Consider the following 56,171-nt stretch of genomic DNA (forward strand, 5'->3'; position numbering starts at 1 on the left):
ATCGCGATCGGCACCACGGTCAGCGCGGCGCCCGCGCCGAAGCCCGCGGCTGTCGCGCCGGCGGCGAGACCCCGGCGGTCGGGAAACCATTTCAGCGCGTTGCCGACGCAGGTGCCGTACACCGCGCCCGCGCCCATGCCGCCGACGACCGCGGCCGCGTAGAGCAGGGGAAGCGAGTCAGCATAGGAGTTGAGAACCCAGGACAGCGCGATCATCACGCCGCCGAACATGATGACGATGCGCGGGCCGTATTTGTCGACGAACCAGGCTTCGACCGGCACGAGCCACGTCTCGGTGACGACGAAGATGGTGAAAGCAAGCTGGATCGCCGCGCGTCCCCAATGATGGGCCGCGTCGATCGGATCGACGAACAGCGTCCAGCCATATTGCAGATTGGCGATCATCGCCATGCAGGCGATGCCCATGCCGAGCTGGAGCCAACGGAAACCGGTTCGTAAGGGCGCAGCGGTTACCGCGCCGTCCGTGCTGGACATCATCAACAACCTCCCAAGCGCCTGTCTGGTCGACATCAAATGCCAAGATGACCTGATGTCGCAAACATTGTGTCTTATCGTCGCAAGCGCAGCAGGAAGCTTGGTATACCATATTCCAGAATGCAAGCCCTATCTTCGAAGCGCCTCCAGGAAAGTGCGCAATTCCGTTCGGATATAAAGAATAATTGCTGCTTCGCACAAAACGAAAACGCCCGGCCGCGAGGCCGGGCGTCGTGCGCGGGATGGTGTTGTGCGAGCGAGCTCAGATGGTCGATTGCGCGACCACGACCTTGCGCCAGGGTTTGAGCACAAACAACGCCAGCAGCGAGGCCAGGATGTTGGCGCCGGCCGCGAGGATGAACACGTTGTCCCAATGGCCGGAGGTCTGCTGCACATAGTTTGCGAGCGGCACCAGCAACGCGGCGGTGCCTTTCGCGGTGTAGAGCAGGCCGGCATTGGTGGTCGCGAATTTTGCGCCGAACGTGTCGGTGCAGGTCGAGGGGAACAGCGAGTAGATCTCGCCCCAGGCAAAGAACACGAAGCCCGACAGGATCACGAACCAGATCGGATCCTGGCCCCAGAGATAGAGCATCCAGATGCCAAAACCTTCCATGCCGAAGGCGATGAACATCGTGTTCTCGCGGCCGATATTGTCGGAGATCCAGCCGAAGAACGGACGCGTCAGGCCGTTGAGCACGCGGTCGATGGTCGCTGCGAACGTCACCGCGGTCATGGTCATGCCGATCAGCGTGACCGGCACGGCGTCGACCTTCCAGTCGACCGCGATCGGCTTCAAATTCGCCGTCACCATCAAGCCTCCGGCGCCGACGATGACGAACATGAAGTACATCAACCAGAAGATCGGTTGGCGCAGAACTTCGGTCGGCTGGTAGTTGCGCCGCGTTTGAACCAGCGCGGCGTTCGCCACCACGTTCGGCACCTGGCCCGGCTTCGGCGCCAGCAGGAAGAAGGCGAGAATGCAGATGATGATGCCTTGTCCGAGGCCGAAATAGAGGAAGGTGGTCTGGAAACCGCTGTCCTTGATCATCGCCTGGATCGGCGCAACGGTGAGCGCAGAGCCTGCACCGAAGCCGGCGGCCGTGATGCCCGCGGCGAGACCGCGCTTGTCGGGAAACCATTTCAGCGCATTGCCGACGCAGGTGCCGTAGACGCCGCCGGCGCCGATGCCGGCGACGATCATGCCGAGATAGTAGCCGTTGAGTGTGGTGGCCTCGGCGTTGATCGCCCAGCCGATCGCGCAGAGCACGCCGCCGACCAGCACGACGATGCGCGGACCGTATTTATCGACAAACCATCCTTCGACCGGCACCAGCCAGGTCTCGAACAAAACAAACAGCGTAAATGCCCACTGGATCGAAGCGCGATCCCAACCGAATTTCTTCTGGATGTCGGGGACGAAGAACGTCCAGCCATATTGGTAATTGGCGATCATCACCATGGCCGCCACGCCGATCGCCAGTTGTGCCCAGCGATACGTATCGCTGACGCGTGCAGCGGTAGGAGCCGTTGTTGTCTGCACCATGTCCGTCATGAATCCTCCAATAGCGCTTCTGTTTTTTTGAGCGAGCGTTGGAGGCATTCTTGTATTCATTATGCCAAGCTTCAAGCGCGCGCCGGCCCATTGTGCGCTTATGACGCAACCTCGTTTGCGAGGCTGCGCAAATGTGCCGATTCCCAAATAGAAATGGCCCCGCAGAGCAGGGCCATTCTTCAAAAGTAGGAGTTCGCTGGTTTTACAACCGCCGCGACAATTCGACGCGCCGGCGCTCGTCCTGGCTCTTACAGGCCGAAGCGGGGCAAATCGCCGTTGCGGTTGGAGACCTCGGCGCTCGCCATCAGAAAGCGGTCGACGGCGGACATGAAGCGGGCGAACAGCGAGGCGGAGGGCGCGAGCGCGACGGAAGCGGTCTTGGACATCGGAATTTCCTTTTCTCGAGACAGTCAGTAGTGCTGTCTCATTTCGAGAGGCAATCTATGTATACCAGATGCCACTGTCCATGCATGCCATTGCATGGCAGCATTCGAATTGCCGCATTGCAGCATAACGCTTCGTTAAAGCGGGCCGCCTGGGGCTAAAAACGCGCGGTTTGGGGCTCAAACGGGTCGGAAAGCGGCTCCGGGCCACGACGGGTCGGCCCTGAGGCCCGGCTCTTGGCACCGCAGTGCAAAACGGCTAGTGGTTCGCCCCCTTTTCCAATCCCGCAGAGTGGTTCATGTCGAGCGCCTCGCCCGCCGTCTCGATCGGCATCGATTTTGGGACCAGCAACACGGTCGTAGCTCTTGCGGTGGACGACCGCCGGGTCGAGGCCATCCGCTTCGATCACGGCGGACAACGGCACAGCACCTACGTCTCGGCCCTGTGCTTCTGGGAGGACCGGCCGGGCGCCGGCGCCCAGGCCGAAGGCGGTCCGTGGGCGATCGAGCAGTTTCTCGAAGGCCGCCACGTCTACCGTTTCCTGCAGTCGTTCAAGACCTTTGCGGCGAGCTCGAGCTTCAACACCACGCAGGTGTTCCGGCAGCGCTTCAAGTTCGAGGATATTCTGGCGGCGTTTTTGCGCACGCTGGCGCGCCATGGCGGCGACAAGTTCGGCTTCGAGGTGGCCAACATCACGGTCGGCCGTCCCGTGCGCTTTGCCGGCGGCAATCCCGACGACGATCTGGCCATGCAGCGTTATCGCGCCGCGTTCGAACGCGTCGGCGCCGGTCGTGCGCGCTATGTCTATGAGCCCGTGGGCGCGGCGTTCTCCTTCGCCCGCCGGCTGGAGCGTGATGCCACCGTGCTGGTTGCGGATTTCGGCGGCGGCACCAGCGATTTCTCGGTGATGCGCTTCTCGCGCGCGGGCGGCACGCTTCGCGCCGAGCCGCTTGGACATGCCGGCATCGGCATTGCGGGCGACACGTTCGATTATCGCATCGTCGATCACGTCGTCTCGCCGCGGCTCGGCAAGGGATCGAGCTTCCGCTCGTTCGACAAGGTGCTGCCGGTTCCGAACAGCCACTACACCAACCTCGCACGCTGGCATCAGCTCGCGCTGATGAAAAGCAACGGCGATCTCCGCGAGCTGCGGGAGCTTGCACGCACAGCAGTGAAGCCGGCGCTGCTTGAGGATTTCATCACCATCGTCGATCTCGATCTCGGCTTCTCGCTGTACCGCGCGGTGTCGGACGCGAAGGTCGCGCTCTCGGCCAGGGATGAGGTCGACTTCCGCTTCAAGGGCGGCGGCGTCGAGATCGGCTCGACCATCACACGGAAAAACTTCGACGCCTGGATTGCCGACGACATCGCCCGTCTCGGCGCCACGGTCGACAAGGTGCTCGGCGAATCCGGCGTCACCGCGCGCGAGGTGGAGAAGGTGTTCCTGACCGGCGGCACCTCGTTCGTGCCGGCGGTGCGAAAACTGTTCGCCGACCGGTTCGGCAACGAGCGGCTGATGTCGGGCGACCAGTTCGAGTCGATCGCCTACGGCCTCGCGCTGATCGGACACAGTCCCGAGCCGGATCGCTGGACCGCAGACGGCGGGCTCAAGAAGGCGGGCGCGTAAGGTCCTTTGTGCGATTTGAGCGCGCGCCTCGTCCTTCGAGACGACCGCTTCGCGGTCTCCTCAGGATGAGGCTAAGCAGCATCAGCGCCCGTTGAAATTGCTGCTGCGCACTCCGTCCTCATCCTGAGGAGCCCGCAAAGCGGGCGTCTCGAAGGATGGCCACAAGGGAGGTGCCCATCGGGCCATTCCCGCTCTGCCCCTTACTGCTTGATCTCCGGCTCGACGAGCCGCGCCAGGTTGCGCAGCGATTCCTGCCAGCCGAGATAGCAGGCCTCCGGCGGGATCGCGTCGGGAATGCCGGCCTGCGTGACGTCGAGCTCGGTGCCGACAAGGACCTTCTTCAGCGTCACCGTCACCTCGATCTCGCCGGGCAGGTTCGGATCCTCGAACTTGTCGGTGTAGCGGAGACGTTCGCCAGGGACGAGCTCGAGATATTCGCCGCCGAAGGCGTGGCCGTTGCCCGTCGTGAAATTCCGGAACGACATTCTGAAGGTGCCTCCGACCTTCGGCTCCAGATGATGCACGGTGCAGGTAAAGCCGTTCGGCGGAAGCCATTTTGCCAGCGCATCCGCTTCCATGAAGGCGCGATAGACTTTGTCCGGGCTGGTCGTGAGAACGCGGTGCAGGCGTACGGTGCTGGGCATGGTGTTGCTCCCTCATGAATTGCTGGGCTCGACGTCGCGTCTATTGCCCAATCATGGCCCGAGGACGAACGAGGGGGCACCGATCCGACATGAGGGCGTCGGATTTTTTCGCCGGGCCTGCCGGGCGGCGCGCTGTTGATTGTATCGCGAGGCAGTCGATCGACCGCAAGGCGTGACTTGCGGCGGGAGGCCGAGTGCAACTGCATCTGACGCGTGTCGTGACGACGCAGCGTGCATACCGCGCGCGATGTTCGCACAATTTGAGAGCATCTAGTCCGGAGTTACACTTCGAAACACTCAGGCCGGATTTTAGCCTCTAGTCTCAGCGATGAGTTCGTCGCGGACCGCGTTGCATGACACGGCGACCGCGCGACGAATCCATCGCACTGGGGAATTGACGACATGAAGCAGACGACGCTGCGCTACCGGGCCCTGCGCCGGGTCCGCAGCCTGCCGGCCGAGACCGCTTCGCGGTTGCTCGGAATGCCAGCCATTAGTCGGACATTGAACAAGGCCTACGAAAAGGCGCGCGCATCGCACAGGCCGCGCCTGCCGGGACTCTCGTCGCGCGACATGGACATCGTTGCCGGGCTGGAGAAAAACGGCGTCTACATCACCTCGCTCGCGGCGCTGGATCTGCCTGGCACGGACGCACTCTGGACGTCGGCGACCGGCATCGCGAACGCCTATTCCGTTCGTGCCAAGGCGGGTGAGTTCGCCGGCCAATATACGGTGCAGGTCGGCGCCGAGGACATGATGCGCCATCCGCACATCGTCCACTGGCCCCTCAACGACCGCATCCTCGACATCGTCGAGACCTATCTCGGCTTGCCTGCGGCATGCGACACGCTGAATTTCTTCTATACATTGGCCGATGGCCGTCAGGTTGCGGCGCGCCGATGGCATCGCGATGTCGAGGATCGGCTGATGGTCAAGGTGATCGTCTATCTGCACGATGTCGATGAGGAGGGCGGCCCGCTCGAAGTCCTGCATCGTGCCTTTCCGGGCTGCGACCAGCTCGACGGCGCCAATTTTCCGGTCCTGACGCAGGAAATGCTGGAGGGGCGGCTCGGCGGCACGCTGGAGCGCGGCGATGTAACGACCTGCACCGGCAAGGCCGGGACGGTGATCTTTGCGGATGTCGCGAGTCGCTACCATCGCGGCCGCCCGGCGATCGCGCGCGACCGCTCTGCGCTGTTCTACAATTTCTTCTCGCGCTCGCCGCTTCGCCCATTCTTCTGCGAGCGGCACGTGTTCTCACGGGCGCAACTCGCCGAACTTGCGGCTGGCCAGACCGCGCGGGCGCGCGATTGCATGCTGTGGCACGCCAACGTACCTCTGCTCGCCCGGATCGTACCACGCGCGCGGTTGTAGAAGGACCCAAGCCACAATTCCGCTATCGTTCCCCGCTCAACTCCCGCGCGAAATCAAGGGGCGTCCGTTGCGCAGGACAGTTTGGGCTTTCGCCATCGCATTGTGCTGTCTTGGTTCGTGTTTTGGCTCATTTGCCAAGGCAGCAGGCATTCAGCTTCTCGCTTCCGATCCGGCTCTGTCCGGCGCGATCTGGTACCCTTGCGCGGCGGAGCCGGCGCAGGTGGCGCTAGGCAGTCTTGCAGTCGACGCGGATTTTGGCCTGAAGGGCGCGAAGGACTGTCCCGTTACAGGCGCAAAGCTTCCGCTCATCATCTTTTCGCACGGCCGGGGCGGATTCTTCGGCCAACATCACGATACGGCGGAAGCGCTGGCCGACGCCGGCTTCGTCGTCGCGGCCATCAATCATCCCGGCGACACCGCTCATGACTCTTCGCGGCGCGACACTCTGTCGGTCTTAGGATCGCGCCCGGCGGACATGGTGCGCCTGCTCGATTTCATGTTGAAGGACTGGAAGGACAGGGCGGTGGTCGATCCCGCTAAAGTCGGCTTCTTCGGCTTTTCACTCGGAGGCTTTACCGGTCTTGTGCTGATGGGGACCAGGCCGGATTTCGCGAGGGTCGCCGGCCTCTGCAAGGAGACGACCGGTGCATGCGCGCAGTTGCACAATGGCGAGACGCCGCCTGACCCGATCCAGGATGCGCGTATCCGCAGCGCTGTCATCGTTGATCCCGCGCCGGGGCTCCTGACGCGGGAGAACCTCGCAGCCGTCAAGGTGCCGTTCCAGTTCTGGCGGTCGCAGCTCGGCGGTCCGGGCGTTGGCGACGGCTCAGGCACCGCACGCGTCGCCGACGGCCTGCCGGGTAAGCCCGAGATTCATGTCGTGCCGGCCGGCCATTTCGCTTTCCTTGCACCGTGCTCGGCCGAACTTGCGGCAGCCATCCCGCGCATCTGCACCGACGTGCCGGCGGGGTTCGACAGGGCAGCCTTTCATCGCGAGTTCGACGCTGCGGTGGTGACTTTCTTTCGCGAGCAGCTCGCTGGCGGAGATCGGTGAGCGCTTAGCTGCGAACCGCGGGAGACGCCGGCGCCGTTGCGGTAGCCCCTTGCGGGGGTCGCTTTGCGCCGTCTGCAACGCGTTTCTTCGGCTTCACCACGATCAACCCGTCGCGAATGGCCTGCTTCCGCGCCAGCTTCCTCATGCGTCGCACCGCTTCGGATTTCCGTCGCGCCGCCTGCTCCGACGGTTTCTCGTAGAACCGCGCGCGTCGCATCTCCCTGAAGACGCCTTCGCGTTGCATCCTCTTCTTTAAGACGCGTAGGGCCTGATCGATATTGTTGTCGCGGACGAAAACCTGCACCGGCGGCTCCCTTGGTTGAGGCTGCCTTGGTCGACCAGGACTGCGCGACAGCCGCGTGCGCAGGGATGATTGGATCGGATATGGCAGCTCCGCGATGACGTCGATCCGACATGGTCGCGCGGGTGCGCTGGTCGATGTGACGCGGCCTGACAGCGGATGTCAAACAGGGCTCGCCAAACAGGGCTCGTGAGGGCTCGTCCGCCTTGCGCTTGACGACCTTGAGTTTGAGTCCTGAAGCCCGCAAAGGTTCCGGGCGCGATTAAATCCCGCTGTAGCCTTGCTAATATCGATGGTGAGGTATACCTTAGGGCTGTTCGTTCAGCCGCTGTGCCTTGTTGAATGCGCCCGCGGGCTCCTTTTCCATCGACATCGACGAATTGAAACGGTTCTGCGTGAGCGTCACGCGGAATGCACATGTGTGCTCTTTGGAGAAGAAAAATGACGACAGGTACTGTGAAGTGGTTCAACGGCCAGAAGGGCTTCGGATTCATTCAGCCCGACGATGGCGGCCAAGATGTGTTCGTTCACATCAGCGCGGTCGAGCGGGCTGGTCTTGGGGGTCTCGCTGAGGGCCAAAAGGTCAACTTCGAGGCCAAGACCGACAAGATGCGGGGCAAGGTCAGCGCTGAGAATCTCTCGCTGGCTTAAGTCCATCAGTGCCGTTTCACGGATGTACTGAAACGGCCATGCGACCCGCTCGATCCCTGGATTGAGCGGGTTTTGTCTGTTGCCGAAAGGGTGAAAGATGAGCGCCAGGAAATCGGCCGAACCGTCACCCGAAAGCGTCGCGCGCACCAACCGTCAGCGCCTGGCTGCTCAAGAAGGCGCGCAGGCGATGCTCGATGCCGAAAAGCAGGCCGCCGACGTTCGCAAGAACATGGCGCGGCTTCGCGAGCTGCGCCAAGCCAGGGAAGCGGCCGACGCAACCCTCCAGGCATCGTTACCGGCCCCGATCCCGGCGAAGCGCAAGAAGAAGGCGCCGCAATAGCCGACTTCGATATCGCCGACGAACGACGAGACAGGGCCGGTCAGATGCCAGGGAGTGCGGATCGTGCCTAGAATCAAACCGGACGGCGGTGGCACCATCACCTTCTTTCTCGCGCACGGCGCGGGCCGGCAACTGTGCCGGTTGGCGACCACCTTTGCGACGCAAAAGCAGGCTTTCAGCTATCTTCAGAAATACCGGACGGAATTCGAGCGCATCGCGCGGACGCGGCTGGATTCGGGCGAGCTCGAAGACGGCGTCGTCGTGCTGTCGATGCTCTAGGGCGCATCTATCCTGAGGCGCGGACTCATGAGATCCTTTGCCATCAGAACCAGGTCGTAGTAGCGGCCAGCCTGCTTCAGAGCGTTCTTCTCCACGCCGTACTCGAGGAAGCCCAATCTCGCGTAAAGACTCCGCGCCTGTTCATTGTCCACCACCACGCTGAGCTGGATCAGCTCAACCTGCTGACGGGCGTGATTGCATACCGCTTCGACCAACCGTCGACCGACCTTGGCATTCCTTGCGGCGGGTCGAACGTACATTCCCCACAGCGCGCCTTTGTGAGCTTCTTTCTGGCCCTGCTGGACGGAAAAGCCGACAATGCCGACGAGCTCTGTGTCGCGGAACGCGCCGAGCACTGTAGAGCTGCCGATCCGATCCGAGAACAAACTCAGTGGCTGAGCATCCTCAACCTCGAAGGTGCTACCGAACGCTTCCGGGTTGGCCTGGAGAGCCTCCAGTCGAATGTCTCGATAGAGGACTGCGTCCTCCCGTGCGAGGCGACGTATCTCAATGCCGTCGTCGGTCATCCTTCGTCTTCACCAGCAGGCAGGGAATATTCCTGGTGAGTTGCACAAGAAAACACGGCCTAGTCCTCGCGGCCTTTCGGCTGAGCTTCGCGGGCCAATCGCTCCGCTTTCAGCCGCTCGCGGTTCTCGTTCAGCGAGTGCTGGTCCTTCGCGTAGTCATTCATCGGTTTCTGTGTCTTGGCAGGCTTGAACGCCTTGTTGGCTTCGCGCTTGGCGCGATCAGAGGGTTGATCTTTCAACATGTCGATCTCGATGTGTGTGAACTGCGTGGTTCGCGAGTGCGCTGACGTCCCGTCAGCGTTCGCAGGCCGGTGAAACAGCGCGTTGTCCTTGAAGTGGAGAAATCGGGTCTGGAGTAACAACTGACGGCCACCGTGTCGGTTCCTCGAAAGATTGTCCGACGCCAACAAAAAGGCCAACTGGTCGCCGCTCGACTGGTCGTCGGCGCGCGGCAGTGGCGAGCCTCTGCGTCGAGATGCCCTTCGATGGACCGACGTTCGCTTCTCGAATGATGCCATACTACCCCTGTTTTGCCCGACGTGTCAAAGAAAATTCGTAAAATACGAAGTTTCCTTTATGGCCAATGAGTTGGCTACTGTGCATGGGGTTGTTTTCTGGTTTTCGGATTGGGCGCGCGGCCGTACGGCTCTTCTGACGCAAAAAGGCCGCCTCGATGGGCGGCCCTTTCGTATCATGCGTTGTGGTGACGCTTACTCGGCGGCCTGCTTCTGCGGCGGGTCGAGCGCGCCCGACTTGTGGATCTCGGCGACCTGGTGGTCGCTGAAGCCGAGCACCGCGCGCAGGATCTCGTCGGTGTGCTCGCCGAGCAGGGGAGAGCGGGTGACGTCGCTCGCCGAGTCCGACAGCTTGATCGGATTGCCGACCGAGATGTACTTGCCGCGCGTGGGGTGGTCGACCTCGACCACGGTGCCGGTCGCGCGCAGCGACTGGTCTTCCGCGATCTCCTTCATCGACAGGATCGGGCCGCAGGGGATGTCGTCCTTGTTGAGGATCTCCATCGCCTCGAACTTGGTCTTGGTCATCGTCCACTGCTCGATGCGCGCGAAGATCTCGTTCAGGCGGGGCAGGCGGGCGGCCGGCTTGGCGTAGTTCGGATCGGTCTTCCAGGTCGGCTCGCCGATCACGTCGCAGATCTTCTCCCAGACCGGGGCCTGGGTGATGAAGTAGATGTAGGCGTTGGGATCGGTCTCCCAGCCTTTGCACTTCAGGATGCGGCCGGGCTGGCCGCCGCCGGAATCGTTGCCGGCGCGGGGCACGGCATCGCCGAACGGAATGCCTTCGCCGAACTGGCTGTATTCCCTAAGCGGACCGCGCTCGAGGCGCTGCTGGTCGCGCAGCTTGACGCGCGCCAGGTTCAACACGCCGTCCTGCATCGCGGCGGTGACCTTCTGGCCCTTGCCCGAATGCGTGCGCTGATAGAGCGCGGTGACGATGCCGAGGGCGAGATGCAGGCCGGTGCCGCTGTCGCCGATCTGCGCGCCGGTGACGAGCGGCAGGCCGTCTCGGAAGCCGGTGGTGGAGGCGGCGCCGCCGGTGCACTGCGCGACGTTCTCATAGACCTTGCAGTCTTCGTACGGTCCGGGGCCAAAGCCCTTGATCGAGGCGACGATCATCTTCGGGTTGATCGCCTGGATCTTCTCCCAGGGGAAGCCCATGCGGTCGAGCACGCCGGGGCCGAAGTTCTCGACCAGCACGTCGCACTTCTTGATCAGCTCGGTGAGGACTTCCTTGCCCTTGGGGTTCTTGGTGTCGAGCGTGATCGAGCGCTTGTTGTGGTTGAGCATGGTGAAATACAGGCTGTCCACGTTCGGGATGTCCTGCAGCTGGCCGCGGGTGATGTCACCCACGCCCGGGCGTTCCACCTTGATCACGTCGGCGCCGAACCATGCCAGCAGCTGCGTGCAGGTCGGTCCGGACTGGACGTGGGTGAAGTCGAGAATGCGAACGCCCTCGAGCGCTTTGGTCATCGTGTTGCTCCGTATACTCTGTCTGCCCCTGCACCCGCAGGGAGTAATGGGTTGAAGGGGAGGACTTACTTTTTCTTCTGCAAGACGCTCTGCGGATTGAGATTGCCGATGCGGCCGCTCTCCGAGCCTGCGGCCGGATCGATCACCGCGTTGATCAGGGTCGGCTTGCCCGAGGCCATCGCCTCGTTGACGGCGCGCTTGAGCTCGTCGGGCGAGGTCGCATTCACGCCGACGCCGCCGAAGGCTTCCATCATCTTGTCGTAGCGTGCGCCCTTGACGAACACCGTCGTCGCCGGATCGGCGTTGACGCTGTTGACGTCGGTGCCGCGATAGATGCCGTCATTGTTGAAGATGACGATGCAGATCGGCAAATTGTAGCGGCAGATGGTCTCGACCTCCATGCCGGAGAAGCCGAAGGCCGAGTCGCCTTCAACCGCCAGCACGGGGTGACCGGTCTCGAGCGCAGCCGCAATCGCCTGGCCCATGCCGATGCCCATCACGCCCCAGGTGCCGACGTCGAGACGCTTGCGTGGGCGGTACATGTCGATCACGCCGCGGGCGAGGTCGAGCGTGTTGGCGCCTTCGTTGACGAGGATCGCCTCGGGGTGATCCTTGATGACGTTCTTCAGCACGCCGAGCGCGCCGTGATAATCCATCGGCGATTTGTTGTTCATGAGCTTCGGCGCCATCTTGGCGATGTTCTCGTCGCGCTTGGACACGATGGCCTTGGTCCATTCGGCGGGCGGTGCGGTCCAGCCCGTGGCGATCGCCTGGTTGAAGGCCGAGACGACCGAGCCGATGTCGCCGACGACGGGCGCGACGATCTCGACGTTGGAGTCCATTTCCCGCGGCTCGATATCGACCTGGATGAACTTCTTCGGCGATTCGCCCCAGCTCTTGCCCTTGCCGTGCGACAGCAGCCAGTTCAGCCGTGCGCCGATCAGCATGACGACGTCGGAGTCCTTCAGCACCGTCGAACGCGCAGCACCCGCGCATTGCGGATGCGTGTCGGGGAGCAGGCCCTTGGCCATGCTCATGGGGAGGAACGGCACCCCGCTCTTCTCGACGAAGGTCTTGATTTCCTCGTCGGCCTGCGCGTAGGCCGCGCCCTTGCCGAGGACGATGAGCGGACGCTTTGCAGCCTTCAGCACATCGAGCGCGCGCTTGACCGAAGCGGGCGAGGGGATCTGCGCAGGCGCCGCGTCGATCACCTTGACCAGCGACTTCTGGCCAGCCTCGGCGTTCATCACCTGGCCGAACAGTTTGGCCGGCAAGTCGAGATAGACGCCGCCCGGACGGCCCGAGACCGCGGCGCGGATAGCGCGGGCAAAGCCGATGCCGATGTCCTGGGCGTGCAGCACGCGATACGCCGCCTTGCACAGCGGCTTTGCGATCGCGAGCTGGTCCATCTCTTCGTAGTCGCCCTGCTGGAGGTCCACGATCTCGCGCTCGGAGGAGCCGGAGACCAGGATCATCGGGTAGCAGTTGGTGGTGGCGTGGGCGAGCGCGGTGAGACCGTTGAGGAAGCCGGGCGCGGACACCGTGAGGCAGACGCCGGGCTTCTTGGTGAGATAGCCGGCGATGCCCGCGGCGTAACCGGCGTTCTGCTCGTGGCGGAAGGAGATCACGCGAATGCCTTCGGCCTGCGCCATGCGGCCCAAATCCGTGATCGGGATGCCCGGCACATTATAGATGGTGTTGATGCCGTTCAGCTTGAGCGCGTCGATGACGAGATGGAAGCCATCCGTCAGTTCCTGCTCGGTGCCCGGTGCTTCGGACTTGGTCGCGGTGTTCAGCATGGGCCTTGTCTCCCTGGTCTCAAGGTAGGTGGGGCGAATGTTTCGCCCTTCTGGTGAATGTTGCTAGGTGAAGAGTTCCTGACCGTGCGCTTCGACGTAAGCGGCAAGGCCAAGGGTGTGGTCGCGGGCGCGCTTCTCGGCGAGCTCGGTGTCGCGTGCTTCCAGCGCCTCGATCATGCCGAGATGCTCCGGTAGCGACGTCGCGGTGCGGTCCTTGCGGCCGATCGTCAGCTGGCGATAGCCGCGCACGTGCAACAGAAGATCGTTGGTGAGATCGACCAGCACCGGCGATTCCGACAGCGAGATCAGCGCCTGGTGGAAGGCGATGTTGGCGCGCGAATATTCCTCGACGTGATCCTCGGGCAAGCGGTCCTTGCCGAAATCCTTGAAATAGTCGCGCAGCGCTGTGATGTCCTTCTTGCGCGCGGTGTTGGTGATGAGGCGCGCCGCCATGCTCTCCAGCGCGGCCCAGGCGCGGATCATGTCGACGATCTCGCTCTTGGTCCGTCGCACCACCATGATGCCGCGGCGCGGCACGGTCTTCACGAAGCCGTCCTGCTCGAGCATCGCGATCGCTTCGCGGATCGGCGTGCGGCTGACGCCCAGGCGTTCGGACAGCGCACGCTCGTCGAGCATCACCGGCTCGGGCGTCGAGTAGATGTCCATCTTGAGGATGGCTTCCTTCAGGGCGTCATACGCCTTGTTCTTGAAGCTGCTCTCCGGGGCAATACGAACGATTGCGATGTCTGCCTCGGCCATGTTCGGCAACGCCTTGGTTGGTTTCCGCAGTGACACGACGATTCTCCTCCAGTGGGAGTCGTCTTTTACAGGAATATTACCGGAAAGTTTTTGGCATACCAAATGCCAGAATGTCAAGCTGGCTATTTTTTGCGGCGTTCTAAGGTGGTCTCTGACTTGACAAGTTGGCTTCTGGCATACCAAATGCCATAGCTAGCCATTTTTGATCCAAACCGGCGGTGTGGTCTAGGCATTTCTGCCGCTGCATTCCGCCGCACGGAACAGAGCGCGGCGATGGCAAGTATCACGGGCAGCCGCATCACGCGCGCTTTGCAAAGCAAAGAACTGAAGGTCAAGGGAGAAGCTATATGTCCAATTCGAAAGACGTCGTCCGCAAGGTCCTTGACCAGGTCAAGGCCGACAACCGCACCAGCCTGACCGCCCCGGAAGGCAAGGTGGTCTGCGACGCCTACGGCATTCCAGTGCCGAAGGAGGGTGTGTCGAAGTCGGCCGGCGAGGCCGGCAAGATGGCATCTTCGATGGGCTTCCCGGTGGTGATGAAGATCGTCTCGCCGGATATTCTCCACAAGACCGAAGCCGGCGGCGTCATCGTCGGCGTCAAGACGGCACAGGATGCCGAGCAGGCCTACGAGACCATTCTCGGGAACGCCAGGAAGTACAAGGCCGACGCCAAGATCGAGGGCATCCAGGTGCAGCAGATGCTGGCCGGCGGCACCGAAGTGATCGTCGGCTCGATCACTGACGGTTCGTTCGGCAAGCTGGTCGCCTTCGGCCTCGGCGGCGTGCTGGTCGAAGTGCTCAAGGACATCACCTTCCGCCTCGCGCCCGCGACCAAGGAAGACGCGCTCTCGATGCTCGACGGCATCCAGGCGCATGAGATTCTGAAGGGCGTTCGTGGCGGCGAGCCGGTCAACCGCACGGCGCTCGCCGACGTCATCGTCAAGGTCTCGCAGCTCGTGACCGATTTCCCTGAGATCGTCGAGCTCGACCTCAACCCGGTGTTCGCCACCGCAAAGGACGCGATTGCCGCCGACGTGCGCATTGTCGTCGACTTCGCCTACCAGCCCAAGCCGAAGCCGCGCCCGACCGAAGAGATCGTGGCTGCGATGAGCCGCATCATGCAGCCGAAGGCGGTCGCGGTGATCGGCGCCTCGGCCGAAGACGGCAAGATCGGCAATTCCGTGATGAAGAACCTCATCAACGGCGGTTACAAGGGCGACATCTACCCGATCCACCCCAAGGCCACCGAGATTCTCGGCCACAAGGCCTACAAGAGCGTCAAGGACGTGCCGGGTGTGATCGACACGGCCGTGTTCGCGATCCCCGCGAAGTTCGTGGCCGCGGCGCTGACCGAATGCGGTGAGAAGAAGATCCCGGGCGCGGTTCTGATCCCGTCGGGCTTCGCTGAAGCCGGCGCGCCGGAGCTGCAGGCCGAGATCGTCGAAGTCGGCAAGAAATACGACATCCGCCTGATGGGGCCGAACATCTACGGCTTCTATTATACGCCGGCGAACCTCTGCGCGACCTTCTGCACGGCCTATGACGTGAAGGGCCACGCGGCGCTGTCGTCGCAGTCGGGCGGCATCGGCATGGCCATCATCGGTTTTTCGCGCTCGGCCAAGATGGGCGTCTCCGCGATCGTCGGCCTTGGCAACAAATCTGATATCGACGAAGACGATCTGCTCGCTTTCTTCGAGCAGGATCCGAACACTTCGATCATTGCCCAGCACTGCGAAGACCTGAAGGACGGCCGCGCCTTTGCGGAAGCCGCCAAGCGCGTCTCCAAGAAGAAGCCGGTCGTCGTGCTCAAGGCCGGCCGCACCTCGGCCGGCGCGAAGGCGGCGTCGTCGCACACCGGCGCGCTCGCCGGTAACGACAAGATCTATGAGGACGTCCTGGCGCAATCTGGCGTGATCCGCGCCCGCAGCTTGCGGCAACTGCTCGAATTCGCCCGCGGCGTGCCGGTATTGCCGACGCCGAAGGGTGAGAACGTGCTGATTATCACCGGTGCGGGCGGCTCGGGCGTGCTGCTGTCGGACTCCTGCGTCGACAACGGTCTGTCGCTGATGTCGATGCCGCCGGATCTCGACGCGGCCTTCCGCAAGTTCATCCCGCCGTTCGGTGCTGCCGGAAATCCTGTGGATATCACCGGCGGCGAGCCGCCGATCACCTACGTCAACACGGTGAAGCTCGGCTTGTCGGACGAGCGCATCCACTCGCTGATCCTCGGCTACTGGCACACCATCGTCACGCCGCCGATGGTGTTCGCCCGCAACATGGTTGAGGTGAAGAAGGAGATGGAGGCCAAGGGTTTTGTGAAGCCGATCGTTGCCTCGCTCGCCGGCGATGTGGAGGTCGAGGAAGCCGCCGAATATCTCTACCAGAACGGCATCCCGGCCTATGCTTACTCCACCGAACTGCCGGTCGAGGTGCTTGGTGCCAAGTACAAGTGGGCGCGCGGCGCGGGCCTGCTCTGAGACGAAGAGGACTCTTCACCTCTCCCCGCGCACGGGGAGAGGTGAGAACGGTCAGGTCGCGATGGGCAAGAACGTGATCCGGCGCAAATCGCTCGAAACACGATCGGTATCGGAGGCCGATCGTGACGGCGGCGTGCAGTCGGTCGACCGCGCGCTGTCGATCCTCGAGACGCTGGCCGAGGATGACGAAGGCTATCGCCTCAGCGATCTCGCCGTCCGCACCGGCCTGTCGGCCTCGACCGTGCACCGCCTGCTGGCCACGCTGGAAAGCCGCCGCTTCGTGCAGTTCGACCGGGCCGAATCCAAATGGCATGTCGGCGTGCGCAGCTTTACCGTGGGCGCGAGCTTTGCGCGCCGGCGCAATTTTACCGCGCAAGCCATTCCTTATTTGCGCAAGCTGCGCGATCTGACCCGCGAGACCGCCAATCTTGCGGTCGTCGACGATGAATTCATCATCGTGCTGACCCGCATGGAGAGCCGCGAGATCATGCGCTCGCTGACCAAGGTCGGCGGCCGTGTCGCGATGGTGACGTCAGGCGTCGGCAAGGCCGTGCTCGCGACCTACTCCGACGAGGATGTCGGCGCCGTCATTCGCCATCACGGCATGCCCAGGCTCACTGAAAAATCCATCGTTCGGCCGAGCGACTTGTTCCGGGAGCTCAACGTGATCCGGAAGCAGGGCTTTGCGGTGGACGACGAAGAAGCCGAGATGGGCCTGCGCTGCGTCGCCGCCGTGGTCTACAACGCGCTTGCGGAACCGCTCGCCGCGATCTCGGTGTCCGGCCTGACCAGCCGCGTCACTGACGCCCGGCTGCCGGAGATCGGCCGTGTGGTGCGTGAGGTCGCTGCGGAATTGACAGCTGCGCTCGGGGGCGTGACGCCGGTGTTGAAGCCAGCCTGAGCCGGATTTGCGGTCCGGCGTGCCTCGTTGAAAGAAATCAGGTCTGGCGGCAAGAGCCCCAACATCGGTATATCCATCGGCCGTTGTCGCGTCCTTTCTGGGGAATGCCATGCCTTCTGAGCTTCGTTCGCCCCGTCTCGCTGTCCTGATTGACGCCGACAACGCCTCCGCGAAGATCGCCGATGGGCTGTTCGAAGAGATTGCCAAGATCGGCGAAGCCAGCGTTCGCCGCATCTACGGGGACTTTTCGAACGCGCGATCCAGGGGCTGGGCCGATATTCTGTCGAAGCATGCGATCATCCCGCAGCAGCAGTTCGCCTATACGACGGGGAAGAATGCCTCCGACATAACCCTGGTCATTGATGCGATGGACCTGCTTCACAGCGGTCGGTTCGATGGCTTTTGCCTGGTGTCGTCCGACAGCGACTTTACCAGGCTTGCCGCCCGCATCCGGGAGCAGGGCGTCGATGTCTTTGGGTTCGGCGAACACAAGACTCCGGAAAGCTTCAGGCAGGCCTGCCGACGGTTCGTCTATACGGAGAACCTGCTTGCCGGCACAGCGAACACCCAAGACGCCGGATCGAGGTCTACGTCGCTTCAGCCGCACGATGCCGCGACGCCCATCATCAAGAAGGTCATCACCCAGATGGAGAGCGAAGATGGCTGGGTCACGCTTGGAGAGGTTGGACGGCAGCTCGCTAATTTGGCTTCCGATTTCGATCCGAGGACTTTTGGCTTCCGCAAGCTGAGCGACCTCGTGCGAAAGACAAATTCGTTCGAGATCGACGAGTCAAAAGGGCGGTCGATGCGGATTCGGGTCAAGCCGTCTGCCGCGCCATCGCCGAGAACACGGAACCCGCGCAGGCGCGCGAAGTCAGGGCCGGCGAGCGGTTCGCCGCCTAAGGCGTAAGCAGGGCGTGCCTTCATATTTGAGCTTGCCCGGTTTGGCGCTTGGCGTAACCATCGCCCGGCCGTAACGCCATGCGAGGGTTCCGATGACCAAACTCACCCGCTTTGCCGTCGCGCCGCTGCATGCGATGACGCGCCGTCTCGCCGATGTCGCCTCCGCGCGCGTCGCGCCCGACCTCGTCATATCTGGAGCACGGGTGCTCTCCACCTATTCGGAGCGGATCCATCCGGGACGGGAGGTCTGGATCACCGGCGGCCGCATCGCCGCGGTGAAGCCGGCCGGCACGGCGAAGAAAGCGTGGAGCGACGTGCCGGTTTACGACGCCGCCGGCGGCATCATCGCGCCGGGGCTGGTCGATCCGCACATCCACATCGAATCCTCGATGGTGACGGCCTGCGCCTATGCCGAGGCCGCGCTGCTGAACGGCACCACCACGATCTTCTGCGACAGCCACGAGATCGGTAACGTCATGGACGTCGCCGGCGTCGAGGCGATGCTTGAAGATGCGCGCGAGGCGCCGCTCTCGATCTTTCTAACCGTGCCGAGCACAGTCCCGGCAACCTCGGCCGCGCTGGAGACCGCCGGCGGCGATCTCACGCCGGACAAGATCGCCGGTCTGTTCGACCGCTGGCCGGAAGCCGTCGCTCTCGGCGAGAAGATGGATTTCGTGCCGGTCACCATGGGCGATGAGCGCAGCCACGCGATCCTCGCGGCCGCTTTGAAGCGGGGACGTCCGGTGTCCGGCCATGTCTATGGCCGCGAGTTCGTCGCGGCCTATGCGGCAAGCGGCATCACCGACACCCATGAGGCGATTGACCGCGATATCGCCGACGATCTGCTCGACGCCGGCGTCTGGGTTTTCCTGCGCGGAGGACCACCAACTACGCCGTGGCATTCGCTGCCGCAGGCGATCCGGACGATCACCGAGCTCGGTGCATCGCATAAGCGGACCGCGGTGTGCACAGATGACCGAGATGCCGATGATTTGCTGCTGTTCGGCCTCGACTGGGTGGTGCGCGAAGCGGTCAAGGCGGGGATGTCGCCGGAGCAGGCCTGGTCGATGGGCTCGCTGCATGGCGCCACGCGCTTCGGCATGGAGGGCGACATTGGCGGGCTCGGCGGCGGCCGTCGCGCCGATCTCGTGCTGATGGACGATCAGCTCAAGCCGCAATCGACCTGGTATGGCGGCGAGCTGGTCGTCGAGAACCGCAAGATCACGCCGCGGCTCGATCGGGCGCTGTCGCAGCGCTATCAATATCCCAAAGCGGCCTATGTCACCGTAAAGCTGCCGGAGAAGCTGAAGCTTACGCCGGAATTGCCGGCGAAAGCCTGCACCGTCAACGCGATCAAGACCGCGCTGCCCGGCATCACGCTGATCCATGAAAAGGTCGCGATCGAGCCGGCCAAGGACTGGCCCTCGTTGTTCGCCCGCTACGGCCTGTGCTTCGTCACTGTGGTCGAGCGTCACGGCAAATCGGCCGGCAACGTTGCCTATGGCCTCTTGAAGGACTTTGGCCTGAAGCGCGGCGCTGTCGCCTCCAGCGTCGGCCACGACAGCCACAACATCATCGTTGCCGGCACCAACGAGCCCGATATGCAAGTCGCGATCGCGGCGATCAAGGAGCATCAGGGCGCGGTCTGCGTCGTCTCCGACGGCAAGGTGAGGGCGCTGGTCCCGCTGCCGATCGCAGGTTTGCTCTCTGACAAGCGCGTCACCAAGGTGGCCGAAGAGGTCAAGGTGCTGAAGAAGGAATGGGCGGAGGCCGGCTGCACCATCCCCTACATGGGCTTCAATTTGATCCCGCTATCGGTCATTCCGGAAATTCGCATCACCGACAAGGGCCTCGTGCTGGTGCCGCAGATGGAGCTGGCGCCGCTGTTCGAGTGAGCTGCTTTCACCGATATCTCAGCCTAACTGCTTGAGAGACCCTCGATTTTTCCGCGGCTGCCGCATCGTGGAAAATAAAAGCGATCTCATTGAGATCGCATCTTGCACACCTGATGATCTCGCTCGCTGACGTAACCGAGGGAGATCCGATATGGCGAAGATGCGAGCCATCGATGCGGCTGTGCGTATCCTGGAGAAGGAAGGCATCTCGACCGCCTTCGGCGTTCCCGGGGCAGCGATCAATCCGCTTTACTCGGCGCTGAAGAAGCGCGGCTCGATCCGCCACATCCTGGCGCGCCATGTCGAGGGCGCTTCGCACATGGCCGAAGGCTATACCCGCGCCAAGCCCGGCAATATCGGCGTTTGCATCGGCACCTCGGGACCCGCCGGCACCGACATGATCACCGGGCTCTATTCGGCGATTGCCGATTCCATTCCGATCCTCTGTATCACCGGACAGGCGCCGCGGGCGCGGCTCTACAAGGAGGATTTCCAGGCCGTCGACATCGAGTCGATCGCAAAGCCGGTGACCAAATGGGCGGTGACTGTGCGCGAGCCGGCGCTGGTGCCGCGCGTGTTCAGCCAGGCGTTCCATGTGATGCGCTCGGGCCGTCCGGGGCCGGTGCTGATCGACATGCCGCTCGACGTGCAGCTCGCCGAGATCGAGTTCGACGACGAGACCTACGAGCCGCTGCCCGTCTACAAGCCGACCGCGACGCGAAAACAGGTCGAGAGGGCGCTGGAGATGCTCAATGCGGCCGAACGGCCGCTGATCGTGGCGGGCGGCGGCATCATCAATGCCGATGCGTCGGATCTGCTGGTTGAATTCGCCGAGATCGCCAACGTTCCCGTCGTCCCGACGTTGATGGGGTGGGGTGCGATCCCGGACGATCACGTCCTGATGGCCGGCATGGTCGGCCTCCAGACCAGCCACCGCTACGGCAATGCCACGCTGCTGGAATCCGATTTCGTGCTCGGCATCGGCAACCGCTGGGCCAATCGTCACACCGGCTCGGTCGAGACCTACACCAAGGGTCGCACCTTCGTGCATGTCGACATCGAGCCGACCCAGATCGGACGCGTGTTCAATCCCGATCTCGGCATCGTCTCGGACGCGAAGGCGGCGCTCGAGCTTTTCGTCACCGTCGCCAGGGAGTGGCGCCGGTCAGGCAGGTTGCGCGAGCGCCAGGCGTGGCCCGCGGCCTGCCGCGATCGCAAGAAGACCATGCTGCGCAAGAGCCATTTCGACAACGTCCCGATCAAGCCGCAGCGTGTCTATGAGGAGATGAACAAGGCCTTTGGCCGCGACACCACCTATGTCACCGTGATTGGCCTGTCGCAGATCGCAGGGGCCCAGTTCCTGGGCGTCTACAAGCCGCGCAACTGGATCAATGCCGGGCAGGCGGGCCCGCTGGGCTGGACGCTGCCGGCCGCGCTTGGCGTGCGCGCGGCCTGCCCGGATCGCGATATCGTTGCGCTATCCGGCGATTACGATTTCCAGTTCCTGATCGAGGAGCTCGCCGTCGGCGCGCAGTTCAATCTGCCCTACATCCACGTCGTCGTGAACAATTCCTATCTCGGCCTGATCCGCCAGGCCCAGCGCGGCTTCGAGATGGACTATCACGTCCAGCTGTCCTTCGAGAACATCAACGCGCCTGAGCTGGGCGGCTATGGTGTCGACCATGTTGCAGTTGCCGAAGGCCTCGGCTGCAAGGCGATCCGCGTCACGGATCCCAAGGACACGCAGGCGGCGTTCTCGACCGCACGCGAATTGATGAAGAAGCACCGCGTGCCCGTAGTCGTCGAGTTTATCCTCGAGCGCGTCACCAATATCGCGATGGGCACCGAGATCGACAACATCGTCGAGTTCGAGGAGGTACTGGACCTGCCGCTCGACGAGGTCGGCTCCACGCGCTCCGGCGTGTTGCAACCGGCAGAATAGGGGACCGCATCATGCCGAAATTCGCCGCCAACCTCACCATGCTCTTTAACGAGATGCCGTTCATCGACCGCTTTGCCGCGGCGAAGGCGGCGGGCTTTGCCGGGGTCGAATATCTCTTCCCCTATGATTTCGACAAGGCGCTTCTGCGCGAGCAACTCGAGGCGCACGGGCTGACGCAGGTTCTGCACAATCTGCCCGCCGGCAACTGGGCCGGCGGTGAGCGCGGCATCGCGATCATGCCCGATCGTGCTGCCGAATTCCGCGACGGCGTGTTCCGCGCCATCGACTATGCCAAAGCGCTCGATTGCGAGCAGCTCAACTGCCTCGTCGGCATTGCGCCTGTGGATGCCGATCCGCGCGAGCTACAGGAGACGCTGGTCGGAAACCTCCGCTTTGCGGCCTCAACGCTGGCGCGCGAGAATATCAAGCTGCTGGTCGAGCCGATCAACACGCTCGATATTCCCGGCTTCTTCCTCAACGGCACCGAGCAGGCGGTGCAGCTGATCTCCGAGGTACGGTCGAACAATCTGTTCATCCAGTACGACATCTATCACATGCAGATCATGGAGGGCGATCTCGCCCGCACCATGCAGGAATATCTCCCGCAGATCGCCCATATCCAGCTCGCCGACAATCCCGGCCGCAACGAGCCCGGCACCGGCGAGATCAACTATCCCTTCCTGTTCCGCCATCTCGACGCGATCGGTTATCGCGGCTGGATCGGCTGCGAATACAAGCCGCTCACCACGACGCTGGAAGGCCTGTCCTGGCACGCCGCGCAGACTTTCGAGACTTGAGAATATAGCCACAGCGATGGTGCGCTCCCTCTCCCGCCTGCGGGGGAGGGCTGGGGTGGGGGTGTCTCCGCGATGGGGTTCGGCAAGATGCGCTGAATATCCCCCAGAGGACAGAGCCCCCACCCGGCGCTATGCGCCGACCTCCCCCGCAAGCGGGAGAGGTGCACCGCGTCCGTGGATCGACTTAGCCCAAAGCTAGAGGAACGAAAGACATGATCGACATCGGCTTCATCGGACTTGGCACCATGGGACGGCCGATGGCCGGCCATCTTCTGGCCGCGGGCCATCGCGTTCTCCTGCATGATGTGGCGCCGGTCGCGCGGGAGCTGATCGCAGCCGGTGGCGTCGCCTGCAAATCGGCCAAGGAAGTGGCGGAGGAGGCGGATGCCGTCATCATCATGGTGCCGGATACACCGCATGTGGAAGCCGTGCTGTTTGGCAAGGACGGCGTCGCGGGCGGCATATCCAAGGGCAAGATCGTGGTCGACATGAGCTCGATCTCGCCACTGGCGACCAAGGAGTTCGCGAAGAAGATCGAGGCGCTGGGCGCGGACTATCTCGATGCGCCGGTGTCGGGCGGCGAGGTCGGCGCCAAGGCAGCGAGCCTCACCATCATGGTCGGCGGGCCCGAGCGCGCCTTCGGCACGATGAAGCCGATCTTCGACAAGATGGGCAAGAACGTCACCCATGTCGGCGCCAACGGCGACGGCCAGACCACGAAGGTCGCCAACCAGATCATCGTCGCGCTGACGATTGAGGCGGTCAGCGAGGCGCTGCTGTTCGCGTCCAAGGCCGGCGCCGATCCCGCACTGGTGCGCAAGGCGCTGATGGGCGGTTTTGCCTCGTCGCGGATTCTCGAAGTGCATGGCGAGCGCATGGTGAAGCGCAATTTCGATCCGGGTTTCCGCATCGAGCTGCACCAGAAGGATCTCAATCTCGCGCTCGAAGGCGCGCGCGCGCTCGGCCTGTCGCTGCCGAGCACAGCGGTGGCGCAGCAATTGTTCTCGTCCTGCACCGCGCATGGCGGCAAGGGCTGGGATCATTCGGCGATGGTGCGGGCGCTGGAACTGATGGCGGGCCACGAGATCGCCGCAGCCTGAACTGTTACGCCGTAACACTCTTTCGGATTTGGCGCGTCTTTCGCCACGGGGGAACCGGAACAATGCTCCGGCCCCGCGGTTGAAGGCGCATCAACAAACACTGGAGAGTGTGGACATGAAGACCCGTCTTGCGATTTCGTTGGTTGCCGCGTCGCTGCTCGCGTCGAGTGCAGCCTTTGCCCAGTCGACGACCGAAGAGGGCGCCAGGAACGGTGCGCGCGCGGGCGGCGACGTCGGCGGTCCGGTCGGTGCGATGGTCGGCGGCACCGTCGGTGCTGCGGTTGGCGCGGGACTGGAAATTCCGAATGCGATCCTCGGCGGCATCCCGCGCGATGATTCCGTCGTGGTTCAGGAGCGCGTCGTGGTCGGCGAGCCGCTGCCCCCGACCGTGGTGCTGCGCCCCGTGCCGAACTACACCGAGTACCGCTATGCGGTCGTGAACGATCGCCGCGTGATCGTCGAGCCGCGCACGCGCCGCGTCGTCAAGATCATCGACTGATCGGCGCATCAGCGACTGGAATATAGGGCCCCGCGGAGTGACGCTTCGCGGGGCTCTGTCGTCGATGATTGGACGTTAGAGCGGCTCGCGGACACCGAGGCCGTGCATGAAGCGCTCGCGGATCTGCACGGGATCCCTGCGGGTGGTGCCAACGCCGGGCTTGTCGTCGATGCGCAGCGCGATCAGGCTGGGCTCGTCAGCCGACATGGCCTCGTCGACCAGCCGTTCGAAATCCGCCTCGTCCGCGGCCCAGGCGCTGTTGGTGAGCCCCGAGGCCAAGGCGATGGCGACGAGGTCGGCGACACCGGCGGCCGGCGTCGGCTGCGCGCCGGTGATCTGGTAGATGCCGTTGTCCATCACGATCATGATCAGGTTTTTCGGCTTCAGCGCGGCGATGGTTGACAGCGCGCCGAGCTGCATCAATAGCGAGCCGTCGCCCTCCAGCGCAAAGACGCGACGGTCGGGCTGCGCCAGCGCCACGCCAAGGGCGATCGGGAAGGCGAGCCCCATGCTGCCGAGCATGTAAAAATTCTGCGGGCGGTGGCCGGCGGCCCAGAGGTCGAAATTGGTATTGCCGATGCCGCCGATCACCGCTTCCTCATGCTTGAGTTTTGCGATCAGGCGCTTCGTCACATCGAACCGGTTCATCACCTTGGTGTTGCGCGTATCCATAGCGGGGCTCACTTGTCGAAGGTCTTGCCGCCGGTGAGCAGCGGGTTGAGGATCAGCGCCACCGGCGCCTGCGTGGTGACGGCCTGCTTGATCGAGCGGTCGGTGATGAATTCGAGCTCGTCGAGCCGGGTGATGGTGTGGTGCTCCAGCGCCAGCGAATCCAGTACCGGGCGCATGGTGCGGCAGACTAGCGACTGGCCGTAATTGAACTCACCCAGCGTGCCGCGCTCGGAGACGAACATGATCAGCGGGATCTGGTAAGGCACCGCGAGCGAGGCGAGCGTGTTGGCGAGCGTTGCAAAGCCCGAGGTCTGCATCAGCACCGCGCCGCGCCGTCCGCCCATCCAGGCGCCCGAGACGATGCCGACGGCCTCTTCCTCGCGGGCGGTCGCAAAGGTCGTGAAGAAGGGATCGGCGTGCAAATTCTTGATCAGCGGGGTCAGCACCCGGTCGGGCACGTAGGGGATGAGACTGATCTCGTTCCGCTTCAGGGTTTGCAGGACGATGCTGTGCCAGCTTCCGTCGCCGGACCCCGGTCCCGCCTGGGACGAGGTCTGCTGTTCCGCAATCGCCATCGCGTTCTCCCTTGTGCCGCGCAGGTTTCTTGGTCTTGACCATTGTCTTGGTCTTCGCGGCGGTCCGCCGAAACTTGACGGAGCGGGCAGGATTGTCAACATGCCCGGGCCGGCACCGTGATCTGCGCCAGACGGCCTGCCAAGGCCGGCACCGCCATGTCATAAGCGGGACAATGAGAAAACGGAGGGACGCAGGAACGGGGCGCGTATTGCGCTGACCTTGCGGGTCTCCATGAGAGAGCCGGAAGGGTCCTGATGTCGGTCAACAGCAAGCGCGTCTTCTATGTCAAATACCTGGCCAACCCGATCTACATCGACATCCTGAAGGCACGGCCCGACGTCCGGCTCGACCGCATCGAGAACGACAGTCCCGAGGATTTTTACGCGCCGATCCTGAGCGCGGCCCATGTCTACCAGATCGGCGCCGCCCGCGACGAGCTGGCGCCGCATTTCCATGTCGACGCTGCCTTCCTGAAGCGCACGCCGAACCTGCTGCTGGTCTCGAGCAACGGCGCAGGCTTCGACCCCGTCGACGTCGAGGCCTGCACGGATGCGGGCGTGCTGGTCGTCAACCAGTCCGGCGGCAATGCCCATTCGGTGGCCGAGCACGCGCTGGCGATGATGCTGACCTTGTCCAAGCGGATCATCCAGTCCGACCGCCGCTTGCGCCGTGAGCCCAATGTCAACCGCAACGAGCTTGTCGGCAACGAGGTCGAGCACAAGACCGTCGGCATCATTGGGCTGGGCAATGTCGGCCGCCGCATCGCCGCACTTTGCAAGGGCCTGCTCGGCATGAAGGTACTGGCTTACGATCCCAACCTCACGGCCGAAGTGATGGCCGAGCGGGGCGGCGAGAAGGTCGAGCTCGACGAGCTGCTGCGCCGCGCCGATTTTGTCTCGATCTCCTGTCCGCTCGACAAGCGCAGCCGCAACATGATCAGCGTTCGCGAGTTCGGCCTGATGCAGCCGCACGCCTATTTCATCACCACGGCGCGCGGCTTCATCCACGACGAGGATGCTCTGCTCCAGGCGTTGCGCGACAAGCGCATCGCGGGCGCCGGCCTTGACGTCTGGTCCAAGGAGCCACCGCCGCCGGAGCATCCGCTGCTGCAGTTCGACAATGTGTTGGCGAGCCCGCACACGGCCGGCGTCACGATCGAGGCACGCCAGAACATGGGCCGCATCGCTGCCGAGCAGGTGCTGGGGACGCTCGACGGCAAAAGGCCGCCGCGCATCATCAATCCCGAAGTCTGGCCTGTCTATGCCGAGCGCTTCAAGCAGGCCTTTGGCGTGACGCCAGGGTAGGGCGCGCGCCAGTCATTGGTTACCACGATCAAAATACAAAGCCGCGCATCTTATCGATGGTGTGAATGAACGCGTATGACTTGTCCTGTAAATCAGGTTCCATGAGCATACTTTCGATTGCGACATCCGGACTTTCTGCTGCGAGCTTGCGCGTGAACGTGGCCGCGAGCAACATCGCCAATGTCAGCACGACCGGCCCGCTACCCGCGTCAGGCGGATCGGGCACATCGGCCGGTGCCGGCAGTTCGAGCACGAGTTCGACTTATCCCGCGGCTTATGTGCCGTTGCGAGTCGATCAGGTCGACCAGTCGAGCGGCTCGACGCCAGGCGGTACGATCGCGACGGTGTCGACCGTTTCGCCGAGCTATACCGCACAATCCGACCCGAGCGCTCCCTTCGCAAACCAGGACGGCCTGGTCGCCGCGCCGAATGTCGATCTCGCCAGCGAGTTCGTTCAACTGGCGGCAGCAAGGTACAGCTTCATTGCCAACGCGAAGGTGATTCAGGCCTATTCCGAAACGACAGAATCGCTGCTCGATATCAAGGCGTGATGGCTGACGGAGGAACCGTCGCCGGCTTTGATCTTCATCAAAATCTCTCTCCCCGGTTCGGGCTAAATGGGATTAGATTGCTGCCGGGGCAGCAGGGAGGTCCCATGTCAACTTATGTCGTCAGGTTCATGAAGGACGTGCTCGGGGAGTACGGTCGGCAGAGCGAGGTCTGTCAGGGCGCGCTCGAGATCGACGCCGCCGACGAGGACGAGGCCAGGGAACGGGCGAAGGCGAGGTTTTGCAAAGACCAGGCGTTGCATCACTGGTCGCTGCATGCCGATCGCATCCACGTCAGAGCGGCTGACTTTCCCTCGTAGGGCCTAGCGCCCCTGCGCGGCGACCGGCGGCGGCGCGGTGACGCCCGCGCCGAGCGAACGCTGCACCATGGCGGTATCGGACCAGCGGCCGTGCCGATAGGCAACGCCGCAGAGCAGGCCGACGCGCGAAAATCCAAACTTCTCGTGCAGCGCCAGCGAGGGGGCGTTGTCGGCGTCAATATAGCCAATCATCTGACGGAAGCCGGCCGCGGCACACGCGTCGATTAGCTCCTGAAGCAGCAACCGTCCGACGCCGCGGCCGAGATGCTCGTGGTGGACGTAGATCGAGTGTTTGGCTGTGTAGCGATAGGCCGGGCGCTTGCGAAACAGCACCGCATAGGCATAGCCGACGACCTCGCCGCGATAGGTTGCGACCAGATGCGGCAGGCGGGTCTGCTTCAAATTCTTGCGCCGGTCGCGTAGATCGTCGGGCTCGGGCGCGCCGGTTCCCTCGACATCGCGCGACACGCCATTGCGGACGTGGTGGCGATAGATCGCCAGCATCGCCTCGATATCGCTCTCGCGTGACGGCCGGATCAGGACCGGCTCGTCATCGGGGCGTGCAATCGCTGTTTCGTTCATCGGTGCCTACTCGGCAACCACGTAGGTATAGAGTCCGATGTGGCCGCGCGCATCGACCTCCTTGTAGACGCCCTGGATTTCGACATCGAAGCCTGGAAACGTATTGAAGCAGGTCTCGAACATCTTGAGATAATCCACCATAGGCTTGGCCCGTTCCGTGAGCCGCTCGCCGGGCACGATGGTGGCGATGCCGGGCGGATAGACCACGAAGGGCGTGGTGGCGATGCGGCCGGCGATCGCTTCGATCGGCAGATAGTCGACGTCGTTCTTGAACAGGAAGCGCGCGGCATCGCGCGGCGACATGGCGATCTCAGGCATGTGCTCCGGCATGAACTGCCGCGCCTGGAGCGCGCTGACATCGGCGGCGCGGAAGAAGCGGTGCATCTCGCCGCAGAGATCGCGCAGCCGCACGCCGGCGTAGCGCGCCTGCCGCCGCTGGTAGAATTCCGGGATCGCGTCGGCCAGCAGCGCATTGTCGTCGTGCAGTCGCTTGAAGGCGACGAGGCCGGAGATCAGTGTGCCGGCCTTGCTCGCCTCGACGCCCGGCGTCAGCAGGAAGAGCAGGGAGTTGAGGTCGTTCTTTTCAGGGACGATACGGTTTTCGCGCAGATATTGCGCGACGACCGGGGCGGGGATGCCGTGCTCGGCATAGGCGCCGGTGGCGCGGTCGAAGCCGGGGGTGAGCAGCGTCAGCTTGTTCGGATCGGTCATGGCAAAGCCCTCGGCCATGCCGGCGAAGCCGTGCCAGTTGCCGTCGGGGCCGAGCTGCCAGAGCGCGGGATTGGTGGCGAGTTCGTCGGTCGACAGCGTCTCCCAGGCAACATTGTGCGCGGTGCCGGGGCGGCTGACGTCGGGGATGGCGACGCGATCGGGCACGAACGGCTCGAAGAACCAGCGCCGGTCTGCGTTCTGTTCCTTCTCCTCGAACTCCCGGCGCATCGCGCGGATCTTCTTCCGCAGCTCGATGCCGAGCCGGATCGTGTCGTCCCACAACACTTCGCCCGAGCGCCCCTTCATCATCTGCGCGCCGACATCCAGTGATGCGAAGAGGGGATAGAAGGGAGAGGTTGATGCGTGCTGCATAAAACTTTCGTTGAAGCGGCGGTGCTCGACGCGCCGTTTCTGACCACGGATGTGACGATCCTTAATGTGGATTTGGGATGCCTGCGAAAAGCTCGCGAGCTGCTTGTGGGTCGACTGCGTCGCGATGATGCCCGGCGCTTCCGGGGGAAGGTTAGCGAGACCCATGGCGAAACGGCCGGCATAGAGCGGGTGGAACTTCATGAAGCCGGCCCAGGCCTCGTCGAACAGGATGTATTCGCAGAGATGGCCGATGCGCTTCAGGATCATCTCGGCATTGTGGATCGTGCCGTCATAGGTGCACTGCTCGACCACGGCGACGCGGAACGGCCGCTCCTTGCGCCAGGCGTCCTTGTCCGTGACCAGGGGATGATTGCGGATCGCCTCGCGCAGGGCCTTCTCGTCCAGCACGTCCCAGCGCATCGGGCCGATCAGGCCCCAGGCATTGCGGATCGTCGGGACATAGACCGGGATGCCGCCATTGATCATCAGCGCGCCGTGATGGGCGGCCTTGTGGTTGTTGCGGTCGAACAGCACGAGGTCGCCGTCGGTGACGAGCGCGCCGAGCGCGACCTTGTTCGAGGTCGAGGTGCCGTTGAGCACGAAATAGGTCTTTTCAGCGCCGAAGATCGCTGCCGCCTCCTTCTGCGCCTTCAGCGCCGGCCCCTCATGGGTGAGGAGGTCGCCGAGGTCGAGCACGGAATTGTCGAGGTCGTCGCGGAACACGGACTCGCCGAGATGCTCGACGAAGACCCGGCCGATCGGGCTGCGGTTGTAGAACACGCCGCCATTGTGGCCCGGACAGGTCCAGAGCTGGTTGCCTTCCTCGGCGTAATCGACCAGCGCGCCGAAGAACGGCGTCTTCAGCGTCTCGGCATATTGCTTGAGCCGGCTGATCAAATTCTTGGCGATGAAGGTCGGCGTCTCCTCGGAGAGGAAGACGTAGCCGTCGATGAAGTCGAGGACCTCGACCGGAAGGTCCTCGAATCGCTTGCGCCGGATCAGCAGGATGATCGGGAAGTCGAGGCCGCGGCGACGCATCAGATTGATCAGTGCCGAGGTCTTGCCCTCAAGCCCCTTCTTACCCCAGTCCACCACCATGCAACCGATCGCCGCATCGGTCTGCACCGCGATTTCGGCGTCCTCCAGCTTGCGGGCCCGGACCACCTCGAAGCCCGAGCGCTGGATCTCCTCGATGATCTGGCTGAAGCGGATGCCCTCGAGGTCATCGGCGTCGAATACTGGTGCGGCGAACAGGAAGTTGAAGCGCTTGAAATAGTCCATGGCATGTCCCGAATGTGCAGAGACGGACAGGTCTCTGCACATTCGATGACAGTTCTATGACAGCATTCGGGTCTGAAGGAGCGCTCAGCTCGCGGTGGCGATGATCATGCGCTTTCGCCCGAAATTTGCCACCGCCGTCTCCGGAACACCGAAATTATTGGCAAGCAGATGCCGGGGCGCCTTCGCCAGCCAATCGGTCAGGCTGCTTTCGCGATATGCGCCGCTGTCGAGTACGCCAACCATCTCGGCGTCCTCTTTGCCGACATTCTCGATCGAGTGGCCGCAATTGCGCGGGATATAGGCGCAGTCCCCGGGCGAAAGCTCGGCGACGGCGACACGCTTGTCGAATGCGAACAGTGTCACGCGCGTGCGTCCCTTCAGCACGTAGTGCCACTCGTTGGCATCGGTATGCCAGTGTGGTTCGTGCATCGCGCCGGGCTTGAGCTTGAGGACCAGCCCGGTCATCCCGCTCGAGACCGGAAATTCCTTGGCGGAGGCCACATAGAGTGCGCCGCCGGGCGTGCTTACCTTCGGCTTCTGCGACATCAGCGGGAAGCGGTGCGTCCGATCGCGATCCAGCGGGCGGGCAATTTTGGCCTGCGGCCCGTCAAGTGCCAGCACCTCGCCCTGCATGATGTAGGTTTCGGCCTTCGGATTGGCGTTGAATATCTCCGTGGAGACGCCCAGCGCCTGCGATAGGGCCGGGGCGTCGTAGCGGCTCATCCAGTCGCTGATCCCGAACGTGCCGTGTTCGGAGTAGAGTCCGTCATCGAAGGCGAGGACGGCGTGACAGGCCGAGGGCCCCAGCGTCTGGATGGCGTGGCTGTGGCCTGTCGGAAAATACCAGAGATCGCCGGGCCCCAGGTTGGCGACCTCGAGCTGGCCGTCGGGGTCGACCACCGTCACCTGGCAGTGGCCGTCGACGACGTAGGCCCACTCGGCCGAATTGTGCCAGTGCATCTCGCGGGCGCCGCCCGCGTTGATGTAGAGATGGGCGCCGGCGATGCCGGTCGCGAGCGGAAGGCCCCGGGCTGTGACCTCGCGCGCCCAGCCTCCTGATGTCGCCTTGATCGGCCCCTTGTCCAGCGACGCCGTGAACACAACGGGATCGCCGGATTTCCGCGGAATGGTCTTGAGGAATTCCGACGCCGGAGCGACGTCGTACCCGGCGGCATGCCCGTCGGGCGCTGCGAGCGCGGATTTGGCGGCGCCCAGGACGCCGGCACCGAACGCAATGGATTGAATGAAGATACGGCGGTTGGATTTAAACATCGAAGACCCCGAAATCAGATGGTTGTATGAATGGAACCGCGACGCCGGCTACGTCGCGTCCTCTTCATGTGGGTCTGATGAACACCCCATCGCGCCTCAACCGTTCGGCTGAACGGCACCTCAAATATCATTGATGAGGAAATGAAGGTGGCTTGTGAATCACGCGCTTGACACCGCGTTGCGGCGCGCGGTCGATCTGATCAGCGCTTCGTCTCGCCGAACACCACGGTCGGCACCGCGCGATTGACGACCTCGCGCAGTGCGAAGCTCGATTGCACGCGCGCGACACGCGGCAGGCGCGACAGTTCGGTGCGGTGGATGCGCTCGAAATCCTGGATGTCGCGGGCGAGCACGATCAGGATGTAGTCGTCGGTGCCCGACATCAGGAAGCAGCGCACGACGGAGGGGCACTTCACGACCTCCGCCTCGAACGCCTTCAGCGCCTCGTCGCTCTGGCTCTCCAGCGCAATGCGCACCAGCACCGTGGTGGTGAGGCCGAACTGCGCCAGATCGAGCGCGGCCTGGTAGGCCTGGATGTAGCCGTCATCCTCGAGCGTCTTCTGCCGCCGCGCCAGCGCCGTGCTGGAGAGGCCGACCTTGTTGGCGAGCTCGGTGTGGCTGGCGCGCGCATTGGTCGTGAGTTCCGCGAGAATGGCGAGATCTTTCCGGTCGAGGGCCAAGGTTTCGTTTCCAGCGTGAAAGGGCGTCTGCGCGCCGGAAACCGGCGCGGGAAGGCCAAAGCTAGCGGATATTTGCACGAAACCAAACTGCCCGCGTCGCTACGATCGCGGGGTGAATCAAAAGGAGCCCAAGATGCGTGTCGGTGTGCCCAAGGAGATCAAGGTCCAGGAATATCGCGTCGGTCTCACCCCGGGCGCTGTCCGCGAATATGTCGCCGCTGGGCATCAGGTCACGGTCGAGACCGGCGCCGGCAGCGGCATCGGCGCGTCCGACGAGGTGTACGAGCGGGCAGGGGCCTCCATTGCCGCGAGCGCGCGCGACATCTTCGCCAAGTCCGACATGATCGTGAAGGTGAAGGAGCCGCAGAAAAGCGAATGGGCCCAGCTTCGTGAAAGCCAGATCCTCTTTACTTACCTCCATCTCGCGCCGGATCCCGAACAGGCCAAGGGCCTGCTCGCGTCCGGTTGCACTGCGATCGCCTATGAAACCGTCACCGACGCGGCTGGTCACCTCCCCCTGCTTGCGCCGATGAGCGAAGTCGCCGGCCGCCTCGCCATCGAGGCCGCCGGCGCCGCGCTCAAGCGATCGGCCGGCGGTCGCGGGCTGTTGCTGGGCGGCGTGCCCGGCGTGCAGCCGGCGCGCGTCGTTGTTCTCGGCGGCGGCGTGGTGGGAACGCAGGCCGCGCGGATGGCCGCAGGCCTTGGTGCCGAGGTCACGGTAATCGATCGCTCGATTCCTCGTCTTCGCGAGCTGGATGATGTCTTTCTCGGGCGGGTGCGCACCCGTTTCTCGACCATCGAGGCGGTCGAGGAGGAGGTGTTTTCCGCCGACGTCGTGATCGGCGCGGTGCTGGTGCCCGGCGCCAGCGCGCCAAAACTCGTCACAAGGGCAATGCTGAAATCGATGCGGCCGGGTGCCGTGCTGGTCGATGTCGCGATCGACCAGGGTGGCTGCTTCGAGACCTCGCATGCGACGACGCACACTGACCCGACCTACGAGGTCGACGGCGTCGTGCACTATTGCGTCGCCAACATGCCGGGCGCGGTGCCGGTGACGTCGAGCCAGGCGTTGAATAATGCGACGCTGCCGTTCGGTCTGATGCTCGCCAACAAGGGCTTTGCCGCAGTGCTGGAAAATCAGCATCTGCGCGACGGGCTCAACGTTCATCGCGGCCGCATCACCAACAAGGCCGTGGCGGAGAGCCTCGGGATGGAGTTTGCGCCTGTCGGGAGTGGGCTCGCGGCGTAGGGTCGCGAGACCTACCCCTTCGTCAGCCTGTACTGCCCCAGATCCGGATCGTGCGTCGTGCGCCAATAGTCCACGAACCGCCACGGCATCGCCGAGAACACGCGGCCGCTCGAGTTGCGGTAGTAGGTGCTCATGCCCGGATGGGTCCAGATCATCCCCTCGTGCTCGGCATCGACCTTGCGCACATAATCATCGAGCACGTCGGGGCGGACGTCGATGGTGGCGATGTCGTGCTCGATCATGTCGGCGAGGCAGGCGGAGATGTAGCGGCTCTGGCATTCGGACTGGAAGATGACGCTGCCGCCATGGGCCGGGCCCGAATTCGGCCCGAGCATGCAGAAGAAATTTGGAAAGTCGGGCACGGTGAGGCCGAGGAACGCGGTCGGATTGTCGTTGGCCCAGGCCTCGCGGAGGTTCTTGCCGTCGCGGCCGCTGATGTTGAGGCGCGCAGCCATCTCCGTCACCTTGAAGCCGGTGGCGACGACGATGATGTCGGCGGGACGGCGGTCTCCGCGGGCGGTGACGATGCCGCTTTCATCAAAATGGTCGATCGCGTCAGTGACGAGCTCGACATTGTCCCGCCTCAAGGTCTTGAACCAGTTGTTGTCGAGCAGGATGCGCTTGCCATAGGGCGGATAGGTCGGCACGCATTTTTCGATCAGGTCGGGCCGGTCCTTCAGTTCGGTCAGGATGAAGTCGGTCAGCTCCTGGCGGTGCCGGTCGTTGCCCTTGTTGACGGCGCGCTCCGGATGCGGCCAGGCCGGGTCCTTGCGCAGGAACGGCAGCAAGCCGTCGCCATAGCGCCAGAACATGTTGAAGCGGTACCACTGCACATAGAACGGCAGATACGCGAGCAGCCAGCGCGCGCCCTCGCTGATCGGGTCGGCATAGCCCTTCACCGGCCGCGCCCATTGCGCGCTGCGCTGATAGACGGTGACCGAGGCGACGCAGCCGGCGATCGCCGGCACCAGCTGCATCGACGTCGCGCCGGTGCCGATCACGGCGACATGCTTGCCGTCGAGCTTGATGCCGTCCGACCACAGTGCCGAGTGCAGGATTGTGCCTTTGAAGTTTTCTTCGCTCTTGAATTGCGCGCGTGAGGGATCGTTGAGCTGGCCGATGGCCGAGACCAGCGCGGTGGATTCGAACGTCTCTTCGCCGCTCTCGGTCTTCAGCGTGGAGATCCAGCGCCGCTTGCCTTCATCCCAGCGCGACGCCGTCAGCTCGGTGTTGACGCGCAGATGCTTGCGGATGCCGTATTCGTCGGCGACCTTCAGGAGATAGCCGAGCAGTTCTTCGCGCTGGCAGAAATAGCGCGTCCATGCGTTGCCCGAGCCGAACGAGTAGGAATAGGAGTGGTTCGGCGTGTCGACGCCGCAACCGGGATAGCGGTTGATCCACCAGGTGCCGCCGAGTTCGGCGTTCTTCTCGACGATGGTGTAGGGAATGCCGAGATGGCCGAGCGCCACGCCAAGAGCGATTGCGCAGACGCCGGCGCCGACGATCAGCACATGTTGTTCGGCGAGCTTCGCGTTCGAAGGACGCGCCGTCCAACGCGCCTCGCGCGCCACAAAGCCCATCTCCTCGCGCATCAGCGGCGCATATTCAGGCGCGACGTTCTCGCCGAGGCACGCCCGCATCATCTTCAGCAGCAGCTCTTCGCCGGGATCGGTGATGACAGGCTTCGGCGTGCCGTCGGCAAACAGCTTGACGACAGCGGCGCGGATTTCGTCCTGGATCTCGCGGGGCACGCCGGCCTCGGGATCGGGAATGAGACGAATGTCGCGCCTGGGCAAATACGGCGGCTCGAGCCAGCGTTCGTCGCCAGTCATGTGCACCAGCACCATCAGCAGGCAGCGGATGTCCGCTTCGGCAATCGCAGAGGCGAGGTCGAGCGGCTGGCGGGGAGATGCGATGTTCATCGTCTTCTTCTGATCTCCGGCGATCCGATGAGTCCGATCCTGGAGGGGCGAACGAAGGAGCTGCGGGCAGGGCACGGTAGTCGACCAGCGCTGGGGCGTCTACGCGGCGCGGCACCGGCCCGCTCCCGTCCCAAATAGGGCGGAAGAAGAAAACTATTGTCTTGTGACCGTCCCGCGGAAGGAGTTTCCCCTCCGGGGGGTAAAAACGCCAATCGCTTCCATTGCCGTTTGGGGCCGAAACGACGACATTCTGTTCAGAATTTGATGGATTGGCATAGCCATGGAACGTACTGGATTTGAGCCCTTCGGCGAGCAGATGGTGTCCGCAACGGACACCCAGCCGCAGTCGCGCGCCGCAAAGCTGGTGTTGCGGGCCGGCACGGGCCTGTTCTGGTCGCTGGTCGCCGCCATCGTGGTGGCGCGCGCGGCTTTCTTCGAGCCGGGCGTCTATGACAGCTTCAGCCACGTGGCTTCGCTCGCCAAGAATCTGCTGTTCTGAGCCGGATTAATCCGGGCTGAGGATAGAACTTCCCTCGGCCCTGATATGCCGAAAACTTATTCCCCAACCCGACCGTCGTGCGTATAAATCTTTCTCCTCTGGGAGAGATTTGTGTCGCAGAATCAAGCATCCAGCCCGGCCGATTCCAAGCCGACCTCCGCCGCAAGCCGCATCCTCGCGCTGATTCCCGGCATTCTCCTCTGCATCGCCGTCGCGGGTGTCTCGGCTCTACTCGAACGGGCCGAACTGGGCGTTTTCGAGCATCCCTATGTCGAAGCGCTGGTGATGGCGATCCTGCTTGGGATGGCCGTGCGCAGCTTCTGGAAGCCGGCGCCGCGCTGGCAGGCCGGCATCGCCTTCAGCGCCAAGCAGCTGCTCGAAGTCGCCGTCATGCTGCTGGGCGCCTCCATCAGCTTTGCCGCGATCGCGGCCTCGGGCATCGCCCTTTTGGCGTCGATCGCGGCCGTCGTCGTGGTGGCCCTTTGCGTCTCCTTCGGTCTTAGCCGTTTGCTTGGCCTGTCGACGCGGCTGTCGATCCTGATTGCCTGCGGCAATTCGATCTGCGGCAATTCTGCCATCGCGGCGGTGGCGCCGATCATCGGCGCCAACAGCGACGAGATCGCATCCTCGATCTCCTTCACCGCCATCCTCGGTGTGATGATGGTGCTGGGCCTGCCGCTGCTGATCCCGCTGTTGCAGTTGACGGCCACGCAATACGGCATCCTCGCCGGCCTGACCGTCTATGCCGTACCGCAGGTGCTCGCGGCGACGGTGCCGGCGGGGCTGATCTCCACGCAGATCGGCACCCTGGTCAAGCTGATGCGCGTGCTGATGCTCGGCCCCGTGGTCGTCGGCCTCTCGCTGGTTGCCTCGCGCTGGCAGACCGGCGGCAAGAAGACCAATGTCGGCTTCTTCCGCCTGGTTCCGTGGTTCATCCTCGGCTTCCTTGCGCTCGCGACCTTGCGCTCGCTCGAGATCGTGCCGGGCACGGTGGTGGCTCCGATCACGCGGATCACAGGCTTCCTCACCGTCGTGTCGATGGCCGCGCTCGGCCTCGGCGTTGACGTGAAGGTGCTTGCCAATGTCGGGGGACGGGTGACGGCTGCGGTAACGCTATCGCTGATGCTGCTGCTGGGGATCAGCATCGCGCTGGTGCATTGGTTTAAGTGAGGGACGGAGGCTGCCGTAGGGTGGGCAAAGGCGCGATAGCGTCGGGCCCACCACCCGGTTTGGCGTGTTACAGATGGTGGGCACGCTTCGCTTTGCCCACCCTACGAGACCGTCGTCCGCGTAAGCGGGGCGAGGTAATCAGATCACATCCGCCAGCGAATGGCCGTGCAGCTCGATGTTGAGCCCCTGCATGCCCATGTCGCTGATCTCGCCGCCCATCGCCTTCAGGCTTTCCTCGCGGATCAGCGACATCAGCCCGCGGCGCAGTGCAAGAAATTCCGACGACATCATCATCGATTGCTGCCGCGGCCGCTCCAGGGGAATCGGGATCTCGGCCTTGATTGAGCCCGGACGCGCGGTCATGCAGTAGACGCGATCGGAGAGGAAGATCGCCTCGTCGATGTCGTGGGTCACGAACAGCACCGAGATCTTCAGCCGCTGCCACATGTTGGTGAGGATCTGCTGCATGATGACCCGGGTCTGCGCGTCGAGCGCGCCGAAGGGCTCGTCCAGCAGCAGCACCTTCGGGCCCGTCGCGAGAGCGCGGACGATGCCGACGCGCTGCTTCATGCCACCGGAGAGCTTTTCCGGATAATGCTTCTCAAAAGCTTCGAGGCCAGCGAGCCCGAGCAGCGTGCGCGCGGCGCGCTCGCGCTGCGAACGCGGCATGCCGCGCATCTTCAGGCCGAACTCGACATTCTCCCGTACCGTCTTCCAGGGAAACAGCGAGTATTGCTGGAACACCATGCCGCGCTCGGCACTGGGGCCGTTCACGCGCTCGCCATCGACGGTGACGATTCCTGTGGTCGGCTTGAGAAAGCCCGCGACCGCATTGAGCAGCGTCGACTTTCCGCAGCCGGAGGGACCGACGATCGAGACGAACTCGCCGGGCTTCACATGAATCTGCGTGTCCATGACCGCCTGAACCGGTCCCTCGATGCTGTCATAGCTGAGGGAGAAGTTTCTGACCTCGATATGGCCTTTCCGTTCGCTCGCCAGAATCTCACTCATCTCGTCGACCTCCACGGCATCACCAGATGTCCCGCGCCCCGGATCAGTACGCTCGATCCGAGCCCGAGCACGCCGATCGCGATCATGCCGAGTGCGATGTCGGGATACTGGACCAGCGAGTAGGCTTCCCAGGTGAAATAGCCGATGCCGTACTGGCCGGAGATCATTTCGGCCGCGATCAGCGACACCCAGGCGACGCCCATGCCGACGGTAAGGCCGGTGAAGATGTGCGGCAGCGATGCCGGAAAATACACCTCGCGGAAGATCGAGCGCTCGCGCGCGCCGAGACATTGCGCGGCGCGCACCAGCACGGGATCGACCAAGGACATCCCGTGCAGCGTGTTGACCAGGATCGGAAAGAACGAGCCGAGGAAGGTGATGAAGACGATGCTCTGCTCGTTGGTCGGCCACAGCATGATCGCCATCGGCACCCAGGCGATCGCTGGGATCGGCCGCAGCACTTCGGCGATCGGGAAGATGATCTCATGCACCAGCTTGAAGCGGCCCATGATCAGGCCGAGCGGCACGCCGACTATCGCCGCCAGCGAAAAGCCGATGAAGATGCGCCGGCAGCTCAGCAAGATGTGCAGGAGGAATTTGGGGTCGTGGATCGCCTTGGTGAAGCTCGCATAGACCGCGAGCGGCGAGGGCACGTTGGTGAAGCGCACGAAGAAAACGACGCGGTAGGTCGTGAGCAGGTGCCAGACCAGCAGGAAGGCGAGCAGCGAGATGATGCCGATCGCGGTCGCGCGCAGCCGGCCCTGATTCAGCCGGTACCAGCGCAGCGCCAGTGTACCGAAGGAGGGCGGTGTTGCGGGTGGCGTGACGGCGGGAGCTGGGCCCGCCTCGGCAAGGGCTGCTGGCATGCTGCTGTCCTCGGACTGTCTGAGGATGGCGGGACTGCTCACGTCTTGCCTCCGCTGACTGCCGCCTTCACCGCGTCGTCGAAGCCGAGCACCTTGCCGCTGATCTTGGCGGCATAGGCCTCCGCGTCCTTCTTGAGCAGGAACGGGGCGACCTCGCCATTGCCGACCGCAAAGAAGGCCTGATCGGCGAACAGCTTGATGCCGCGGGTGGTGTCGAAGACGTAGGCGACATTGATCTTCTTGCCCTTGGCCTTGAAGTCGGCGTAGGCCCCTAACGTGCAGCTCGCCGACGAGAAGGGCAGGATGCCGGCATCATCGACCCAGACCTCGCCGGCCTTGCGCGGATCGGCGATCGGCTTCTTGCAGAATGTGTCTTCCCCGGAGATCTCGTAATTCTTGGTGCTGCCAAGCTGGGCGTCATAGTCGAGCTTCATCTCGGCATAGGCCTTGCGGATGTAGCTGTCGTCGACCCATTTCTTCGGGTCGAACTCCTTCATGCGGCCGAGATTCTGCAGCACCTTGACATCGGCGGTGGCGGCATCGATCAGCGCCGGCTTGACCGTGGGGTCGGTGGTCATGTTGCCGCTGGGACCGAGGAAGATGTAGACGACTTCCTTGTTGATGCCGGTCCATTCCTGGATTTTTTCGGCGGCGAGCTTGGGATTGTCGCGCAGCCACTGGTTGGCCGCGATCAGCGCTTTGAAGTAGGCGACGACGACCTCGGGGTATTTCTCGGCGAAATCGGTGCGGACCACGATGCCGTGGAAGGTCGGCAGATTGGTTTCGACGCCGTCAAAGATCTTTCGCGCGAAGCCGCGGAACGGCAGGAGTTCGGCGAACGGAACGAAGTCGGCATGCGCGTCGATCTTTTTCTCTTGCAGATTGGTCGAGCCGACCTCCGGGCTCTGGCTGACGAGCTGGAAGAAATCGGACGAATAGCCACGGTCCTGCATCGCCTTCAGCACCATGCCGTGCGCGGCGGAGCCGAAGGGCACGCTGACGAGCTTGCCCTTGAGATCGGCGAGATCGTAGTAGGGCGAATCCTTGTGAACGACGATGCCGTTGCCGGAGCCGGACAGGCTGTAGGCCGCGATGCCGATCAGGCGGCTCTTGCTCTCCGGATTGCTGTCGAAGGTGAAGCCGTTCACGATCAGCGGATAGTCGCCCATCATGCCGATCTGCAGCTTGTTCGCCATCATTGCGTTGGTGACAGGCGGACCGGACGTAAAATTCTGCCACTCCAGCTCGAACTTGATGTTGGAATATTTGCCGTCCTTGGGCAGGTATTTTTCAAGGAGATGAAGCTGGCGGATGACGACGCCCGCGGTTACCGTGTTGGTCGTGGTGTCCTGCGTTCCGATGCCGAGGGTAACGGTTTCCGCCGAGGCCGGCTGCGCGAGGAGTAGCGCCAGCGACGTCACCGACATCGCGATCGAGAGCGTGGGAAGATGGCGGACCATTCTCATCCTCATTCGGTTGGATGTGCTGTGGTTGCCATGATTGGGGGAGGGCACCGACAGGGCAAATCCGGAATGACCGCCGCAGTCGATTAGTTGCCGGGAAAAGCCGATTGCATACTCCTTGGGCAGTCCTGCACTATAAAGCCGCTTGCCTGTGCATCGGCGTTAGTCGGCGCCTTGACCGCGCATCTCCTCCAGCACGTCCGGCCGGCAGACCACGATCTGCGAGCGCTTGGTGACGACGATTCCCTTCTCCTGCATGCGCTTCAGGCTGATCGTCACCCATTGCCTGGTGGCGCCGACCATGTGGGCGATGTCGGCGTGGGTGAAGGCAGCCGCGATCACGCGGCCGTCGGCATCCTCGACGCCGTAGAGCTCGACGAGATGCAGCAAGAGATGCGCAAGGCGCTGCGTGATCGAGCGCGTTCCCAGCATCTGGGCCAGCGCCGAATAGCATTTGCCCTTGAAGGTGAGGCCTTCAATGAGGCCAATCGCGAGGTTCGGGATCTCTACGGCTAGCGCGCGCAGTTCCTTCCCGGGCAGGTGCACCACACTGCAATTGCTGGATGCGACGCCCGACCACTGATGCACCGTGCCTTCGAACACTTCGGGCCCGCCGACGAAATTGCCGACATGCCAATAAGCGAGCGTGATCTCGCGCCCGAGCGGCGAGGTGTAGAACACGCGGATGCGGCCGCTCTCGATCAGCCAGATGCCGTCATGCTTGCCGCCCTGGCTGAACAGCGTCTGGCCACGGTTGAGTACTTTTCGCCGGCCCTGCTTCAGCACCAGTTCCCGCTCGCGCTGGGTGAGCTTGTCCATCAACGGCGGCGGGCCGCCGATCCATTGCTGGTTCTCGGTCAGCAGCAGCGAGGAGCTACCCGCAGGCCGGACTGCCGGGGGAACAGTCCCGCGCACCGCACTTGCCGCCTGCAACATCGTCTGCCTCCGGAACGTTCAAATCGTTCTAAAGAGGAGCAATGTCCGTGCCAGCTTTACTCCACTGTCGTCGCCCGGCTCGACCGGGCGACCCAGTATTCCAGAGACGTCAATGGGATACGGAGAGGCCGCGGCGTATTGGATTCCCCGCTTTCGCGAGGAATGACAGCGGAGTTTGTGGGATGCCTAACGCCCCGCCAAGCTCAACAAATATGGCTTCGGGTAAATCCCCCGATTATGTCCGTCCGAGAACGAGATGTTCAACCCATATCCGAGATCGCCGATCTCCGTAATCGCAATCGCCGGAAACGCTTCCGGAAAGCGGTCGTCGAACCGGGCGCGGGTGCAGTGGGCGCATTTGCAGGAGAGGCGGAGTTTTTCGGCGGGAACGCTGAGCGCATCGCCTTCGGTCGTGCGGACAAGGAGCGTCGAGAGGTCGGCGCTTACTTCGTAGTCGGTCACGGTCGGTGCCACCAGGGTTATGGTCATGACGAACCTCCGCTTCCTCTTTACGTCGACGCCGGCGCGCGCGGATAGCAACTAATTGCCGGCGAAATGTGAAACTAATCGACCGGGAATTTCACTTCCGCGTTGCCGGAGTCCCGTCTCTCCGAAACCTTGCGCGTCATCGAGGGCCAAGGAGAGACAATGAGCGCATTTCAGAAGGAAACGGTTTTGTCGGTCAGGCACTGGACCGACTCCTTGTTCAGCTTCACCGCGACGCGCGATCCCGGATTCCGTTTCCAGAACGGACAGTTCGCCATGATCGGGCTGGAGGTCGAGGGCAAGCCGTTGATGCGAGCCTACAGCATGGCGAGCGCCAATCACGAGGAGGCGCTCGAATTCTTCTCGATCAAGGTGCAGGACGGCCCGCTGACCTCGCGCCTGCAGAAGATCAGGGAAGGCGACATCATCCTGGTCGGCCGCAAGGCGACGGGCACTCTGATCACCGGTAATCTCATTCCGGGTAAGCGTCTTCTACTGCTCTCGACCGGCACGGGCCTCGCGCCGTTCGCGAGCCTGATCAAGGATCCCGACGTCTACGAGAATTACGAGACCATCGTGCTCGCCCATGGCTGTCGCCAGGTCTCCGAGCTCGCCTATGGCGAGCACCTCGTCGACGGCCTGCGCAATCACGAATTCTTCGGACCTCTGATCAGCGACAAGCTGGTCTACTACCCGACCGTCACCCGCGAGCCGTTCAGGAACCGCGGCCGCATCACCGATTTGATCGCCTCCAACCAGCTGTTCGACGACATTGGGCAACCCGGCCTCGATATCGAGACCGACCGCATCATGCTGTGCGGCAGCCCGGCGATGCTCGAGGAACTGCCTGCGATGTTCTCCGCGCGCGGCTTTGTCGAAGGCAATCACAGCCAGCCCGGCCATTTCGTGATCGAAAAGGCTTTTGTCGAGCGCTGACGCGCAAATCGCGGCCCGGCGACAACTAATTGCTATCGCCGGGACGCCCCCTGAACAAATCTGATGCAAAGGCGCCGGACCGGCGAACCAGGAGCAAGCGATGGCACTAGATCAGATCGTCGACGGACTTTCGGAGGTTTCCTGCGACGTGCTCGTGATCGGCGGCGGCACGGCCGGCCCGATGGCGGCGCTGAAGGCGAAGCTGAAGAACCCGAAGGCCAATGTCGTCCTGCTCGAAAAGGCCAACGTCAAGCGCTCCGGCGCGATCTCGATGGGCATGGACGGCCTGAACAACGCCGTCATCCCCGGCTATGCGACGCCGGAGCAGTACACCAAGGAAATCACCATCGCCAATGACGGTATCGTCGACCAGAAGGCGGTCTATAAATACGCCCAGAACTGCTACAAGATCATCGAAGAGCTGGACAGCTTCGGCATCCGTTTCCTGAAGAACGAGAACGGCGATTACGCCGTCAAGAAGGTGCACCACATCGGCACTTACGTGCTGCCGATGCCGAATGGCGAGACCGTGAAGAAGGCGCTGTACCGCCAGCTCCGACGCGCCCGCATCCTGATCTCCAACCGCTACATGGCGACGCGGCTGCTCAAATCGTCTGATGGCCGCATCGCCGGCGCGATCAGCGTCAACACCCGGACTGCCGCGATCCTCGTCATCAAGGCCAAGGCCGTGATCCTGTGCATGGGCGCCGCCGGCCGACTGGGTCTGCCGACCTCCGGCTACATGTTCGGCACCTACGAGAATGCCGCCAATTCCGGCGACGGCTATGCGATGGCCTACCACGCCGGCGCCGCGCTCGCGAACCTCGAATGCTACCAGATCAATCCACTGATCAAGGACTATAACGGCCCGGCCTGTGCCTATGTCGCCGGTCCCTTCGGCGCATTCACCGCCAACAACGAGGGATCGCGCTTCATCGAATGCGACTACTGGTCCGGCCAGATGATGCTGGAATTCTACAACGAGCTGTTGTCCGGCAAAGGCCCGGTGTTCCTCCAGCTCAAGCATCTTCATCCGAACACCATCGAGGAGATCGAATCGACGCTGCACAAGGTGGAGCGGCCGACGCGCGGCCTGTTCCAGCAGGGGCGCGGGGTCGATTACCGCAACGAGTCGATCGAGATGCACATCTCCGAGATCGGCTTCTGCTCCGGCCACAGCGCCTCCGGCGTGTTCGTCGACGACAATGCGCGCACCACCGTGCCCGGCCTATATGCCGCCGGCGACATGGCGAGCGTGCCGCACAACTACATGCTGGGCGCCTTCACCAACGGCTCGGTCGCCGGCATCGACGCGATGGAATTCGCCGACAGCCACGATTTTGCAGAGTTCGATGCGCAGGACGTGGCCAAGGAGCGCGATCGCGTGCTGGCGCCGACCAAGCGCGAAGACGGCATTCCGCCGAACCAGGTCGAGTACAAGACGCGCCGCCTGGTGAACGATTACCTCCAGCCGCCGAAGGTCACGCGCAAATATGAGCTCGGCATGCGCCGCCTCGCCGAGGCGCGCGAGGACATGCAGGAGCGCATGATCGCGCGCAACGCCCACGAATTGCTGCGCGCGCTCGAAGTGCAGTCGATCATGGATTGCGCCGACATGGCCGTGCATGCCTCGCTGTATCGCGAGGAGAGCCGCTGGGGCCTCTATCACTGGCGCACCGATTTCCCGGAGAAGGACAACGAGAACTGGTTCTGCCACACGCTGCTGTCGAAGCAGAACGGCAAGATGACCAGCGAGAAGCGTGCCGTGGAGCCCTATGTCGTGCCGATCGCCGACGACGAGAAGGACCTCTACGACAAGCAGCGCATCCGCGCCACCGCCTGATTCACCGCACCACAGCAACAGGAGACATCAAATGCCTCTCGCGTCCTATCAGACATCGGTTCCGGTGGTCGTCGACGATGCCAAATGCATTGCCGACAAGGGCTGCACCGTGTGCGTCGACGTCTGCCCGCTCGACGTGCTCCGCATCAGCGATATGACCGGCAAGGCCTACATGGCCTATGACGAGTGCTGGTACTGCATGCCCTGCGAGGCCGATTGCCCGACCGGCGCCGTTACCGTCAACATTCCCTATCTGTTGAGGTGAGCATGTCGAGCCCGTTCGAATCCTATGACGATCTCGAAGACGCCGACGAGCGGCTCCAGGCCGCGGATCCCGCCGAACGCCGCGTCGCCATTATTGCGCTCGGTCATTCCGGCGACCCCGCCGCGGTCGGCCATCTCGCCAACATGGTGGCCGATCCGGATGCCGGCGTGCGCCAGCAGGTCGCGATGGCGCTTGGCGAGTTCGACGGGCCGGAAACGGCAGGCGCGCTGGTGAAGCTGCTGGTCGACCCGGAACGGATCGTGGCATCGGCCGCGGCCGACAGCATGGCCGAGTTCAAGGATCCGGCTTGTGCAGAGATCATCCTGCCATTGGTCAAGCACGCCCACGCCTTCGTCCGCATGGGCGCGTTGCGCGCGCTGAAGGAGCTGCGCTGCAAGGACACGTTGAAGCCCGCGCTGGAAGCGCTGCAGGATTCCGATGCCGCCGTGCGCGTGCAGGCGATCGGCGTGATCGGCTTCCTGAAGTTGGAGGAATCCATTCCCGCGCTTACCGCGCTGATCAACGATCCCGATGCGCATGTCCGCCGTGCCGCGGTGAGCGCGCTGGCCTTTTCGCAGATGAAGCCCGCGGCTGAGACGATTACGCGAGCCTTGAAGGACGCCGACTGGATGGTCCGCGAGATGGCGGCGGAAACGCTCGGTCTCAACGTCAACGGTTCGATCGCCGCCGACCAGCTCGTCGGCGCGCTCACTGATGAGTTCTGGCAGGTGCGGCTGAAGGCGATCCGCAGCCTCGGCAAGATGAAGATCGAGCGCGCGGTGCGGCCGATCGGCAATTGCATCAACCACGATCAGGCGAATTTGCGCAAGGAAGCGGCCGCCGCGCTCGGCGAGATCGCCCATCCCGACGGAGAGGCGTTCCTGGCCGTCATCGCCGACGATGCCGATCCCGATGTCCGCAAGAACGCGCGCTGGGCGCTCCAGCAGATCGCGGCCCGCAAAGCGCGAGCAGGCACATAAAGGCACGGGCAGGGGCATAGCGGCTCATCGCTGCCGGTCTGGACTTCGCCCGCCAGACGTTTATTTGTCTTCGCCAACGTGATCGGCCGCTGATTGAACGCGGCCGATCCAAAAAACAGCGAGGACGCCGGCCATGACGACACTGTCCGTTAAAGACCTTCTCCCCGAGGATGGAACGAAGGGAACGCTGGTCGGCCGCGTCTGGCTGCCGCAGGTCAATGGCCCCGCCGTGGTCGCCGTGCGCAGCGACGGCGTCTTCGACGTCACCGCGAAATTTCCGACCGTCAGCGCGCTCTGCGAGGAAGACAATCCCGCCAATACGCTCGTCGCGACCAAGGGCGAGCGCATCGGCGATCTCGAAGCCATCGTCGCCAACACCACGCCGGATGGGCGCGATCCCAAGAAGCCCTGGCTGCTTGCGCCAGTCGATCTCCAGACCCTGAAGGCGGCCGGCGTCACCTTCGCCATCTCGATGCTGGAGCGCGTGATCGAGGAACGGGCCAAAGGCAATCCGGCTTCCGCTGAAGCGATCCGCACGGAAGTGACCCGGCTGATCGGCGACGATCTGTCAAAGCTGAAGCCGGGCTCGGACCAGGCGATGCATCTGAAGCAGGTGCTGATCGACCAGAACGCCTGGAGCCAATATCTCGAAGTCGGCATTGGTCCCGATGCCGAAGTCTTCACCAAGGCGCCGACCCTGTCCTCGGTCGGCACCGGCATGGACGCCGGGCTGCATCCGAAGTCGACCTGGAACAACCCCGAGCCCGAGCTGGTGCTGTTCGTCTCCAGCCGCGGCAAGATCGTCGGTGGCGCGCTCGGCAATGACGTGAATCTGCGTGACTTCGAGGGCCGCTCGGCTCTGCTCTTGTCGAAGGCCAAGGACAACAACGCCTCGTGCGCGATCGGACCGCTGCTGCGCCTGTTCGACGACACCTTCACGCTCGACGATGCGCGCAAGCTCGATATCAGCCTGAATGTGAAGGGCGCGGACGGTTTCGTGCTCGATGGCCATTCCTCGATCAGCATGATCAGCCGCGATCCGACCGATCTCGTCGCGCAGACCATCGGCAAGGTGCATCAATATCCTGATGGCTTCGTGCTGTTCCTCGGCACGATGTTCGCGCCGGTCAAGGATCGCGATGCGCCGGGGCAGGGGTTCACCCACAAGCGCGACGACATCGTCACGATATCAGCACCTCAGCTCGGCAATCTCGTCAACCGCATGCGTACCAGCGACGAGTGCGAGCCCTGGACCTTCGGCATCGGCGCGCTGATGAAGAACCTGGCGCAGCGGAAGCTGATCTAGCGCTTCGTCTCGCCACGAGTCGATTTGGTCGACATACGCAGACTTCTATTCACGTCGTTGCGCTCGCAACGACGGGGAGGAGTTTGCGCGCCGCCGCACCCACAAAACCTCCTTCATCTCTGCGTTGCGTCGCGGAACAAAGTCGCGCTTGGCATGCCATCTGCGCGATCAGTCGGCATCCCTGCATCATTCGTCCTAATAGTCAGATAATATGACTATACTGATGTAAACTTCCGTGAAATAGTGCCTCCCGCCGCGTCAAAGGCCGGCCTGAGGGTGCCATGTTACCGAACGGCGCCCCGGACAACATTTTGGGAGACACGCCTGATGACCTTCAAAGCCCTTTTTGCGGCCAGCGCCACGGCCGCGTTATTGCTCGCGCTGCCGGCCAATGCGGCCGAGCTCACCGTCGGCTTCTCGCAGATCGGATCGGAATCCGGCTGGCGCGCGGCCGAGACGTCGGTCTCCAAGCAGGAGGCCACCAAGCGCAAGGTCAATCTCAAGATCGCCGATGCGCAGCAGAAGCAGGAGAACCAGATCAAGGCGATCCGCTCCTTCATCGCGCAGAATGTCGATGCGATCTTCCTCGCGCCCGTGGTCTCGACCGGTTGGGATTCGGTGCTGAAGGAAGCCAAGGAAGCCAAGATCCCGGTCGTGCTGCTCGACCGCGACATCGATCCGTCCGGCAAGGACCTTTATCTCACCGCCGTCACCTCCGACAGCGTGCATGAAGGCGCGGTCGCCGGCGAATGGCTGGCCAAGACCGTCGGCGACAAGGCCTGCAACGTCGTCGAATTGCAGGGCACGGTCGGCGCCAGCGTCGCCGCCAATCGCAAGAAGGGTTTTGACACCGCCATCGCCAAGCACGCCAATTTGAAGGTGGTGCGCAGCCAGACCGGCGACTTCACCCGCGCCAAGGGCAAGGAAGTCATGGAGAGCTTCATCAAGGCCGAAGGCGGCGGCAAGAACATCTGCGCTGTCTATGCCCACAACGACGACATGATGGTCGGCGCGATCCAGGCGATGAAGGAGGCCGGTCTCAAGCCGGGCAAGGACATCCTCACCGTCTCGATCGACGCGGTTCCTGATATCTTCAAGGCGATGGTGGCCGGCGAAGCTAACGCCACGGTGGAGCTGACGCCGAACATGGCGGGCCCGGCCTTCGATGCCGTTGCGGCGTTCAAGGAGAAGGGCACCGTTCCGCCGAAGTGGATCCAGACCGAATCCAGGCTGCTCACCGCCGCTGATGATCCGCAAAAGGAATACGACAGCAAGAAGGGCCTCGGTTACTGAGGCGGGCGCCTTGCCGGATCGCTCTTTGCGATCCGGCAACGCCCTTCGCATCCGCCGCACGAACGAATAGGCTGGGTGTCCGCAGCATAAGCGGGCGCCGGTGGGAGTGACGTCGTTATGGAGAATAGCCTTGATCCGGCTCCTTCCCTGTTGGAGGTGCGCGGGATCAGCAAGAGCTTCGGTGCGGTGCGCGCGTTGCAGGAGGTCGACTTCACGCTTCGGGCCGGCGAGATCCATGCGCTGCTCGGCGAGAACGGTGCCGGCAAGTCCACGCTGATCAAGGTCATCACCGGCGTGTTCCCGCGCGATGCCGGTGTCGTTCGTCTGGGCGGCGAAGAAGTTGCGCCGCGCTCGGCCAAGGCTGCACTGCAAGCCGGCATTGCCACCGTCTACCAAGAGGTCAACCTGCTGCCGAACCTGTCGGTGGCGCAGAATCTGTTTCTCGACCGCCAGCCGATGCGCTTCGGCATCGTGCGCGAAGGCGAAATGCGCCGCCGCGCCAAAGCGCTGCTAACTGAGTTCGGACTCGATATCGATGTCGCGGCGCCACTCGGCAATTATTCGATAGCCATACAACACGTCACCGCGATCGCGCGCGCCGTCGATCTTTCCGCCCGCGTGCTGATCCTGGACGAGCCGACCGCGAGCCTCGACCGTCATGAGGTCGAGATCCTGTTCGGCATCATGCGCCAGTTGGCCAGGCGCGGCATCGGCATCGTCTTCGTCAGTCATTTTCTCGACCAGGTCTACGAGATCTCCGATCGCATCACTGTGCTGCGTAACGGTCGCCTGGTCGGCGAGCGCGAGACCGCCTCGCTGCCGCGGCTCGAACTGATCCGGATGATGCTCGGCCGCGAGCTGGCCGAGACCACCGGCGCGCGAGCGGCGGCGAACGACCGTCCGCCGCGCGAGATCTGCGCGAGTTTCGAGAATTACGGCAAGGCCGGCTATGTCGCTCCGTTCAATCTCGAGCTGCGCCATGGCGAGGTCGTCGGCCTCGCTGGCCTCCTCGGCTCGGGCCGCACCGAGACGGCGCGGCTGGTGTTCAGCGCCGAGCGCGCCGATGGCGGGCAGGCGAAGGTGGAGGGCGCGTCCGTGCGGCTGCAGTCGCCGCGCGATGGCGTGCGCCACGGCTTTGGCTATTGCCCGGAGGAGCGCAAGACCGACGGCATCGTCGCCGAACTCACCGTGCGCGAGAACATCGTGCTGGCGCTTCAGGCCAAGCGCGGGCTGCATCGGCCGCTGTCGCGTCGCGAGCAGGACGAACTCGCGCGCCGTTACGTCAAGATGCTCGACATCCGCCCGCCCGATGCCGAACGGCCCGTCGGCCTGCTCTCCGGCGGCAATCAGCAAAAGGTTCTGCTGGCGCGCTGGCTCGCGACCGCGCCGCGATTGCTCGTGCTGGATGAACCCACGCGCGGTATCGATGTCGGCGCGCATGCCGAGATCATCCGCCTGATCCGCGAGCTCTGCGACGACGGGCTGGCGCTGCTCGTGATCTCCTCGGAGCTCGACGAGATCGTGACCTATTCCGACCGTGTGGTCGTGCTGCGCGATCGTGCCCATGTCGAGGAGCTCTCGGGCGAGGCCATCGACGTCACCAACATTCTCGCGGCCATCGCCGCTGATGGCGCGGCGATGCAAGAGGCCCGGGCATGACAGCGCTATTGCCGCGCCGCGGCCTTGCCCAGATCTTGGCTTTGATCGTTATCCTCGCGGTCGACCGCGTGGTGTCGCCGCAATTCTTCGATCTGCGCCTCCAGGACGGCCGGCTGTTCGGCAGCCTGATCGACGTGCTCAACCGCGGTACACCGGTGGCGCTGCTCTCGCTCGGCATGGTGCTGGTGATCGCGACGCGCGGCATCGATCTCTCCGTCGGAGCGGTGATGGCGATCTGCGGCGCGATCGCAGCTAGCCTCGCCGACAGTCATAGCCTGCCGGTGGTACTGGCGGCGGCGCTCGGTGCGGGGCTCGTCTGCGGATTGTGGAACGGCTTCCTCGTCGCCGTGCTTGGCATGCAGCCGATCGTGGCGACGCTGATCCTGATGGTCGCCGGTCGCGGCATCGCCCAGCTCATCACCGAAGGTCGCATCGTGACCTTCAGCTCGCCGGATCTGGTCTGGCTCGGCAACGGCGCCATTCTCGGCGTGCCGGTGCCGATCGAGATTGCGCTCGGCATGCTGATCCTGACCGGCGCGGTGGTGCGCGGCTCGGCGCTCGGACTCCTGATCGAGGCGACCGGCGGCAATGCGCGGGCGAGCGAACTTGCCGGCGTCGGCACGCGCGCGATGATTTTGGCGGTCTATGTCTGGTGCGGCGTCTGCGCCGCGCTCGCCGGCGTGATCGCCGCGGCCGACATCATGGGCGCGGATGCCAACAATGCCGGCCTCTGGCTAGAGCTCGACGCCATCCTCGCGGTGGTGATCGGCGGCACCTCGCTGTTCGGCGGCCGCTTCAGCCTTGTCCTGGCGGTGCTCGGTGCGCTGATCATCCAGACCATGAACACCGGCATTTTGCTGTCGGGCTATCCGCCGGAGTTCAATCTGCTGGTCAAGGCCGTGGTGGTGCTCGCGGTGCTCCTGCTACAATCGCCCAAACTGTCGGGCTTTGCCGGGATCATGGCGCGGCTGCGGAGGACGAAACCATGAAAGGCCTGCCGCCCGTCCTGATCACGGCCATCGTCCTCGTCGCAGGCTTCGCCCTCTGCGCGCTGCAGTTTCCCAACATCGCCTCGACCCGCGTGGTCGGCAATCTCCTCACCGACAATGCCTTCCTCGGCATCGTCGCGACCGGCATGACCTTCGTCATCATCTCCGGCGGCATCGATCTCTCGGTCGGCTCGGTGATCGGCTTCACCACCGTGTTCGTGGCGCTCGCGATCGAGCGCTGGGGCGTGCCGCCGCTGGTCGCTTTCGTCGCCATCCTCGCGCTCTCGGCGGCCTTTGGCGCCGCGATGGGCGCGATCATCCACGTCTTCGACCTGCCGCCCTTCATCGTGACGCTCGCCGGCATGTTCCTGGCGCGCGGTGCGAGCTTCCTGCTCTCGACGGAATCGGTGCCGATCACCGCGCCGGTCTATTCGACCGTGTCGGACTTCGCGCTGCGCATGCCCGGCGGCGGGCGGTTGACCGCAATCGCGATCATCATGCTCGCGATTGTGATCGGAGGCGTACTGCTGCTGCGTCTCACCCGGTTCGGTGCCAACGTCTATGCCCTTGGCGGGGGCCGGGCCACCGCAAGCCTGATGGGCGTGGCGGTCGGCAAGATGACGGTGAAGATCTACATGCTGTCGAGCCTGCTTGCGGGCATCGCCGGCATCGTGTTCTCCTTCTACACCAGTGCCGGCTATTCGCTCTCCGCCGTCGGCGTCGAACTCGATAGCATCGCGGCCGTGGTGATCGGTGGCACGCTGCTCACAGGCGGGCAGGGCTCGGTGATCGGCACCTTCCTCGGCGTTCTGATCCAGGGCATGATCCAGACCTACATCAATTTCGACGGAACGCTGTCGAGCTGGTGGACCAAGATCGCGACCGGCGTCCTGCTGTTCGCCTTCATCGCCCTGCAGCAGGGGCTGGTCGCACTGGCGCGACGGCCGGCGGCGAAACGCGCGGGAGCCGTCTCATGACCTCGCGCATCGTCGTCATCCCGACACGGCGGGCCCATTCCAACCACGCGGAGGTCGCCCGCTCAATTGGCGTCGACATCATCGCTAGCCGCTATGCCGAAGGGGCGCGGTTGCCGGGTGACGCCGAGCTGATCGCAATGTTCGGCGTGTCGCGGCCGGTGCTGCGCGAGAGTGTGAAGACGCTGGTCGCCAAGGGGCTTTTGACCACCAAGGCAAGGGTCGGCACCGTCGTGCGCGAGCGCGCCGCCTGGAACATGTTCGACGCCGACGTGCTGGCCTGGCATCTCGATGCCGGCATCGACAAGCGCTTTCTCGACGATCTCGCCGAGATCCGCCTCGCGGTCGAGCCGCGGGCCGCGGCGCTGGCGGCGGCGCAGCGGTCCGAGGAGGATATCGTGGAGCTCCGCCGCAGCATGGAACGGATGCGGCTCGAGGCCTCCGATTCCGTCGGCTTTGCCGATGCCGATCTCGCACTGCACGTTGCGGTGGCGCGGGCATCGGGTAATCTGTTCATGCGCTCGATCGGGCATGTGATCGAGGCTGCTTTGCGCGCCTCGTTCCTGCTCAGTGCCCCGGTCGAGCCGGAGGACCGTGACACCGTGCTGCTCTGGCATCAGAAGATCGTCGACGCGATCACGTCCGGCGATGCCGTGGCGGCGTCGGAGGCGATGGTCTATGTCATTCACAACGGCATGCGCCGCCATGAGGGCACCGAGATCGAGACGGCGCCCGGTTCGCTGCCGTCTGCGCAAAGTGGAGAATAAGCGTGACTGAACTTCGCATCGCCATCGTCGGCTTCGGCAAGATTGCGCGCGACCAGCATGTCGGCGCGATTGCCGCAGTGCCAGGCGCGATGCTCGCCGCAATTGCCAGCCGCAACGCGTCGCTGCCGGGCGTGCCGCATTTCGCGACCGTCGAGGAACTGCTGGAGAAGGGACCGCAGATCGACGCGGTGTCGCTCTGCACGCCGCCGCAGGTGCGTCGTGCCCAGGCCGCCGCGGCGCTCGCCGCCGGCAAGCACGTCATGCTGGAGAAGCCGCCCGGCATCGGCGTTGCCGAGCTCGATCCGTTGATCGCGATGGCGACGGAGGCAAAGCGCACCCTGTTTGCGACCTGGCATTCGCGCCATGCTCCCTCAGTTGAGCCTGCTCGCGAGTGGCTGGTTGCGCGCCGACTTAAATCGGTGCACATCAATTGGAAGGAAGACGTCCGCGTCTGGCATCCCGGCCAGGCTTGGATCTGGGAGCCGGGCGGGCTCGGCGTGTTCGACCCCGGCATCAACGCGCTGTCGATCCTGACCCGCATCCTGCCGAAGCCGGTGTTTGTCACCGCGGCTGAGCTTGCCTTTCCAGCCAATTGCCAGTCGCCGATTGCCGCCAATTTGACGCTGACTGATATCGACGGTCTGCCGATCACGGCCGAATTCGACTTCCGCCAGACTGGGCCGCAGAGCTGGGATATTCTGGTCGAAACCGACGAGGGCCGGATGACCTTGTCCCGCGGCGGCAGGATCATGGCGGTCGACGGCAAGGTTGTTGCCGACGCACCCGATGAGGAATATCGCGAGCTCTATCGGCACTTCGTCAAGCTCGCCGCGACCGGCGCGAGCGACGTCGATCTGGCACCGCTTCGTCTCGTTGCCGACGCTTTCCTGCTCGGCAAGCGCAACATCGTCGAACCGTTTGTGGACTAGACATGGCTGGCTCAAGAATAACAAAAGACGATTTTGGAACGCTGCCTGACGGACGCAAGGTCGAGCGCATCGTGCTGCGCGGGGAGGGCAGGTTTGAGGCTCGCATCATCACCCATGGCGCGGTGATCCAGGCACTGATCGCGCCGGACGCGAAGGGCGGTCATGACGACGTCGTGCTCGGCCATGATGCCTTTGACGGCTATCTCGCCGAACGGAAGTTTTTTGGCGCGACCGTCGGGCGCTACGCCAACCGCATCGCCAACGGGCAGTTCTCGCTCGATGGCGAGACTTTCCAGCTTCCCATCAACAATGGCCCGAATGCGCTGCATGGCGGCCTCGACGGCTTTGACCGCAAGCTTTGGGACATTGCCGAGCTCGACGACGGCGCCAGCCCTGCGGTCACGCTGACCTACACCAGCCCCCATGGCGAGGAGAATTATCCAGGCCAACTCGATGTGCGCCTGACCTATCGCGTTACCGGGCCGGCAGAGCTGTCGTTGACCATGGAGGCACGGACCGACCGTCCGACCATCGTCAACCTGACCAACCACAGCTTTTTCAATCTGGAAGGCGCGACCTCGGGCACGCCGACCCTGAACCACAAGCTGACGGTCAAGGCCGAGCATTTCCTGGCCATCGATCCCACGGCGATTCCGCTGCCGGAGCCGCCGCGCGCCGTGGCCGGCACGCCGTTCGATTTCCGTGAGGCCTGCGCCGTCGGCGCGCGCATTCGCGAAAGCGATCAGCAATTGCGCAACGGCAAGGGCTACGACCACACCTACTGTCTCGCGCGCGACGGCAAGCTCGCGCTCGCGGCCCGGCTGGAGGCGCCGCGCTCGGGTCGCACCATGGAGCTGTTGACCGATCAGCCCGGCTTGCAAGTCTATTCCGGCAACTATCTCGACGGCACGATCTCGGGCAAGGGCGGCAAGCTGATCCGGCAGTCGGACGCGTTGTGCCTGGAGCCGCACATGTGGCCCAATTCACCGAACCGGCCTGATTTCCCGAGCCCGCGCCTCGATCCCGGCGTCGTCTATCGGCATCACACCGTCTATCGCTTTGCCGTGAGAGCGCCATGATGGAAGAGGTGCCGACCTCCGTTCTCTCCGCCGAACACTGTCACCTCGGCGAAGGTCCGACCTATGATGTCACCACCGATACGGCGTGGTGGTTTGATATTCGCGAGGGACGCCTGTTCGAGGCGCATCTTGGTAGCGGCACGATCCGCATCCATGCGCTTGGCCGGATGGCGAGCGCGCTTGGGCGGATCGATGCCGAACACCAGCTGGTCGTTGCGGAAGATGGTTGCTACATCCGCAGCGTGGCCGACGGCGCGATGACGCTGTTCTGCCCGCTCGAGGCGGATAATCCCGCGACGCGCTCCAATGATTGCCGCGTGCATCAATCAGGCACGTTCTGGATCGGCACCATGGGGCGCAAGGCCGAGCGGGGGCTAGGGGCCATCTACGCGCTCCACCGCGGCAAGATCTCGACACTGTTTCCTGGCATCAGCATTCCCAACTCGATCTGCTTCTCGCCGGATGGCGCGATCGGTTATTTCACTGACACGGCGCGCGCCGTGCTCTATGCGGTGCCGCTCAACCCCGCCACCGGCCTGCCGCGCGGCGAGCCGGAGGTGCTGTTGCGCCACACCGGGATCGGCGGCCTCGACGGCTCGGTGTGCGACGCCGACGGGCAAATCTGGAACGCCTGCTGGGGCGCGGGCCGCGTCGATGTCTACTCGCCGCAAGGCGAGCGCCTGCGCTCGCTGCGCGTGCCGGCCAGGCAGGCGAGCTGCCCCGCGTTCGTCGGCGCCGATTTGTCTCACCTGCTTGTCACCTCGGCCTGGCAGGATATGGATGCCGAGGCGCGCGCCGCCGATCCGCAGGCCGGCTGCACCTTTCTGCTACAAGCCTCCGCGCGCGGTCGCGCGGAGCCCGATGTCAAGCTTGCATAGGAGATCCGAAGCCGACCTTTACCTCTGTTCTCGACGACACTAAGAAAGTCTGACACCCAAAGGGAG

56 protein-coding genes (1 of these 56 only partly in view) are annotated in these 56,171 nt (G+C 63.7%); 33 read left to right on the forward strand and 23 right to left on the reverse strand.

Going from position 1 to position 56,171, the window contains the following annotated elements; translation table 11 throughout:
- The 3 genes from oxlT (FXB40_RS20625) to FXB40_RS48000 form a co-directional block, all read right to left on the reverse strand.
- A protein-coding gene (gene oxlT, locus FXB40_RS20625) for an oxalate/formate MFS antiporter (RefSeq protein WP_148774011.1) crosses the window boundary here: on the reverse strand, nt 1-497 show its 5' end (the start). Its footprint begins 838 nt before the window's first position; the window shows 497 of its 1,335 coding nt (coding positions 1-497); the start codon lies at nt 495-497; the stop codon falls past the left edge of the window.
- 259 nt (nt 498-756) lie between these two features.
- The gene (gene oxlT, locus FXB40_RS20630; RefSeq protein WP_148774012.1) at nt 757-2,046 is read right to left on the reverse strand and encodes an oxalate/formate MFS antiporter; all 1,290 of its coding nucleotides are present in this window, start codon (nt 2,044-2,046) and stop codon (nt 757-759) included.
- A gap of 248 nt (nt 2,047-2,294) precedes the next feature.
- Nucleotides 2,295-2,432, reverse strand: coding sequence for a hypothetical protein (locus tag FXB40_RS48000; RefSeq protein WP_187437014.1), 138 nt, complete (start codon nt 2,430-2,432; stop codon nt 2,295-2,297).
- A gap of 296 nt (nt 2,433-2,728) precedes the next feature.
- Here FXB40_RS48000 and FXB40_RS20640 point away from each other — a divergent pair, with 296 nt between their 5' ends.
- Nucleotides 2,729-4,057: an Hsp70 family protein gene (locus FXB40_RS20640; RefSeq protein ID WP_148774013.1), complete on the forward strand. Its 1,329-nt coding sequence runs from the start codon at nt 2,729-2,731 to the stop codon at nt 4,055-4,057.
- 200 nt (nt 4,058-4,257) lie between these two features.
- Here FXB40_RS20640 and FXB40_RS20645 read toward each other — a convergent pair whose 3' ends face one another.
- Nucleotides 4,258-4,701, reverse strand: a complete 444-nt coding sequence (locus FXB40_RS20645) for an SRPBCC family protein (protein WP_148774014.1) — start codon at nt 4,699-4,701, stop codon at nt 4,258-4,260.
- Nucleotides 4,702-5,103: 402 nt separating this feature from the next.
- Between FXB40_RS20645 and FXB40_RS49220 the strand changes: the two genes are divergently transcribed.
- On the forward strand, nt 5,104-6,075 hold the full coding sequence (locus FXB40_RS49220) for a phytanoyl-CoA dioxygenase family protein (protein WP_246207773.1): 972 nt from the start codon (nt 5,104-5,106) through the stop codon (nt 6,073-6,075).
- Between the two features lie 220 nt (nt 6,076-6,295).
- Nucleotides 6,296-7,129 (forward strand): alpha/beta hydrolase family protein, encoded by an 834-nt coding sequence (locus FXB40_RS49225; protein WP_246207775.1) that lies wholly within the window; start codon nt 6,296-6,298, stop codon nt 7,127-7,129.
- Between the two features lie 4 nt (nt 7,130-7,133).
- Here FXB40_RS49225 and rpsU read toward each other — a convergent pair whose 3' ends face one another.
- Nucleotides 7,134-7,433, reverse strand: coding sequence for a 30S ribosomal protein S21 (gene rpsU / locus FXB40_RS20655; protein WP_148774016.1), 300 nt, complete (start codon nt 7,431-7,433; stop codon nt 7,134-7,136).
- 438 nt (nt 7,434-7,871) lie between these two features.
- Here rpsU and FXB40_RS20660 point away from each other — a divergent pair, with 438 nt between their 5' ends.
- The 3 genes from FXB40_RS20660 to FXB40_RS20670 all read left to right on the forward strand — a co-directional run bounded on the left by FXB40_RS20660 (nt 7,872) and on the right by FXB40_RS20670 (nt 8,700).
- A complete protein-coding gene (locus FXB40_RS20660) occupies nt 7,872-8,081 on the forward strand; it encodes a cold-shock protein (protein ID WP_148774017.1) in 210 nt (69 codons plus the stop codon).
- A gap of 97 nt (nt 8,082-8,178) precedes the next feature.
- Nucleotides 8,179-8,421 (forward strand): transcriptional regulator, encoded by a 243-nt coding sequence (locus FXB40_RS20665; RefSeq protein ID WP_148774018.1) that lies wholly within the window; start codon nt 8,179-8,181, stop codon nt 8,419-8,421.
- Nucleotides 8,422-8,475: 54 nt separating this feature from the next.
- Nucleotides 8,476-8,700 carry a hypothetical protein gene (locus FXB40_RS20670; RefSeq protein WP_148754661.1) on the forward strand — a complete coding sequence of 75 codons (225 nt, stop codon included), beginning with the start codon at nt 8,476-8,478 and terminating at the stop codon, nt 8,698-8,700.
- Here the strand turns inward: FXB40_RS20670 and FXB40_RS20675 are convergent.
- The 5 genes from FXB40_RS20675 to FXB40_RS20695 form a co-directional block, all read right to left on the reverse strand.
- A complete protein-coding gene (locus tag FXB40_RS20675) occupies nt 8,697-9,227 on the reverse strand; it encodes a GNAT family N-acetyltransferase (RefSeq protein ID WP_148774019.1) in 531 nt (176 codons plus the stop codon). The two genes, FXB40_RS20670 and FXB40_RS20675, sit on opposite strands and share 4 nt — an antisense overlap.
- Nucleotides 9,228-9,286: 59 nt before the next feature.
- Nucleotides 9,287-9,469 carry a hypothetical protein gene (locus FXB40_RS20680; protein WP_148774081.1) on the reverse strand — a complete coding sequence of 61 codons (183 nt, stop codon included), beginning with the start codon at nt 9,467-9,469 and terminating at the stop codon, nt 9,287-9,289.
- A gap of 468 nt (nt 9,470-9,937) precedes the next feature.
- Nucleotides 9,938-11,215 (reverse strand): formyl-CoA transferase, encoded by a 1,278-nt coding sequence (frc, locus tag FXB40_RS20685; protein WP_148774020.1) that lies wholly within the window; start codon nt 11,213-11,215, stop codon nt 9,938-9,940.
- A gap of 65 nt (nt 11,216-11,280) precedes the next feature.
- Nucleotides 11,281-13,014, reverse strand: a complete 1,734-nt coding sequence (gene oxc, locus FXB40_RS20690; protein WP_148774021.1) for an oxalyl-CoA decarboxylase — start codon at nt 13,012-13,014, stop codon at nt 11,281-11,283.
- Nucleotides 13,015-13,077: 63 nt separating this feature from the next.
- Complete coding sequence (locus FXB40_RS20695; protein ID WP_187437024.1) at nt 13,078-13,773, reverse strand: GntR family transcriptional regulator; 696 nt, start codon at nt 13,771-13,773, stop codon at nt 13,078-13,080.
- Nucleotides 13,774-14,120: 347 nt separating this feature from the next.
- On the opposite strand from FXB40_RS20695, the gene FXB40_RS20700 reads away from it, so the two are divergent.
- The 8 genes from FXB40_RS20700 (at nt 14,121) to FXB40_RS20740 (ending at nt 24,287) form a co-directional block, all read left to right on the forward strand.
- The gene (locus FXB40_RS20700) at nt 14,121-16,250 is read left to right on the forward strand and encodes an acetate--CoA ligase family protein (RefSeq protein WP_148774023.1); all 2,130 of its coding nucleotides are present in this window, start codon (nt 14,121-14,123) and stop codon (nt 16,248-16,250) included.
- A gap of 61 nt (nt 16,251-16,311) precedes the next feature.
- Nucleotides 16,312-17,151: an IclR family transcriptional regulator gene (locus FXB40_RS20705; RefSeq protein ID WP_148774024.1), complete on the forward strand. Its 840-nt coding sequence runs from the start codon at nt 16,312-16,314 to the stop codon at nt 17,149-17,151.
- Between the two features lie 109 nt (nt 17,152-17,260).
- Nucleotides 17,261-18,061: an NYN domain-containing protein gene (locus tag FXB40_RS20710; protein ID WP_148774025.1), complete on the forward strand. Its 801-nt coding sequence runs from the start codon at nt 17,261-17,263 to the stop codon at nt 18,059-18,061.
- A gap of 85 nt (nt 18,062-18,146) precedes the next feature.
- Nucleotides 18,147-19,949 (forward strand): adenine deaminase C-terminal domain-containing protein, encoded by a 1,803-nt coding sequence (locus FXB40_RS20715; RefSeq protein ID WP_148774026.1) that lies wholly within the window; start codon nt 18,147-18,149, stop codon nt 19,947-19,949.
- Between the two features lie 151 nt (nt 19,950-20,100).
- A complete protein-coding gene (gcl, locus tag FXB40_RS20720) occupies nt 20,101-21,891 on the forward strand; it encodes a glyoxylate carboligase (RefSeq protein ID WP_148774027.1) in 1,791 nt (596 codons plus the stop codon).
- Nucleotides 21,892-21,902: 11 nt separating this feature from the next.
- The gene (gene hyi / locus FXB40_RS20725; protein WP_148774028.1) at nt 21,903-22,688 is read left to right on the forward strand and encodes a hydroxypyruvate isomerase; all 786 of its coding nucleotides are present in this window, start codon (nt 21,903-21,905) and stop codon (nt 22,686-22,688) included.
- Nucleotides 22,689-22,900: 212 nt separating this feature from the next.
- Nucleotides 22,901-23,788 carry a 2-hydroxy-3-oxopropionate reductase gene (locus tag FXB40_RS20735; RefSeq protein WP_148774029.1) on the forward strand — a complete coding sequence of 296 codons (888 nt, stop codon included), beginning with the start codon at nt 22,901-22,903 and terminating at the stop codon, nt 23,786-23,788.
- A 115-nt stretch (nt 23,789-23,903) separates the two neighbouring features.
- Nucleotides 23,904-24,287 carry a DUF1236 domain-containing protein gene (locus FXB40_RS20740; RefSeq protein WP_148774030.1) on the forward strand — a complete coding sequence of 128 codons (384 nt, stop codon included), beginning with the start codon at nt 23,904-23,906 and terminating at the stop codon, nt 24,285-24,287.
- Nucleotides 24,288-24,362: 75 nt separating this feature from the next.
- Here the strand turns inward: FXB40_RS20740 and FXB40_RS20745 are convergent, their stop codons facing one another.
- The gene (locus tag FXB40_RS20745) at nt 24,363-24,959 is read right to left on the reverse strand and encodes a thiamine pyrophosphate-dependent enzyme (protein WP_187437015.1); all 597 of its coding nucleotides are present in this window, start codon (nt 24,957-24,959) and stop codon (nt 24,363-24,365) included.
- A gap of 8 nt (nt 24,960-24,967) precedes the next feature.
- Entirely contained in the window at nt 24,968-25,534 is a 567-nt protein-coding gene (locus tag FXB40_RS20750; RefSeq protein ID WP_148774032.1) for a thiamine pyrophosphate-binding protein, read from the reverse strand.
- Between the two features lie 255 nt (nt 25,535-25,789).
- On the opposite strand from FXB40_RS20750, the gene FXB40_RS20755 reads away from it, so the two are divergent.
- Nucleotides 25,790-26,839 carry a hydroxyacid dehydrogenase gene (locus tag FXB40_RS20755; RefSeq protein ID WP_148774033.1) on the forward strand — a complete coding sequence of 350 codons (1,050 nt, stop codon included), beginning with the start codon at nt 25,790-25,792 and terminating at the stop codon, nt 26,837-26,839.
- A gap of 28 nt (nt 26,840-26,867) precedes the next feature.
- Here FXB40_RS20755 and FXB40_RS49230 read toward each other — a convergent pair whose 3' ends face one another.
- Nucleotides 26,868-27,092 (reverse strand): hypothetical protein, encoded by a 225-nt coding sequence (locus FXB40_RS49230; protein ID WP_246207784.1) that lies wholly within the window; start codon nt 27,090-27,092, stop codon nt 26,868-26,870.
- Here FXB40_RS49230 and FXB40_RS20760 point away from each other — a divergent pair.
- Together FXB40_RS20760 and FXB40_RS48005 are read left to right on the forward strand one after the other, a co-directional pair.
- On the forward strand, nt 26,992-27,390 hold the full coding sequence (locus FXB40_RS20760; RefSeq protein ID WP_246207777.1) for a flagellar basal body rod protein FlgC: 399 nt from the start codon (nt 26,992-26,994) through the stop codon (nt 27,388-27,390). The genes FXB40_RS49230 and FXB40_RS20760 overlap by 101 nt on opposite strands.
- Nucleotides 27,391-27,494: 104 nt before the next feature.
- Nucleotides 27,495-27,707 carry a hypothetical protein gene (locus FXB40_RS48005; RefSeq protein WP_187437016.1) on the forward strand — a complete coding sequence of 71 codons (213 nt, stop codon included), beginning with the start codon at nt 27,495-27,497 and terminating at the stop codon, nt 27,705-27,707.
- A gap of 3 nt (nt 27,708-27,710) precedes the next feature.
- Here the strand turns inward: FXB40_RS48005 and FXB40_RS20770 are convergent, their stop codons facing one another.
- The 4 genes from FXB40_RS20770 to FXB40_RS20785 all read right to left on the reverse strand — a co-directional run bounded on the left by FXB40_RS20770 (nt 27,711) and on the right by FXB40_RS20785 (nt 32,605).
- On the reverse strand, nt 27,711-28,289 hold the full coding sequence (locus FXB40_RS20770) for a GNAT family N-acetyltransferase (protein ID WP_148774035.1): 579 nt from the start codon (nt 28,287-28,289) through the stop codon (nt 27,711-27,713).
- Between the two features lie 6 nt (nt 28,290-28,295).
- Nucleotides 28,296-30,653: an Orn/Lys/Arg family decarboxylase gene (locus tag FXB40_RS20775; RefSeq protein WP_148774036.1), complete on the reverse strand. Its 2,358-nt coding sequence runs from the start codon at nt 30,651-30,653 to the stop codon at nt 28,296-28,298.
- A gap of 84 nt (nt 30,654-30,737) precedes the next feature.
- Nucleotides 30,738-31,925 carry a cupin domain-containing protein gene (locus FXB40_RS20780; protein ID WP_148774037.1) on the reverse strand — a complete coding sequence of 396 codons (1,188 nt, stop codon included), beginning with the start codon at nt 31,923-31,925 and terminating at the stop codon, nt 30,738-30,740.
- 200 nt (nt 31,926-32,125) lie between these two features.
- A complete protein-coding gene (locus FXB40_RS20785; RefSeq protein ID WP_187437017.1) occupies nt 32,126-32,605 on the reverse strand; it encodes an Lrp/AsnC family transcriptional regulator in 480 nt (159 codons plus the stop codon).
- A 133-nt stretch (nt 32,606-32,738) separates the two neighbouring features.
- Here FXB40_RS20785 and ald point away from each other — a divergent pair, with 133 nt between their 5' ends.
- Nucleotides 32,739-33,854 (forward strand): alanine dehydrogenase, encoded by a 1,116-nt coding sequence (gene ald / locus FXB40_RS20790; protein WP_148774039.1) that lies wholly within the window; start codon nt 32,739-32,741, stop codon nt 33,852-33,854.
- Nucleotides 33,855-33,865: 11 nt separating this feature from the next.
- On the opposite strand, the gene FXB40_RS20795 is transcribed toward ald, so the two are convergent.
- On the reverse strand, nt 33,866-35,776 hold the full coding sequence (locus tag FXB40_RS20795; RefSeq protein ID WP_148774040.1) for a flavin-containing monooxygenase: 1,911 nt from the start codon (nt 35,774-35,776) through the stop codon (nt 33,866-33,868).
- Nucleotides 35,777-36,056: 280 nt separating this feature from the next.
- On the opposite strand from FXB40_RS20795, the gene FXB40_RS20800 reads away from it, so the two are divergent.
- Entirely contained in the window at nt 36,057-36,275 is a 219-nt protein-coding gene (locus FXB40_RS20800; protein ID WP_148774041.1) for a hypothetical protein, read from the forward strand.
- A gap of 111 nt (nt 36,276-36,386) precedes the next feature.
- Nucleotides 36,387-37,445: a YeiH family protein gene (locus FXB40_RS20805; protein ID WP_148774042.1), complete on the forward strand. Its 1,059-nt coding sequence runs from the start codon at nt 36,387-36,389 to the stop codon at nt 37,443-37,445.
- A 138-nt stretch (nt 37,446-37,583) separates the two neighbouring features.
- Here FXB40_RS20805 and FXB40_RS20810 read toward each other — a convergent pair whose 3' ends face one another.
- The 5 genes from FXB40_RS20810 to FXB40_RS20830 all read right to left on the reverse strand — a co-directional run bounded on the left by FXB40_RS20810 (nt 37,584) and on the right by FXB40_RS20830 (nt 42,210).
- Nucleotides 37,584-38,456, reverse strand: coding sequence for an ABC transporter ATP-binding protein (locus FXB40_RS20810; protein WP_187437018.1), 873 nt, complete (start codon nt 38,454-38,456; stop codon nt 37,584-37,586).
- Nucleotides 38,453-39,364: an ABC transporter permease gene (locus tag FXB40_RS20815; RefSeq protein WP_148774044.1), complete on the reverse strand. Its 912-nt coding sequence runs from the start codon at nt 39,362-39,364 to the stop codon at nt 38,453-38,455. The genes FXB40_RS20810 and FXB40_RS20815 overlap by 4 nt, the downstream gene beginning before the upstream one ends.
- On the reverse strand, nt 39,361-40,782 hold the full coding sequence (locus tag FXB40_RS20820) for an ABC transporter substrate-binding protein (protein WP_187437019.1): 1,422 nt from the start codon (nt 40,780-40,782) through the stop codon (nt 39,361-39,363). The genes FXB40_RS20815 and FXB40_RS20820 overlap by 4 nt, the downstream gene beginning before the upstream one ends.
- A gap of 165 nt (nt 40,783-40,947) precedes the next feature.
- Nucleotides 40,948-41,721 (reverse strand): Crp/Fnr family transcriptional regulator, encoded by a 774-nt coding sequence (locus FXB40_RS20825; protein WP_148774046.1) that lies wholly within the window; start codon nt 41,719-41,721, stop codon nt 40,948-40,950.
- A 186-nt stretch (nt 41,722-41,907) separates the two neighbouring features.
- On the reverse strand, nt 41,908-42,210 hold the full coding sequence (locus FXB40_RS20830) for a gamma-butyrobetaine hydroxylase-like domain-containing protein (RefSeq protein WP_148774047.1): 303 nt from the start codon (nt 42,208-42,210) through the stop codon (nt 41,908-41,910).
- Nucleotides 42,211-42,369: 159 nt separating this feature from the next.
- Here FXB40_RS20830 and FXB40_RS20835 point away from each other — a divergent pair, with 159 nt between their 5' ends.
- From FXB40_RS20835 to FXB40_RS20895, 13 genes are all read left to right on the forward strand, one after another.
- Nucleotides 42,370-43,143: a ferredoxin--NADP reductase gene (locus FXB40_RS20835; protein WP_148774048.1), complete on the forward strand. Its 774-nt coding sequence runs from the start codon at nt 42,370-42,372 to the stop codon at nt 43,141-43,143.
- A 100-nt stretch (nt 43,144-43,243) separates the two neighbouring features.
- Nucleotides 43,244-44,986, forward strand: a complete 1,743-nt coding sequence (locus FXB40_RS20840) for a fumarate reductase/succinate dehydrogenase flavoprotein subunit (protein ID WP_148774049.1) — start codon at nt 43,244-43,246, stop codon at nt 44,984-44,986.
- Between the two features lie 31 nt (nt 44,987-45,017).
- Nucleotides 45,018-45,251 (forward strand): 4Fe-4S dicluster domain-containing protein, encoded by a 234-nt coding sequence (locus FXB40_RS20845; RefSeq protein WP_008141081.1) that lies wholly within the window; start codon nt 45,018-45,020, stop codon nt 45,249-45,251.
- Nucleotides 45,252-45,253: 2 nt separating this feature from the next.
- Entirely contained in the window at nt 45,254-46,231 is a 978-nt protein-coding gene (locus FXB40_RS20850) for a HEAT repeat domain-containing protein (RefSeq protein WP_187437020.1), read from the forward strand.
- Between the two features lie 133 nt (nt 46,232-46,364).
- Nucleotides 46,365-47,537, forward strand: a complete 1,173-nt coding sequence (locus FXB40_RS20855) for a fumarylacetoacetate hydrolase family protein (protein ID WP_148774051.1) — start codon at nt 46,365-46,367, stop codon at nt 47,535-47,537.
- A 327-nt stretch (nt 47,538-47,864) separates the two neighbouring features.
- The gene (ytfQ, locus tag FXB40_RS20860) at nt 47,865-48,830 is read left to right on the forward strand and encodes a galactofuranose ABC transporter, galactofuranose-binding protein YtfQ (protein ID WP_148774052.1); all 966 of its coding nucleotides are present in this window, start codon (nt 47,865-47,867) and stop codon (nt 48,828-48,830) included.
- A 117-nt stretch (nt 48,831-48,947) separates the two neighbouring features.
- Nucleotides 48,948-50,489 (forward strand): sugar ABC transporter ATP-binding protein, encoded by a 1,542-nt coding sequence (locus FXB40_RS20865; protein WP_148774053.1) that lies wholly within the window; start codon nt 48,948-48,950, stop codon nt 50,487-50,489.
- Nucleotides 50,486-51,478, forward strand: a complete 993-nt coding sequence (locus FXB40_RS20870; RefSeq protein ID WP_148774054.1) for an ABC transporter permease — start codon at nt 50,486-50,488, stop codon at nt 51,476-51,478. Before FXB40_RS20865 ends, FXB40_RS20870 begins: the two co-directional genes overlap by 4 nt.
- Nucleotides 51,475-52,455: a galactofuranose ABC transporter, permease protein YjfF gene (gene yjfF / locus FXB40_RS20875; protein WP_148774055.1), complete on the forward strand. Its 981-nt coding sequence runs from the start codon at nt 51,475-51,477 to the stop codon at nt 52,453-52,455. The genes FXB40_RS20870 and yjfF overlap by 4 nt, the downstream gene beginning before the upstream one ends.
- Nucleotides 52,452-53,219, forward strand: coding sequence for a FadR/GntR family transcriptional regulator (locus FXB40_RS20880; protein ID WP_148774056.1), 768 nt, complete (start codon nt 52,452-52,454; stop codon nt 53,217-53,219). The genes yjfF and FXB40_RS20880 overlap by 4 nt, the downstream gene beginning before the upstream one ends.
- Before the next feature lie 2 nt (nt 53,220-53,221).
- The gene (locus FXB40_RS20885; protein ID WP_148774057.1) at nt 53,222-54,148 is read left to right on the forward strand and encodes a Gfo/Idh/MocA family protein; all 927 of its coding nucleotides are present in this window, start codon (nt 53,222-53,224) and stop codon (nt 54,146-54,148) included.
- Between the two features lie 2 nt (nt 54,149-54,150).
- The gene (locus tag FXB40_RS20890; RefSeq protein WP_148774058.1) at nt 54,151-55,227 is read left to right on the forward strand and encodes an aldose epimerase family protein; all 1,077 of its coding nucleotides are present in this window, start codon (nt 54,151-54,153) and stop codon (nt 55,225-55,227) included.
- Nucleotides 55,227-56,105: an SMP-30/gluconolactonase/LRE family protein gene (locus FXB40_RS20895; RefSeq protein WP_187437025.1), complete on the forward strand. Its 879-nt coding sequence runs from the start codon at nt 55,227-55,229 to the stop codon at nt 56,103-56,105. Before FXB40_RS20890 ends, FXB40_RS20895 begins: the two co-directional genes overlap by 1 nt.
- Nucleotides 56,106-56,171 lie beyond the last annotated feature (66 nt).

The sequence above is a fragment of the Bradyrhizobium rifense genome (genome assembly GCF_008123425.1).
GTDB classification, from domain to species: Bacteria; Pseudomonadota; Alphaproteobacteria; order Rhizobiales; family Xanthobacteraceae; genus Bradyrhizobium; species Bradyrhizobium rifense.

Coding starts and splice junctions, on each gene's coding strand:
- oxlT (WP_148774012.1), bottom strand. CDS start 2,046: ATGACGGACATGGTGCAGACAACAACGGCTCCTACCGCTGCACGCGTC.
- FXB40_RS48000 (WP_187437014.1), bottom strand. CDS start 2,432: ATGTCCAAGACCGCTTCCGTCGCGCTCGCGCCCTCCGCCTCGCTGTTC.
- FXB40_RS20640 (WP_148774013.1), top strand. CDS start 2,729: ATGTCGAGCGCCTCGCCCGCCGTCTCGATCGGCATCGATTTTGGGACC.
- FXB40_RS20645 (WP_148774014.1), bottom strand. CDS start 4,701: ATGCCCAGCACCGTACGCCTGCACCGCGTTCTCACGACCAGCCCGGAC.
- FXB40_RS49220 (WP_246207773.1), top strand. CDS start 5,104: ATGAAGCAGACGACGCTGCGCTACCGGGCCCTGCGCCGGGTCCGCAGC.
- FXB40_RS20660 (WP_148774017.1), top strand. CDS start 7,872: ATGACGACAGGTACTGTGAAGTGGTTCAACGGCCAGAAGGGCTTCGGA.
- FXB40_RS20665 (WP_148774018.1), top strand. CDS start 8,179: ATGAGCGCCAGGAAATCGGCCGAACCGTCACCCGAAAGCGTCGCGCGC.
- FXB40_RS20675 (WP_148774019.1), bottom strand. CDS start 9,227: ATGACCGACGACGGCATTGAGATACGTCGCCTCGCACGGGAGGACGCA.
- FXB40_RS20680 (WP_148774081.1), bottom strand. CDS start 9,469: ATGTTGAAAGATCAACCCTCTGATCGCGCCAAGCGCGAAGCCAACAAG.
- frc (WP_148774020.1), bottom strand. CDS start 11,215: ATGACCAAAGCGCTCGAGGGCGTTCGCATTCTCGACTTCACCCACGTC.
- oxc (WP_148774021.1), bottom strand. CDS start 13,014: ATGCTGAACACCGCGACCAAGTCCGAAGCACCGGGCACCGAGCAGGAA.
- FXB40_RS20695 (WP_187437024.1), bottom strand. CDS start 13,773: ATGGCCGAGGCAGACATCGCAATCGTTCGTATTGCCCCGGAGAGCAGC.
- FXB40_RS20700 (WP_148774023.1), top strand. CDS start 14,121: ATGTCCAATTCGAAAGACGTCGTCCGCAAGGTCCTTGACCAGGTCAAG.
- FXB40_RS20705 (WP_148774024.1), top strand. CDS start 16,312: ATGGGCAAGAACGTGATCCGGCGCAAATCGCTCGAAACACGATCGGTA.
- FXB40_RS20710 (WP_148774025.1), top strand. CDS start 17,261: ATGCCTTCTGAGCTTCGTTCGCCCCGTCTCGCTGTCCTGATTGACGCC.
- FXB40_RS20715 (WP_148774026.1), top strand. CDS start 18,147: ATGACCAAACTCACCCGCTTTGCCGTCGCGCCGCTGCATGCGATGACG.
- gcl (WP_148774027.1), top strand. CDS start 20,101: ATGGCGAAGATGCGAGCCATCGATGCGGCTGTGCGTATCCTGGAGAAG.
- hyi (WP_148774028.1), top strand. CDS start 21,903: ATGCCGAAATTCGCCGCCAACCTCACCATGCTCTTTAACGAGATGCCG.
- FXB40_RS20735 (WP_148774029.1), top strand. CDS start 22,901: ATGATCGACATCGGCTTCATCGGACTTGGCACCATGGGACGGCCGATG.
- FXB40_RS20740 (WP_148774030.1), top strand. CDS start 23,904: ATGAAGACCCGTCTTGCGATTTCGTTGGTTGCCGCGTCGCTGCTCGCG.
- FXB40_RS20745 (WP_187437015.1), bottom strand. CDS start 24,959: ATGGATACGCGCAACACCAAGGTGATGAACCGGTTCGATGTGACGAAG.
- FXB40_RS20750 (WP_148774032.1), bottom strand. CDS start 25,534: ATGGCGATTGCGGAACAGCAGACCTCGTCCCAGGCGGGACCGGGGTCC.
- FXB40_RS20755 (WP_148774033.1), top strand. CDS start 25,790: ATGTCGGTCAACAGCAAGCGCGTCTTCTATGTCAAATACCTGGCCAAC.
- FXB40_RS48005 (WP_187437016.1), top strand. CDS start 27,495: ATGTCAACTTATGTCGTCAGGTTCATGAAGGACGTGCTCGGGGAGTAC.
- FXB40_RS20770 (WP_148774035.1), bottom strand. CDS start 28,289: ATGAACGAAACAGCGATTGCACGCCCCGATGACGAGCCGGTCCTGATC.
- FXB40_RS20775 (WP_148774036.1), bottom strand. CDS start 30,653: ATGGACTATTTCAAGCGCTTCAACTTCCTGTTCGCCGCACCAGTATTC.
- FXB40_RS20780 (WP_148774037.1), bottom strand. CDS start 31,925: ATGTTTAAATCCAACCGCCGTATCTTCATTCAATCCATTGCGTTCGGT.
- ald (WP_148774039.1), top strand. CDS start 32,739: ATGCGTGTCGGTGTGCCCAAGGAGATCAAGGTCCAGGAATATCGCGTC.
- FXB40_RS20795 (WP_148774040.1), bottom strand. CDS start 35,776: ATGAACATCGCATCTCCCCGCCAGCCGCTCGACCTCGCCTCTGCGATT.
- FXB40_RS20800 (WP_148774041.1), top strand. CDS start 36,057: ATGGAACGTACTGGATTTGAGCCCTTCGGCGAGCAGATGGTGTCCGCA.
- FXB40_RS20810 (WP_187437018.1), bottom strand. CDS start 38,456: ATGAGTGAGATTCTGGCGAGCGAACGGAAAGGCCATATCGAGGTCAGA.
- FXB40_RS20820 (WP_187437019.1), bottom strand. CDS start 40,782: ATGGTCCGCCATCTTCCCACGCTCTCGATCGCGATGTCGGTGACGTCG.
- FXB40_RS20825 (WP_148774046.1), bottom strand. CDS start 41,721: ATGTTGCAGGCGGCAAGTGCGGTGCGCGGGACTGTTCCCCCGGCAGTC.
- FXB40_RS20830 (WP_148774047.1), bottom strand. CDS start 42,210: ATGACCATAACCCTGGTGGCACCGACCGTGACCGACTACGAAGTAAGC.
- FXB40_RS20835 (WP_148774048.1), top strand. CDS start 42,370: ATGAGCGCATTTCAGAAGGAAACGGTTTTGTCGGTCAGGCACTGGACC.
- FXB40_RS20840 (WP_148774049.1), top strand. CDS start 43,244: ATGGCACTAGATCAGATCGTCGACGGACTTTCGGAGGTTTCCTGCGAC.
- FXB40_RS20845 (WP_008141081.1), top strand. CDS start 45,018: ATGCCTCTCGCGTCCTATCAGACATCGGTTCCGGTGGTCGTCGACGAT.
- FXB40_RS20850 (WP_187437020.1), top strand. CDS start 45,254: ATGTCGAGCCCGTTCGAATCCTATGACGATCTCGAAGACGCCGACGAG.
- FXB40_RS20855 (WP_148774051.1), top strand. CDS start 46,365: ATGACGACACTGTCCGTTAAAGACCTTCTCCCCGAGGATGGAACGAAG.
- ytfQ (WP_148774052.1), top strand. CDS start 47,865: ATGACCTTCAAAGCCCTTTTTGCGGCCAGCGCCACGGCCGCGTTATTG.
- FXB40_RS20865 (WP_148774053.1), top strand. CDS start 48,948: ATGGAGAATAGCCTTGATCCGGCTCCTTCCCTGTTGGAGGTGCGCGGG.
- FXB40_RS20870 (WP_148774054.1), top strand. CDS start 50,486: ATGACAGCGCTATTGCCGCGCCGCGGCCTTGCCCAGATCTTGGCTTTG.
- yjfF (WP_148774055.1), top strand. CDS start 51,475: ATGAAAGGCCTGCCGCCCGTCCTGATCACGGCCATCGTCCTCGTCGCA.
- FXB40_RS20880 (WP_148774056.1), top strand. CDS start 52,452: ATGACCTCGCGCATCGTCGTCATCCCGACACGGCGGGCCCATTCCAAC.
- FXB40_RS20890 (WP_148774058.1), top strand. CDS start 54,151: ATGGCTGGCTCAAGAATAACAAAAGACGATTTTGGAACGCTGCCTGAC.
- FXB40_RS20895 (WP_187437025.1), top strand. CDS start 55,227: ATGGAAGAGGTGCCGACCTCCGTTCTCTCCGCCGAACACTGTCACCTC.